This window comes from Pseudomonas sp. KnCO4 (assembly GCF_045344305.1).
Lineage (GTDB): Bacteria > Pseudomonadota > Gammaproteobacteria > Pseudomonadales > Pseudomonadaceae > Aquipseudomonas > Aquipseudomonas anuradhapurensis.
In genome coordinates this window covers 281,759-337,331 of sequence record NZ_CP174199.1, presented here as the reverse complement: position 1 = coordinate 337,331, position 55,573 = coordinate 281,759, and the positions used below count along the sequence as shown (strand labels likewise).

General features: G+C 63.4%; 55 protein-coding genes and 2 tRNA genes (2 of these 57 cut by a window edge). 32 read left to right on the top strand and 25 right to left on the bottom strand.

Annotation, left to right across the window (positions count from 1 at the left end):
- The 4 genes from dgcB to ACJA3S_RS01500 form a co-directional block, all read right to left on the bottom strand.
- Window positions 1-927: the beginning of a dimethylglycine demethylation protein DgcB gene (dgcB, locus tag ACJA3S_RS01515; RefSeq protein WP_186687525.1), read on the bottom strand. It extends 1,026 nt beyond the left edge of the window; the window shows 927 of its 1,953 coding nt (coding positions 1-927); the start codon lies at window positions 925-927; its stop codon lies beyond the left edge, outside the window.
- A 187-nt stretch (window positions 928-1,114) separates the two neighbouring features.
- Window positions 1,115-3,175, bottom strand: a complete 2,061-nt coding sequence (gene dgcA / locus ACJA3S_RS01510; protein WP_170027867.1) for a dimethylglycine demethylation protein DgcA — start codon at window positions 3,173-3,175, stop codon at window positions 1,115-1,117.
- Window positions 3,176-3,190: 15 nt separating this feature from the next.
- Complete coding sequence (locus ACJA3S_RS01505; protein WP_046614486.1) at window positions 3,191-3,721, bottom strand: DUF5943 domain-containing protein; 531 nt, start codon at window positions 3,719-3,721, stop codon at window positions 3,191-3,193.
- A 77-nt stretch (window positions 3,722-3,798) separates the two neighbouring features.
- Window positions 3,799-4,776: a dipeptidase gene (locus ACJA3S_RS01500; protein ID WP_016392223.1), complete on the bottom strand. Its 978-nt coding sequence runs from the start codon at window positions 4,774-4,776 to the stop codon at window positions 3,799-3,801.
- Between the two features lie 296 nt (window positions 4,777-5,072).
- Here ACJA3S_RS01500 and ACJA3S_RS01495 point away from each other — a divergent pair, with 296 nt between their 5' ends.
- The gene (locus ACJA3S_RS01495) at window positions 5,073-5,474 is read left to right on the top strand and encodes a lysozyme inhibitor LprI family protein (RefSeq protein WP_406820642.1); all 402 of its coding nucleotides are present in this window, start codon (window positions 5,073-5,075) and stop codon (window positions 5,472-5,474) included.
- Between the two features lie 117 nt (window positions 5,475-5,591).
- On the opposite strand, the gene ACJA3S_RS01490 is transcribed toward ACJA3S_RS01495, so the two are convergent.
- Complete coding sequence (locus tag ACJA3S_RS01490; protein WP_186687539.1) at window positions 5,592-6,536, bottom strand: GlxA family transcriptional regulator; 945 nt, start codon at window positions 6,534-6,536, stop codon at window positions 5,592-5,594.
- Window positions 6,537-6,681: 145 nt separating this feature from the next.
- Between ACJA3S_RS01490 and choX the strand changes: the two genes are divergently transcribed.
- The 5 genes from choX to ACJA3S_RS01465 all read left to right on the top strand — a co-directional run bounded on the left by choX (window position 6,682) and on the right by ACJA3S_RS01465 (window position 10,730).
- Window positions 6,682-7,626, top strand: a complete 945-nt coding sequence (choX, locus tag ACJA3S_RS01485; protein WP_186674961.1) for a choline ABC transporter substrate-binding protein — start codon at window positions 6,682-6,684, stop codon at window positions 7,624-7,626.
- A 122-nt stretch (window positions 7,627-7,748) separates the two neighbouring features.
- Window positions 7,749-8,633 carry a 3-keto-5-aminohexanoate cleavage protein gene (locus tag ACJA3S_RS01480; protein WP_406820641.1) on the top strand — a complete coding sequence of 295 codons (885 nt, stop codon included), beginning with the start codon at window positions 7,749-7,751 and terminating at the stop codon, window positions 8,631-8,633.
- A gap of 18 nt (window positions 8,634-8,651) precedes the next feature.
- On the top strand, window positions 8,652-9,617 hold the full coding sequence (locus ACJA3S_RS01475; RefSeq protein ID WP_406820640.1) for an L-carnitine dehydrogenase: 966 nt from the start codon (window positions 8,652-8,654) through the stop codon (window positions 9,615-9,617).
- Window positions 9,618-9,627: 10 nt separating this feature from the next.
- Entirely contained in the window at window positions 9,628-10,104 is a 477-nt protein-coding gene (locus ACJA3S_RS01470) for a thioesterase family protein (RefSeq protein WP_406820639.1), read from the top strand.
- A gap of 368 nt (window positions 10,105-10,472) precedes the next feature.
- On the top strand, window positions 10,473-10,730 hold the full coding sequence (locus ACJA3S_RS01465) for a hypothetical protein (RefSeq protein WP_170027860.1): 258 nt from the start codon (window positions 10,473-10,475) through the stop codon (window positions 10,728-10,730).
- 119 nt (window positions 10,731-10,849) lie between these two features.
- On the opposite strand, the gene ACJA3S_RS01460 is transcribed toward ACJA3S_RS01465, so the two are convergent.
- Together ACJA3S_RS01460 and ACJA3S_RS01455 are read right to left on the bottom strand one after the other, a co-directional pair.
- Complete coding sequence (locus ACJA3S_RS01460) at window positions 10,850-11,956, bottom strand: GlxA family transcriptional regulator (protein WP_406820638.1); 1,107 nt, start codon at window positions 11,954-11,956, stop codon at window positions 10,850-10,852.
- A 524-nt stretch (window positions 11,957-12,480) separates the two neighbouring features.
- Window positions 12,481-13,857, bottom strand: a complete 1,377-nt coding sequence (locus ACJA3S_RS01455; RefSeq protein ID WP_186687547.1) for an L-serine ammonia-lyase — start codon at window positions 13,855-13,857, stop codon at window positions 12,481-12,483.
- Between the two features lie 453 nt (window positions 13,858-14,310).
- Between ACJA3S_RS01455 and ACJA3S_RS01450 the strand changes: the two genes are divergently transcribed.
- From ACJA3S_RS01450 to choV, 3 genes are all read left to right on the top strand, one after another.
- Complete coding sequence (locus ACJA3S_RS01450; protein WP_406820637.1) at window positions 14,311-15,258, top strand: choline ABC transporter substrate-binding protein; 948 nt, start codon at window positions 14,311-14,313, stop codon at window positions 15,256-15,258.
- An 81-nt stretch (window positions 15,259-15,339) separates the two neighbouring features.
- Window positions 15,340-16,188, top strand: coding sequence for a choline ABC transporter permease subunit (gene choW / locus ACJA3S_RS01445; protein WP_170034006.1), 849 nt, complete (start codon window positions 15,340-15,342; stop codon window positions 16,186-16,188).
- On the top strand, window positions 16,185-17,363 hold the full coding sequence (choV, locus tag ACJA3S_RS01440; protein ID WP_186687549.1) for a choline ABC transporter ATP-binding protein: 1,179 nt from the start codon (window positions 16,185-16,187) through the stop codon (window positions 17,361-17,363). The genes choW and choV overlap by 4 nt, the downstream gene beginning before the upstream one ends.
- A gap of 135 nt (window positions 17,364-17,498) precedes the next feature.
- On the opposite strand, the gene hisF is transcribed toward choV, so the two are convergent.
- From hisF to ACJA3S_RS01410, 6 genes are all read right to left on the bottom strand, one after another.
- Window positions 17,499-18,269, bottom strand: coding sequence for an imidazole glycerol phosphate synthase subunit HisF (gene hisF, locus ACJA3S_RS01435; RefSeq protein ID WP_170027856.1), 771 nt, complete (start codon window positions 18,267-18,269; stop codon window positions 17,499-17,501).
- A 10-nt stretch (window positions 18,270-18,279) separates the two neighbouring features.
- Window positions 18,280-19,017 (bottom strand): 1-(5-phosphoribosyl)-5-[(5-phosphoribosylamino)methylideneamino]imidazole-4-carboxamide isomerase, encoded by a 738-nt coding sequence (hisA, locus tag ACJA3S_RS01430; protein ID WP_170027855.1) that lies wholly within the window; start codon window positions 19,015-19,017, stop codon window positions 18,280-18,282.
- Between the two features lie 27 nt (window positions 19,018-19,044).
- Window positions 19,045-19,305 (bottom strand): DUF2164 domain-containing protein, encoded by a 261-nt coding sequence (locus tag ACJA3S_RS01425; RefSeq protein ID WP_186674953.1) that lies wholly within the window; start codon window positions 19,303-19,305, stop codon window positions 19,045-19,047.
- Entirely contained in the window at window positions 19,306-19,944 is a 639-nt protein-coding gene (gene hisH / locus ACJA3S_RS01420) for an imidazole glycerol phosphate synthase subunit HisH (protein ID WP_170027853.1), read from the bottom strand.
- Window positions 19,945-20,538 carry an imidazoleglycerol-phosphate dehydratase HisB gene (gene hisB / locus ACJA3S_RS01415; RefSeq protein WP_003255736.1) on the bottom strand — a complete coding sequence of 198 codons (594 nt, stop codon included), beginning with the start codon at window positions 20,536-20,538 and terminating at the stop codon, window positions 19,945-19,947. It lies immediately after the preceding gene.
- Between the two features lie 298 nt (window positions 20,539-20,836).
- Complete coding sequence (locus ACJA3S_RS01410) at window positions 20,837-22,498, bottom strand: OFA family MFS transporter (RefSeq protein WP_406820636.1); 1,662 nt, start codon at window positions 22,496-22,498, stop codon at window positions 20,837-20,839.
- 384 nt (window positions 22,499-22,882) lie between these two features.
- Here ACJA3S_RS01410 and ACJA3S_RS01405 point away from each other — a divergent pair, with 384 nt between their 5' ends.
- The 4 genes from ACJA3S_RS01405 (at window position 22,883) to ACJA3S_RS01390 (ending at window position 26,619) form a co-directional block, all read left to right on the top strand.
- A complete protein-coding gene (locus tag ACJA3S_RS01405; RefSeq protein ID WP_406820635.1) occupies window positions 22,883-25,120 on the top strand; it encodes an AsmA family protein in 2,238 nt (745 codons plus the stop codon).
- Window positions 25,117-26,184 carry an A/G-specific adenine glycosylase gene (mutY, locus tag ACJA3S_RS01400; RefSeq protein WP_406820634.1) on the top strand — a complete coding sequence of 356 codons (1,068 nt, stop codon included), beginning with the start codon at window positions 25,117-25,119 and terminating at the stop codon, window positions 26,182-26,184. The genes ACJA3S_RS01405 and mutY overlap by 4 nt, the downstream gene beginning before the upstream one ends.
- Entirely contained in the window at window positions 26,181-26,453 is a 273-nt protein-coding gene (locus ACJA3S_RS01395) for an oxidative damage protection protein (protein ID WP_406820633.1), read from the top strand. Before mutY ends, ACJA3S_RS01395 begins: the two co-directional genes overlap by 4 nt.
- 90 nt (window positions 26,454-26,543) lie before the next feature.
- Window positions 26,544-26,619, top strand: a tRNA-Phe gene (locus tag ACJA3S_RS01390).
- A 131-nt stretch (window positions 26,620-26,750) separates the two neighbouring features.
- On the opposite strand, the gene ACJA3S_RS01385 is transcribed toward ACJA3S_RS01390, so the two are convergent.
- The gene (locus ACJA3S_RS01385) at window positions 26,751-27,053 is read right to left on the bottom strand and encodes an addiction module antidote protein (RefSeq protein ID WP_200627227.1); all 303 of its coding nucleotides are present in this window, start codon (window positions 27,051-27,053) and stop codon (window positions 26,751-26,753) included.
- A 9-nt stretch (window positions 27,054-27,062) separates the two neighbouring features.
- Window positions 27,063-27,353: a type II toxin-antitoxin system RelE/ParE family toxin gene (locus tag ACJA3S_RS01380; protein ID WP_406820632.1), complete on the bottom strand. Its 291-nt coding sequence runs from the start codon at window positions 27,351-27,353 to the stop codon at window positions 27,063-27,065.
- A gap of 149 nt (window positions 27,354-27,502) precedes the next feature.
- Between ACJA3S_RS01380 and ppk2 the strand changes: the two genes are divergently transcribed.
- The gene (gene ppk2, locus ACJA3S_RS01375) at window positions 27,503-28,483 is read left to right on the top strand and encodes a polyphosphate kinase 2 (protein ID WP_406820631.1); all 981 of its coding nucleotides are present in this window, start codon (window positions 27,503-27,505) and stop codon (window positions 28,481-28,483) included.
- 103 nt (window positions 28,484-28,586) lie between these two features.
- Window positions 28,587-29,030: a hypothetical protein gene (locus ACJA3S_RS01370; RefSeq protein ID WP_170027848.1), complete on the top strand. Its 444-nt coding sequence runs from the start codon at window positions 28,587-28,589 to the stop codon at window positions 29,028-29,030.
- Window positions 29,031-29,210: 180 nt separating this feature from the next.
- Here ACJA3S_RS01370 and gabP read toward each other — a convergent pair whose 3' ends face one another.
- The gene (gene gabP, locus ACJA3S_RS01365) at window positions 29,211-30,596 is read right to left on the bottom strand and encodes a GABA permease (protein ID WP_013970487.1); all 1,386 of its coding nucleotides are present in this window, start codon (window positions 30,594-30,596) and stop codon (window positions 29,211-29,213) included.
- 638 nt (window positions 30,597-31,234) lie between these two features.
- Between gabP and ACJA3S_RS01360 the strand changes: the two genes are divergently transcribed.
- The 5 genes from ACJA3S_RS01360 to ACJA3S_RS01340 all read left to right on the top strand — a co-directional run bounded on the left by ACJA3S_RS01360 (window position 31,235) and on the right by ACJA3S_RS01340 (window position 35,545).
- Window positions 31,235-32,008: an ABC transporter ATP-binding protein gene (locus ACJA3S_RS01360; protein WP_225780039.1), complete on the top strand. Its 774-nt coding sequence runs from the start codon at window positions 31,235-31,237 to the stop codon at window positions 32,006-32,008.
- Window positions 32,009-32,019: 11 nt separating this feature from the next.
- Entirely contained in the window at window positions 32,020-32,775 is a 756-nt protein-coding gene (locus tag ACJA3S_RS01355; protein WP_406820630.1) for an ABC transporter substrate-binding protein, read from the top strand.
- Window positions 32,776-32,829: 54 nt separating this feature from the next.
- Complete coding sequence (locus tag ACJA3S_RS01350; RefSeq protein ID WP_170027846.1) at window positions 32,830-33,522, top strand: ABC transporter permease; 693 nt, start codon at window positions 32,830-32,832, stop codon at window positions 33,520-33,522.
- Window positions 33,522-34,211, top strand: coding sequence for an ABC transporter permease (locus ACJA3S_RS01345; RefSeq protein ID WP_406820629.1), 690 nt, complete (start codon window positions 33,522-33,524; stop codon window positions 34,209-34,211). The genes ACJA3S_RS01350 and ACJA3S_RS01345 overlap by 1 nt, the downstream gene beginning before the upstream one ends.
- Window positions 34,212-34,339: 128 nt before the next feature.
- Window positions 34,340-35,545, top strand: coding sequence for a methyltransferase (locus ACJA3S_RS01340; RefSeq protein ID WP_406820628.1), 1,206 nt, complete (start codon window positions 34,340-34,342; stop codon window positions 35,543-35,545).
- A 368-nt stretch (window positions 35,546-35,913) separates the two neighbouring features.
- Here the strand turns inward: ACJA3S_RS01340 and ACJA3S_RS01335 are convergent, their stop codons facing one another.
- A complete protein-coding gene (locus tag ACJA3S_RS01335) occupies window positions 35,914-36,189 on the bottom strand; it encodes a DUF3077 domain-containing protein (protein WP_225780035.1) in 276 nt (91 codons plus the stop codon).
- Window positions 36,190-36,707: 518 nt separating this feature from the next.
- On the opposite strand from ACJA3S_RS01335, the gene ACJA3S_RS01330 reads away from it, so the two are divergent.
- From ACJA3S_RS01330 to ACJA3S_RS01315, 4 genes are all read left to right on the top strand, one after another.
- Entirely contained in the window at window positions 36,708-36,956 is a 249-nt protein-coding gene (locus ACJA3S_RS01330) for a hypothetical protein (RefSeq protein ID WP_406820627.1), read from the top strand.
- Window positions 36,957-37,054: 98 nt separating this feature from the next.
- Window positions 37,055-37,130 (top strand) — tRNA-Thr (locus tag ACJA3S_RS01325).
- Between the two features lie 148 nt (window positions 37,131-37,278).
- Window positions 37,279-37,488 (top strand): DUF3079 domain-containing protein, encoded by a 210-nt coding sequence (locus tag ACJA3S_RS01320; protein ID WP_406820626.1) that lies wholly within the window; start codon window positions 37,279-37,281, stop codon window positions 37,486-37,488.
- A gap of 136 nt (window positions 37,489-37,624) precedes the next feature.
- Complete coding sequence (locus ACJA3S_RS01315) at window positions 37,625-39,289, top strand: FMN-binding glutamate synthase family protein (RefSeq protein ID WP_406820625.1); 1,665 nt, start codon at window positions 37,625-37,627, stop codon at window positions 39,287-39,289.
- A 90-nt stretch (window positions 39,290-39,379) separates the two neighbouring features.
- Here ACJA3S_RS01315 and ACJA3S_RS01310 read toward each other — a convergent pair whose 3' ends face one another.
- The 3 genes from ACJA3S_RS01310 to aguA all read right to left on the bottom strand — a co-directional run bounded on the left by ACJA3S_RS01310 (window position 39,380) and on the right by aguA (window position 42,697).
- Window positions 39,380-40,699 carry an OprD family porin gene (locus ACJA3S_RS01310; RefSeq protein WP_406820624.1) on the bottom strand — a complete coding sequence of 440 codons (1,320 nt, stop codon included), beginning with the start codon at window positions 40,697-40,699 and terminating at the stop codon, window positions 39,380-39,382.
- A gap of 497 nt (window positions 40,700-41,196) precedes the next feature.
- Complete coding sequence (locus ACJA3S_RS01305; protein ID WP_256666042.1) at window positions 41,197-41,394, bottom strand: hypothetical protein; 198 nt, start codon at window positions 41,392-41,394, stop codon at window positions 41,197-41,199.
- Window positions 41,395-41,590: 196 nt separating this feature from the next.
- Window positions 41,591-42,697 (bottom strand): agmatine deiminase, encoded by a 1,107-nt coding sequence (aguA, locus tag ACJA3S_RS01300; RefSeq protein ID WP_186687570.1) that lies wholly within the window; start codon window positions 42,695-42,697, stop codon window positions 41,591-41,593.
- A gap of 262 nt (window positions 42,698-42,959) precedes the next feature.
- Here aguA and rfbC point away from each other — a divergent pair, with 262 nt between their 5' ends.
- From rfbC to ACJA3S_RS01280, 4 genes are read left to right on the top strand one after another with little or no spacing between them, the layout of a single operon-like run.
- Window positions 42,960-43,505 (top strand): dTDP-4-dehydrorhamnose 3,5-epimerase, encoded by a 546-nt coding sequence (gene rfbC / locus ACJA3S_RS01295; RefSeq protein WP_406820623.1) that lies wholly within the window; start codon window positions 42,960-42,962, stop codon window positions 43,503-43,505.
- Between the two features lie 42 nt (window positions 43,506-43,547).
- Window positions 43,548-45,362 (top strand): ATP-binding protein, encoded by a 1,815-nt coding sequence (locus ACJA3S_RS01290; protein WP_170027833.1) that lies wholly within the window; start codon window positions 43,548-43,550, stop codon window positions 45,360-45,362.
- The gene (locus ACJA3S_RS01285) at window positions 45,359-46,765 is read left to right on the top strand and encodes a sigma-54-dependent transcriptional regulator (RefSeq protein WP_406820622.1); all 1,407 of its coding nucleotides are present in this window, start codon (window positions 45,359-45,361) and stop codon (window positions 46,763-46,765) included. The genes ACJA3S_RS01290 and ACJA3S_RS01285 overlap by 4 nt, the downstream gene beginning before the upstream one ends.
- Complete coding sequence (locus ACJA3S_RS01280) at window positions 46,765-47,220, top strand: YiiD C-terminal domain-containing protein (protein ID WP_406820621.1); 456 nt, start codon at window positions 46,765-46,767, stop codon at window positions 47,218-47,220. Before ACJA3S_RS01285 ends, ACJA3S_RS01280 begins: the two co-directional genes overlap by 1 nt.
- Before the next feature lie 134 nt (window positions 47,221-47,354).
- Here the strand turns inward: ACJA3S_RS01280 and cysQ are convergent, their stop codons facing one another.
- Window positions 47,355-48,173, bottom strand: a complete 819-nt coding sequence (gene cysQ / locus ACJA3S_RS01275) for a 3'(2'),5'-bisphosphate nucleotidase CysQ (RefSeq protein WP_406820620.1) — start codon at window positions 48,171-48,173, stop codon at window positions 47,355-47,357.
- Window positions 48,170-48,736 (bottom strand): ADP compounds hydrolase NudE, encoded by a 567-nt coding sequence (nudE, locus tag ACJA3S_RS01270; RefSeq protein ID WP_015268611.1) that lies wholly within the window; start codon window positions 48,734-48,736, stop codon window positions 48,170-48,172. Before nudE ends, cysQ begins: the two co-directional genes overlap by 4 nt.
- A 64-nt stretch (window positions 48,737-48,800) precedes the next feature.
- On the opposite strand from nudE, the gene yrfG reads away from it, so the two are divergent.
- The gene (gene yrfG / locus ACJA3S_RS01265; protein WP_170027829.1) at window positions 48,801-49,463 is read left to right on the top strand and encodes a GMP/IMP nucleotidase; all 663 of its coding nucleotides are present in this window, start codon (window positions 48,801-48,803) and stop codon (window positions 49,461-49,463) included.
- Between the two features lie 50 nt (window positions 49,464-49,513).
- Here the strand turns inward: yrfG and lysM are convergent, their stop codons facing one another.
- Window positions 49,514-49,954, bottom strand: a complete 441-nt coding sequence (lysM, locus tag ACJA3S_RS01260) for a peptidoglycan-binding protein LysM (RefSeq protein ID WP_406820619.1) — start codon at window positions 49,952-49,954, stop codon at window positions 49,514-49,516.
- Between the two features lie 187 nt (window positions 49,955-50,141).
- On the opposite strand from lysM, the gene fdhD reads away from it, so the two are divergent.
- From fdhD to ACJA3S_RS01245, 3 genes are all read left to right on the top strand, one after another.
- Window positions 50,142-50,969 (top strand): formate dehydrogenase accessory sulfurtransferase FdhD, encoded by an 828-nt coding sequence (gene fdhD, locus ACJA3S_RS01255; protein ID WP_406820618.1) that lies wholly within the window; start codon window positions 50,142-50,144, stop codon window positions 50,967-50,969.
- Between the two features lie 5 nt (window positions 50,970-50,974).
- Window positions 50,975-53,320, top strand: a complete 2,346-nt coding sequence (locus tag ACJA3S_RS01250; protein WP_406820617.1) for an FdhF/YdeP family oxidoreductase — start codon at window positions 50,975-50,977, stop codon at window positions 53,318-53,320.
- 421 nt (window positions 53,321-53,741) lie between these two features.
- The gene (locus ACJA3S_RS01245) at window positions 53,742-54,224 is read left to right on the top strand and encodes a glycine zipper domain-containing protein (protein WP_406820616.1); all 483 of its coding nucleotides are present in this window, start codon (window positions 53,742-53,744) and stop codon (window positions 54,222-54,224) included.
- 55 nt (window positions 54,225-54,279) lie between these two features.
- Here ACJA3S_RS01245 and ACJA3S_RS01240 read toward each other — a convergent pair whose 3' ends face one another.
- Both ACJA3S_RS01240 and ACJA3S_RS01235 read right to left on the bottom strand, forming a co-directional pair.
- A complete protein-coding gene (locus ACJA3S_RS01240; protein ID WP_406820615.1) occupies window positions 54,280-54,720 on the bottom strand; it encodes an acyl-CoA thioesterase in 441 nt (146 codons plus the stop codon).
- Window positions 54,721-54,983: 263 nt separating this feature from the next.
- On the bottom strand, window positions 54,984-55,573 hold the end of the coding sequence (locus ACJA3S_RS01235) for a phosphoenolpyruvate carboxykinase (protein WP_170027823.1). The gene runs 952 nt beyond the window's last position; the window shows 590 of its 1,542 coding nt (coding positions 953-1,542); its start codon lies beyond the right edge, outside the window — the gene reads right to left on this strand; its stop codon occupies window positions 54,984-54,986.

Genomic DNA, 55,573 nt, shown 5'->3' with positions numbered 1-55,573 from the left:
GCCATTGACGATCGGCTGGTGCGGGTGGCCGCCATGCTCGCCGATCGGCTTGCCAGGGTACGGGCTGCCGGCGAACTGGGCGTCGGTACCACCGGCCAAGCCGATGACCATGTCCTGGATGAGTTTTTTCGGGTTCAGCGGCTGGCCGGCGGCAAACGCCGGGCACATGGCTTCACATTTGCCGCACTGCACGCAGGCATCGAAGCCCAGCAGCTGGTTCCAGGTGAAGTCCACCGGTTTTTCCACGCCCAGCGGCGCGTTCGGGTCTTCCAGGTCCAGCGGCTTGAGGCCGGTGGAGCGGCCGCCGCCAAAGCGCTCGGCACGGCGGTGCCAGGCCAGGTGCAGGGCACCGGCGAAGGCATGCTTCATCGGCCCGCCCCAGGTCATGCCGAAGAACAGCTCGGACACGCCCCACAGCACGCCCAGGCCGAGAATGGCGACCATCACCCAGCCGCCGGTATTGGCAGGCAGGATGCCGGCGACCGGCAGGGTGGCGATGAAGAAGCTCGCGGCGAACGCCAGCAGGCTCTTCGGCAGGCGCATCCACGGCCCCTTGGACAGCCGCGCTGGCGGGTTGAGGCGGCGCTTGAAAACGAAGATGGCGCCGCTGAACATGATCACCGTGGCCACCAGCAGTGCGTAGCCGAGGATCTTGCTCTGCAGGCCGAAACCGTGCACCAGGATTGCCAATGCGGCAGACAGCACGAAGCCGCCTGCGGTGGCCACGTGGGTCTTGGACATGTACTTGTCGCGCTCGACCACGTGGTGCAGGTCCACCAGGTAACGGCGCGGCATGGCCAGCAGGCCGCCGATCAGGTTGACCTTGGATGGCCGGCCGCGCCGCCACATGCGCACCCGGCGCAGGGCGCCGAGCACTGCCAGGCCAAGGGCAGCGAACAGCAGGATGGGTAGAAGGGTGTTCAACATGGGAGGCTCCCACAACAGCTGGATTCTTGCGCCACTCTCAAGGGCGGCGCGGACCCTGTGGGAGCGGGTTCACCCGCGAATGCGTCCGATCAGGCAACGAGGTTGTCAGTGCTGACGCATTCGCGGGTAAACCCGCTCCCACAGGGGGCCAATCCCGCCCTCGGGGGCGGTGTTCATGCCGGTGCGATCAGAAGTCCTTGCACAGGCGCAAGGCGTCGTAGATCGCCGCATGCACGTTGCGCTGGGCCACGCAGTCGCCGATGCGGTACAGCAGGTAGCCTTCGCCCGGCTGGCTGAGGATCGGCTGTGGCTTGATGGCGAACAGCGCCTCCACGTCGATCTGGCCCTTGTTGCGCGAACCTTCCTTCAGCGCGTAGTACAGCTGCTCGTCAGGACGCACGCCGTTCTCCACCACTACCTGGTCGACCACGCGCTCTTCCTTGGCGCCGGTGTATTCGTTCTCCAGCACCGCCACCAGCTTGTCACCCTCGCGGTAGACCTTTTCCAGCATCATGTCGCCGGTCATGATCACTTCTTTCGGGTAGATGCTGCGGTAGTAGGTCGGGAAGCTGGTACCGCCCATGGCCACGCCCGGCTTGATGTCGTCGGTGACGATTTCCACCTGGCTGCCCTTGTCGGCGATGAAGTCCGCCACCGACATACCGGTGAATTCACAGATGGTGTCGTACACCAGCACGTTCTTGCCCGGTGCCACCTTGCCATCGAGCACATCCCAGCTGCTGACCACCAACCCTTCGGCGGCGCCCCAGTGCTCGTTCTGCTCGAGGAACGAATGCCCACCCACGGCCAGCACGATGATGTCCGGGCGCAGGTCCTGGATGGTCGCCACGTCGGCAGCGGTGCCCAGGCGCAGGTCGACCTTCAGGCGCGCCAGCTCCAGCTGGTACCAGCGGGTGATACCGGCAATCTGGTCGCGTTGCGGCGCCTTGGCGGCGATGGTGATCTGCCCGCCGATCTGGTCCTTCTTCTCGAACAGGGTCACGTCGTGGCCACGTTCGGCAGCCACGCGGGCCGCTTCCATGCCGGCAGGGCCGGCGCCCACTACCACCACCTTGCGCTTGGCGCCGGTGGTCTTCTCGATGATGTGCGGCACGCCCATGTATTCACGGGAGGTCGCGGCGTTCTGGATGCACAGCACGTCCAGGCCCTGGTACTGGCGGTCGATGCAGTAGTTGGCACCGACGCACTGCTTGATCTGGTCGATCTGGCCCATCTTGATCTTGGCGATCAGGTGCGGGTCGGCGATGTGCGCACGGGTCATGCCGACCATGTCCACGTAGCCGCCTTCGAGGATACGCGTGGCCTGGTTCGGGTCCTTGATGTTCTGCGCGTGCAGTACCGGGACCTTGACCACTTCCTTGATGCCGGCCGCCAGGTGCAGGAACGGCTCCGGCGGGTAGCTCATGTTGGGGATGACGTTGGCCAGGGTGTTGTGGGTGTCGCAACCCGAGCCGACCACGCCGATGAAGTCGATCATGCCAGTGGCGTCGTAGTACGCGGCGATCTGCTTCATGTCCTCATGGCTGAGGCCGTCCGGATGGAACTCGTCACCGCAAATGCGCATGCCCACGCAGAAGTCGTCACCGACCTCGGCGCGTACGGCCTTGAGCACTTCCAGGCCGAACTTCATGCGGCCTTCGAAAGTGCCGCCCCATTCGTCGGTACGCTTGTTGACCCGCGGGCTCCAGAACTGGTCGATCATGTGCTGGTGCACGGCCGACAGCTCGACGCCGTCCAGGCCGCCCTCTTTGGCGCGGCGTGCCGCTTGCGCGTAGTTGCCGATCACGCGCCAGATCTCTTCCACCTCGATGGTCTTGCAGGTGGCGCGGTGCACGGGTTCACGGATACCCGACGGCGACATCAGGGTCGGCCAGTTGAAGCCGTCCCAGCGCGAGCGACGGCCCATGTGGGTAATCTGGATCATGATCTTGGCGCCATGCTTGTGCATGGCATCGGCCAGGTTCTGGAAGTGCGGGATGATGCGGTCGGTCGACAGGTTGACCGACGACCACCACTCCTGCGGGCTGTCGATGGCGACGACAGACGAGCCGCCGCAGATCGCCAGGCCGATACCGCCCTTGGCCTTTTCTTCGTAGTACTTCACATAGCGGTCGGTCGTCATGCCGCCGTCAGTGGCGTAGACCTCGGCGTGCGCGGTGCTGAGCACGCGGTTACGGATGGTCAGTTTGCCGATCTGAATCGGCTGGAACATTGCTTCGAATGCCATGACGCTATCTCCGGCTTACAACGGCTTGACGACGAACAGGCCATCTTCGTGGCCTTCTTCCGAACCGCCGTAGACCTGTTCGGCCACGGTGCGGATCGAGCTGCCGCGGGCAGCGAGAATCTGGTCCATGGCGCCGGCGAACCAGCCGGTGAACATGTAGTCGACCTTGCGGCCACACTTGCCATAGACGTACACGAACGCCGAGTGCTTGAGCTTGACGCTGCAGGTACCCTTGTCCAGGTCGATGTCCTGGATCTCGAACAGGCCCCAGCCGCGCTGGCTCAGGCGCTTCATGTAGTGCTCGAACACCGCCACGCCTTCCAGGCCATGGCATTCGGCTTCTTTTTCACACCAGTGCCAGGCGGACTTGTAGCCGGCCTTGTAGAGGATCTCGGCGTACTTGTCGGCACCGAGGACTTCTTCGATACCCATGTGGTTGTTGACGAAGAAATGGCGCGGCACATACAGCATCGGCAAGGCGTCACTGGTCCAGACACCGGTCTCGCTGTCGACTTCGATTGGCAATTGCGGGGCGATCTTGGCCATGGAAACTCAACTCCATAAAAATTTTGTTTGGGGTGCCCCGGCGTTGCTGGCAAGGGCTTACAGGCTTGGAGAGCGGCTTATTCGCCCCACACGTCCTTGAGGACGTTGACCCAGTTCTCGCCCATGATCTTGCGCACCACGCGCTCGGAGTGGCCGCGCTTGAGCAAGGTTTCGGTGAGGTTGGGGAATTCGCCCACGGTACGGATACCCAGCGGGTTGATGATCTTGCCGAAGTTGGTCAGGCGACGGGCATAACCCTTGTCGTGGGTCAGGTACTCGAAGAAGTCCTGGCCGTGGCCCTGGGTGAAGTCGGTACCGATACCGATAGCGTCTTCACCGACGATGTTCATGGTGTACTCGATGGCTTCGGCGTAGTCGTCGATGGTCGAGTCGATGCCCTTGGCCAGGAACGGCGCGAACATGGTCACGCCAACGAAACCACCGTGGTCGGCGATGAACTTCAGCTCTGCATCGGACTTGTTGCGCGGGTGTTCTTTCAGGCCCGACGGCAGGCAGTGCGAGTAGCACACCGGCTTTTTCGATTCGAGGATGACTTCTTCGGAAGTCTTGGAGCCAACGTGGGACAGGTCGCACATGATGCCGACGCGGTTCATTTCGGCGACGATCTCGCGGCCGAAGCCCGACAGGCCACCGTCACGCTCGTAGCAACCGGTGCCCACCAGGTTCTGGGTGTTGTAGCACATCTGCACGATGCCCACGCCCAGCTGCTTGAACACGTCGACGTAGGCGATCTGGTCTTCGAACGCGTGGGCGTTCTGGAAGCCGAAGAGGATGCCGGTCTTGCCCAACTCCTTGGCCTTGCGGATGTCGGCGGTGGTGCGCACCGGCATGACCAGGTCGCTGTTGTCGCGGATCAGCTTCTGGCTGGCAGCGATGTTGTCGACGGTTGCCTTGAAGCCTTCCCAGACCGAAACCGTGCAGTTGGCCGCAGTCAGCCCGCCTTTGCGCATGTCTTCGAACAGCTCGCGGTTCCATTTGGCAATGATCAGGCCGTCGATGACGATGCTGTCGGCGTGAAGTTCGGCTGGGCTCATCAGGCTGTCCCCTTTTATTGAATAGGTTGGCGCCAAACCTTGTGCCGGCGCTTTGGGGCCAGCATATGCCTGTGCCCAACGGCGCCCCGATGCAAAAACGACAGGGGGTTTGCCGAAAGCGTCAATGCGCGACAACGCGCCTGTTCCAGCGCCTTGGCTACGCCGTTTGGGGATGAGAGACAGTCTCGATAACGACGTTTTCCTGCGCTTTATGAACATTTGTTCAGGCAGCTACCGCAGCGCCGTCGTCTGAGCGAGAATCCCAGCGATTCGTCAGCCTGTTGAGGAGAATAAGGATGAAATCAATGGCATGGCTGGTACTGCTGGCCGTCGTGTCGGGCGCCCAGGCCGGCGAGGAAGAAACTACCCCCTGCGACAACGTCGAGACCGACCAGCAGACCTACGCCTGCGCTGCATTCAACAAGCAGACTGCCGAGCGCGAGCTGAAAGCGGCGTACGACGACCTGATCCAGCGCATCCGTGACCAGTATGCCGACGAAGGCGACCAGGCGAACGCACTGGTCACGCGCATGGACGCTGCCGAAAAGCTGTGGACGCAGCTGCGTGACGCCGACTGCAAGGTTGAGACCTTTGCCGAGAAGCCTGGCAGCAAGGCATTCCAGGCAGCCTGGGATACCTGTGTGGCGCAGCGCAGCGATGACCGCTCGGAGTACCTGCAGTCCATCGGCCAGCAGTAAGCCTGTACCGGCCTCCTCGCGGGCACGCCCGCTCCCACAGGTACTGCGCAACGCTCACGGGCGGCGGGGTTCCTGTGGGAGCGGGCGTGCCCGCGAAGAGGCCGGTACAGGCGCAAATCAAACCGCCCGGGCCAGACGGTCCTCCCGCGGGCAGCGCTGGTACCGCGCCCGATAGCAGCGGGTAAAGTACGAAGCCGATTCGAACCCGCACGCTACCCCTACCTCCAGCACGCTCATGTCGGTCTGGCGCAACAGCTGCCGGGCCTTGTCCAGCCGCAGTCGCAAATAGAAACCGCTGGGCGTGTCGCCCAGATGCAGGCGAAACAGCCGCTCCAGCTGCCGCCGGGTCACCTGCACCGCATCGGCCAGCACCTGGGTATTGAGCGGCTGCTCGGTGTTGCGCTCCATTTCGCCAATCACCTTCACCAGCTTCTTGTTGCTGATGCCGTAGCGGCTGGCGATCTGCATGCGCTGGTGGTCCTGGCGCTGGCGGATACGCCCGAGCACGAACTGCTCCGAGACCTGCACCGCCAGTTCGCTGCCGTGGGCCTGTGCAATCAGGTCGAGCATCAGGTCGATCGACGCGGTACCGCCGGCGCAGGTGATACGCCGCCGGTCGATCTCGAACAGTTCCTGGGTCGCCTGCAGGTTCGGGTAGTTCTCCTTGAACGCTTCGAGCGCCTCCCAGTGCACGGTGGCGCGGTGGCCATCCAGCAGGCCGGCCTCGGCCAGCACCACCGCACCGGTGTCGATGCCGCCCAGTATCACCCCGTCGCGGTCGAGGCGGCGCAGCGCGTGTTGCAAGGCCGGCCCGTAGCAGGCCAGGGGGTCGAAACCGGCCACGATCAACAGGACGCCGCCAGGCCCGGCCGCCGTCAGCGCCGCATCGGCGTTCACCGACATGCCATTGCTGGCCTGCACCGCGCCGCCATCCAGGCTCAGCACCTGCCAGCTGTACGACGGGCCCTGGAAACGGTTTGCCACCCGCAGTGGCTCCAGGGCACTGATGAAGCCCATCGCCGAGAAACCGGGCAACAGCAGGAAATGGATGATTTGCGGCATTGCATGCTCCACGGCAAAGTTGGTCGCCTCCGTGCAATTGTTGGTCGCCAGGGTGCGATTTTCCACCCTGGCAGCAGCGTAGCGTGTTCACACGGCCCAGAGAGGCCGGCCCCTATAAAAAACGCCCTGCCGATGGAGAGCCACCATGCAACGCTTGATCCGCCGCAGCCTGTTGTCCGTAGCCCTGAGCACTATCGTCGCTTCCCCGCTTTATGCCGCCGAACCCGCGGCCTGCAAGAACGTCCGCCTGGGCGTGGTCAACTGGACCGACGTCATCGCCACCAGTGCCATGGCCCAGGTGCTGCTCGACGGCCTGGGCTACCAGACCAAGCAGACCAGTGCGTCGCAGCAGATCATCTTCGCCGGCATCCGCGACAAACGCCTGGACATGTTCCTCGGGTACTGGAACCCGATCATGACCCAGACCATCACCCCGTTCGTCGACGCCAAGCAGGTCAAGGTGCTCGACAAGCCCAGCCTGGAAGATGCCCGCGCCACCCTGGCGGTGCCGAAGTACCTGGCCGACAAGGGCCTGAAGACTTTCGCCGATATCCACAAGTTCGAAAAGGAGCTGGGCGGGAAAATCTACGGCATCGAGCCAGGCTCCGGCGCCAACACCCAGATCAAGGCGATGATCGCCAAGAACCAGTTCGGCCTGGGCAAGTTCCAGCTGGTCGAGTCCAGCGAGGCCGGCATGCTCGCCGCCGTCGACCGCGCGGTACGGCGCAAGGAGGCCGTGGTGTTCTTCGGTTGGGCGCCGCACCCGATGAACGTGAATATCGACATGGTCTACCTGGGCGACAGCCAGGACGCCCTGGGCCCTGACGAAGGCCGCGCGACGGTCTGGACCGTGACCGCGCCGGACTACGCCGAACGCTGCCCCAACGCCCACCGCCTGCTGGCCAACCTGAACTTCAGCGCCGAAGACGAGAGCCGCATGATGCAGCCGCTGCTCGACCACAAGGACCCGTTGGAATCGGCTCGCCAATGGCTCAAGGACCATCCCCAGGACAAGGCCCGCTGGCTTGAGGGGGTGACCACCTTCGACGGCCAGCCGGCGGCGGACAACCTCAAGCTCACCGCCAACTGATCCGGCCCCTTCGCGGGCATGCCCGCTCCCACAGGTACAGCGACACACTCAGGGTCACGTAGATCCTGTGGGAGCGGGCGCGCCCGCGAAAAGCCCAACACAGCTATCACAAGGAACCCACCATGAACCACGACGTCATCATCACCTGCGCCCTCACCGGCGCCGGCGACACCGCCTCGAAAAGCCACCTGGTCCCGGTCACCCCCAAGCAGATCGCCGCAGCCGCCGTGGAAGCCGCCAAAGCCGGCGCCACCGTGGTCCACTGCCACGTTCGCGACCCACAAACCGGCCGCTTCAGCCGCGACGTGGCGCTGTACCGCGAAGTCATGGAGCGCATCCGCGAAGCCGACGTGGACATCATCGTCAACCTCACCGCCGGCATGGGCGGCGACCTGGAAATCGGCCCGGGCGAAACGCCGCTGGAATTCGGCCCGGGTACCGACCTGATCGGCCCGTTGGAACGCCTGGCCCATGTCGAAGCGCTGCTGCCGGAGATCTGCACCCTGGACTGCGGCACCCTCAACTTTGGCGACGGCAATTCGATCTACGTTTCCACCCCGGCGCAACTGCGGGCCGGCGCCCGGCGCATCACCGAACTGGGGGTCAAGGCCGAGCTGGAAATCTTCGACACTGGCCACCTGTGGTTCGCCAAGCAGATGATCAAGGAAGGCCTGCTCGACGACCCGCTGTTCCAGCTGTGCCTGGGCATTCCTTGGGGGGCACCAGCCGATACCACCACCATGAAGGCGATGGTCGACAACCTGCCGGCCAATGTCACCTGGGCCGGCTTCGGCATCGGCCGCATGCAGATGCCGATGGCCGCCCAGGCGGTGCTGCTGGGTGGCAACGTGCGGGTGGGCCTGGAAGACAACCTGTACCTGGACCGTGGCGTGCTGGCCAGCAACGGCCAGCTGGTCGAGCGCGCGGTAGAAATCATTTCGCGCCTTGGTGCCCGTGTGCTTACCCCGGCCGAAGGCCGGGAAAAGATGAACCTCAAACGCCGCTGAGTCATTCAGGAGAACACCATGACCTTCATCACCCAGATCAACACCTTCGCTGCCCTGGGTAGCGGCGTGATCGGCAGCGGCTGGGTCGCCCGCGCCCTGGCCCACGGCCTGGACGTGGTCGCCTGGGACCCGGCGCCCGGCGCCGAACAGGCGCTGCGCAAGCGTGTTGCCAATGCCTGGCCGGCCCTGCAGAAGCAAGGCCTGGCGCCGGGTGCTTCCCCGGACCGGCTGAAGTTCGTCGCCACCATCGAGGAATGTGTACGTGATGCCGACTTCATCCAGGAAAGCGCGCCGGAGCGGCTGGACCTGAAGCTCGACCTGCATGCGAAAATCAGCGCCGCGGCCAAACCCGACGCGATTATCGGCAGCAGCACTTCGGGCCTGCTGCCCAGCGAGTTCTACGAATCGGCCACCCACCCCGAGCGTTGCGTGGTCGGCCATCCGTTCAACCCGGTGTACCTGCTGCCACTGGTAGAGATCGTCGGCGGCAAGCGCACCGCCCCCGAGGCCATCGAAGCGGCCAAGGCCATTTACACCGCGCTGGGCATGCGCCCGCTGCATGTGCGCAAGGAAGTCCCCGGTTTCATCGCCGACCGCCTGCTGGAAGCGCTGTGGCGCGAAGCCCTGCACCTGGTCAACGACGGCGTGGCCAGCACTGGCGAAATCGACGATGCGATCCGCTTCGGCGCCGGGCTGCGCTGGTCGTTCATGGGCACGTTCCTGACCTACACCCTGGCCGGAGGCGACGCCGGCATGCGCCACTTCATGGCCCAGTTCGGCCCGGCGCTGAAGCTGCCGTGGACCTACCTGCCAGCACCGGAGCTGACCGACAAACTGATCGACGACGTGGTCGAAGGCACGTCGGAACAGCTGGGCGAACGTAGCATCGCCGCGCTGGAGCGCTATCGTGATGACACCCTGCTGGCTGTGCTGGACGCCGTGAAAACCAGCAAGGCCAAGCACGGCATGGCCTTCGGCGATTGAGGACCCTGTAATGCCCGCACTGATCACCTACCGCACCCCGGTCCAGGCGGACTGGGTCGACTACAACGGGCATCTGCGCGATGCCTTCTACCTGCTGATCTTCAGCTATGCCACCGATGCGCTGATGGAGCGCATAGGCCTGGATGCCGACAGCCGGGGGCAAAGCGGCAATTCGCTGTTCACCCTGGAAGCGCACATCAACTACCTGCACGAAGTGAAGCTGGGCAGCGAGGTGTGGGTGCAGACCCAGATCATCGGCTTCGATCGCAAGCGCTTGCACGTCTACCACAGCCTGCACCGGGCAGGGTTCGACGAGGCGCTGGCGGCCAGCGAGCAGATGCTGCTGCATGTGGACCTGGCCGGGCCGAAGTCGGCGCCGTTCAGTGAGCGCAGTGTCGGGTTGCTGAAGGGGTTGCTGGATGAACAGCAGAATGTGCCCCCGGCTGAGTTCCTCGGCCGGGTGATAGCCCTGCCTACGCCAAACTGAGCAGCAACCTATGACCTGTGGGAGCGGGCGTGCCCGCGAATGCGAGGGTGGATTCACCGCTGCATTCGCGGGCACGCCCGCTCCCACAGGTCATGTATTCAGGCAAAAAAATAGCCCCGGGAAGCCGTGAGCAACCGGGGCCAAGAGCGAGCAGCATCCACGTTGCACGAACGAGGGTGACCAAACCCTCCGTTGCGGTAGATGGCTTGAGTGTGCGCAGTTCCCGGCAGCTCGATTTAGCCGGAAACGACCTGTTCTTAGCCAAAGCAGCCATGCCGCCATTCTGTGGTTGCGGGTATGTCGCCAGCGTCACAGAATCGGTCGTAAATCACAGCAGCACTCTCTTAGCGATAAAAGGGACAACAGCCATGATGCATGCGGATTTGATTGACCAGGACGACCTTGCAGGCCACCTGCGCGCGCGCGGGTTCGACATTCCGGCCGGTGCCAGCGCCGAGCAGGCCTGCGAGGCGGTGGTGCGCGGGCTGACCGAGCCCAATGCGCGGGCGCTGAAGGGCATGGTAGAGCAGATGTATACCGGTAGCGCGACGATCCTGCCGGCGGTGCGCCAGGCCATCGACAAGCAGCTGCTGCCCGCGTTGGCGCAATTCAACCAACGCGCCTGACTGGCTTTCCTGCACTGGCCTCTTCGCAGATAAACCCGCGCCCACAGGTACTGCACTGAACGTGAAAGCAGTGCAGTACCTGTGGGCGCGGGTTTATCCGCGAAGGGGCCAGTGCCGTTTCAGAGCCTCACACTGGCAAAGGTCGATTCGTTGCGCGCCTGGCTCAGGGCCGCCATCGGCCCGCTGTGCGGCGACAGGATCATGGCCTGCGGGATCGGCATCATGGCCACCTGCTGCGCGGTGTTGGAACCCACACGCTCGTCACGCGGCGGAATGCCGAAATACTCGCGGTAGCACTTGGAGAAGTGCGGGGTCGACACGAAGCCACATACCGAGGCCACCTCGATGATCGACATTGGCGTCTGCTTCAGCAGCTGACGGGCGCGGATCAGGCGCAGCTTCAGGTAATAGCGCGACGGCGAACAGTGCAGGTACTTCTGGAACAGCCGCTCGAGCTGGCGACGCGACACCGACACATACACCGCCAGTTCGTCGAGGTCGATCGGCTCTTCGAGGTTGGCCTCCATCAACGCGACGATCTCCTGCAGCTTCGGCTGGTTGGTGCCGAGCATGTGCTTGAGCGGCACGCGCTGGTGGTCCTGCTCGTTGCGAATACGCTCGTAGACGAACATCTCCGAGATCGCCGCCGAGAGCTCGCGCCCATGGTCGCGACTGATCAGGTGCAGCATCATGTCCAGCGGCGCAGTGCCGCCAGAGCTGGTGAAGCGGTTACGGTCCAGGGTGAACAGGCGGGTACTCATGTTCACCCGCGGGTAGGCTTCCTGCATGGCCGCCAGACATTCCCAATGCACGCTGCAATCGAAACCGTCGAGCAGGCCGGCGCAGGCCAGCGCCCAGCTGCCGGTGCACACCGCTCCCAGGCGGCGCGACTGGCGGGCCTGGGCCTGCAGCCAGGTGACATGCTCACGGGTAACGGTGCGCTGGATGCCGACGCCGCCACAGACGATGACGGTGTCCATCGGTGGGGCGCTGTGCATGGCCGCGTCCGGGGTGATCTGCAGGCCGTCGCTGGCCCACACCTGGCCGCCGTCGACGGTCAGGGTGTGCCAGCGGTACAGCTCGCGGCCGGACAGCTGGTTGGCCATGCGCAGCGGCTCGACCGCCGAGGCCAGCGAAATCAGGGTGAAATTGTCCAGAAGGAGAAACCCGATGGACTGAGGGGCTGTGCGGTTCTGGGTTGGGTTCCCGGAGGTGTACGACGTCATCGCGATTTCTCCTCACACAAATGCAGGGTGTGTGCCTCAGGCGGGCACTGATTTTCTTGTTATGGCCCCCTGGTTCATGTGCGGGGGCTTGTTTCCAATCTCAACGCAAAGGCCGTGCCTGAAATTGAACGGCCATCCAAAAAAACCTGAAAACGACGCCTTCATTCGGCAAATCAGGTACTTCGAACGCTTTGACTGGTCTTCGCAAAGCACCGTCCTAGCGCCTTGCATGCAGCAACTGAGCAATTTGGTGACACGCAACGTGCAGGTTGCCCAGAAACGACACTCTTGAGTGTCACCGACAATGCTCGTACTGATAGCGACAGCCGACGATTGGTCAGCCCAGGTCAAGCACTGAAACAGGGCACGGCGCACTTGAAACGTTCAAGGGCCTCATCGCGGATGAATCCGCTCCTACAAGGAATGCATGACCCTGAGGTTGGATTTTTTCTCCAACATCAGGGCGTATTCAACCTGTAGGAGCGGATTCATCCGCGACGAGGCCCTTGAGGGCGCTCAAGAACTCAGCATTCAATGGCGCTGACCGCCAGGCCACCGCGCGAGGTCTCTTTATATTTGTCGTGCATGTCGGCCCCGGTGTCCCGCATGGTGCGGATCACCTGGTCGAGGGAAATGAAGTGCTCGCCGTCACCACGCAAAGCCATCTGCACTGCATTGATGGCTTTTACCGCAGCGATTGCGTTGCGCTCGATGCACGGCACCTGGACCAACCCGCCAACCGGGTCGCAGGTCAGGCCGAGGTTGTGTTCCAGGGCGATTTCAGCGGCGTTCTCCACCTGCGGCGGCGTAGCCCCCAGTACTTCGGCCAAACCGGCAGCGGCCATGGCACAGGCCGAACCGACTTCACCCTGGCAGCCAACCTCGGCCCCGGAAATCGACGCGTTCTTCTTGCACAGGATGCCGACTGCCGCAGCGGCGAGGAAGAAGTCGACCACACTGGACTCGTTCACCGCATCGCTGAAGCGCATGTAGTAATGCAGTACCGCCGGAATGATGCCGGCTGCGCCGTTGGTCGGTGCCGTGACCATGCGCCCGCCGGCGGCGTTCTCTTCGTTGACCGCCAGGGCGAACAGGTTGACCCATTCCATGGCGCTCATGGTCGAGCCAATCACGTTGGGCTTGCCGATTTCCTGCAGGTTGCGGTGCAGCTTGGCTGCGCGGCGGCGCACATTAAGGCCGCCAGGCAAGGTGCCTTCGTACTTCAGGCCATTGTTTACGCATTCCTGCATGGCCTCCCACAGCTTGTGCAGGCCAGCGCGAATCTCTTCCTCGCTGCGCCAGACCTTCTCGTTGGCCATCATCAATTGCGACACGCTGAGGTCGTTTTGCTTGCACAGGCGCAGCAGTTCGGCGGCGCTGTTGAAGTCGTACGGCAGCTCCGTCTGGTCGGCGTCCAGCACGCCGCTGGCGGCCTGGGCGGCATCGACCACGAAGCCGCCACCCACCGAGTAATAGGTGTCGCGGTGCAGCTCGCCCTGCTCGCCTTCGGCAATCAAGGTCATGGCATTGGGGTGGTACGGCAGGTTCTCGTCCAGCAACAGCATGTCGCGGGCCCAGACGAATTCGATCGGCAGGCGGCTATCCAACAGCAGCGTGCGGGTTTCCCGCAGGTCGGCGATACGCGGCGCGATCTGGGTCGGGTCAATGGCGTCAGGCCATTCGCCCATCAGGCCCATGATGGTGGCGTTGTCGGTGCCGTGGCCGACGCCGGTGGCCGACAGCGAGCCATACAGGCGCACTTCGATCCGCTTCACACGCTCCAGCTCGCCGCGGTCACGCAGGCCCTGGACGAACAGGGCGCCGGCACGCATGGGGCCGACGGTGTGGGAGCTGGAAGGCCCGACACCGATCTTGAACAGGTCGAACACGCTGATGGCCATTGTCGAATCACCTCTTGATGGGCTTGTCTCTGCGCGCCATGCGCAGGGCGCGGCAGCTGCTAGGCTGAAGCAGCGGGCCGCCTTGAATGCACGCATCATCGGGCTTTTGGCGTCCCCCTCGCCGTCTGCAACCGACGTACTTTTGTCCAGCAGCGCCGCGCTGTTTTTGCATGGGGAGCCAACCTTGCCATGCCGTTTCAGGGCGCCCTGGTGACGCAAAAATGCGCCCAGGGGGATGGAAAAATCCATAAGCGACATCGCCTGTACTGGATACGACCCGTTCCGTACTGGTTACGACCCTACCAGTAGGCGATTGCCCGGCGCTGGAGGATTATCGAAAGCGACTCGTAAAGCACGGCCACGCATCCTGCCCTCTGCAGGCCTGGTCGACCGGACCCTGAGAAAGCCCGGCGACCCACGCGAACCCGAAGACAAATCCACAGGAGTCCATCCATGAAAGGTTCACCATCGCTGTTGCTGGCTGCGTTGTTGTCCGCACCCTTGCTGGCCCAGGCCGCCGAGCCCGAGCAGTGCCAGACAGTACGCTTCTCGGACGTCGGCTGGACCGATATCACGGTCACCACCGCGACCACCAGCGTTGTGCTCGAGGCCTTGGGCTACAAGGCTCACACCACCATGATCTCGGTACCGGTGACCTACAAGTCGCTGGCCACCGGCAAGGACCTGGATGTGTTTCTCGGCAACTGGATGCCGACCATGGAGAACGACATCAAGCAATATCGCGACGCCGGCACTGTAGAAACCGTGCGCGCCAACCTGGAAAACGCCAAGTACACCCTGGCTGTGCCCCAGGCCCTGTATGACAAGGGGCTGAAGGATTTCAGCGACATTCCCAAGTTCAAGAAGGAACTGGACAGCAAGATCTACGGCATCGAGCCCGGCAACGATGGCAACCGCACCATCCAGAGCATGATCGACAAGAACGCCTTCGGCCTGAAGGACGCTGGTTTCAAGATCGTGCAGTCCAGCGAGGCCGGCATGCTGTCGCAGGTCGACCGCGCACAGAAGCGCGGCGAGGCCATCGTGTTCCTCGGCTGGGAACCGCACCCGATGAACACCCGCTTCAAGATGCAGTACCTGACCGGCGGGGACGAGTTCTTCGGCCCCGAATTCGGCAAGGCGACCGTGTTGACCAACACCCGCAAGGGCTATGTGCAGGAATGCAGCAACGTTGGCCAGCTGTTGAAGAACCTGTCGTTCGAGCTCAAGGATGAAAGCACCATGATGGGCTATGTCCTGGACGACAAGATGAAACCCGAGGCGGCCGCCAGGAAGTGGCTCAAGGAGAACCCTGGCAAGCTGGAAGCCTGGCTGGCCGGCGTGACTACCGTGGACGGCAAGCCCGGCCTCGAGGCGGCCAAGGCCAAACTGACGCAATAACGCAATATGCAATAGCGCTACCCCGGGGCAGGATCGTGTCTGCCCTGGGTTGAGTTCAATCTATGCAGGTGGAAGCTCGCTATCATGCTTATCGATCAGAAAATACCCCTGGGGCAGTACATCGCGTCGTTCGTCGAATGGCTTACCCAGAACGGCGCGAGTTATTTCGACGCCATCGCGCAAGGCCTGGAATTCATGATCCATGGCGTCACCAGTGCCCTGACCTGGTTCAACCCGTTCGTCCTAATCGCCCTGTTCGCCGCCCTGGCGCACCTGATCCAGCGCAAATGGGCGCTGACTGCATTCGTCGCCCTGTCGTTCCTGCTGATCCTCAACCTGGGTTACTGGCAGGAAACCATGGAAACCCTGGCGCAGGTCACCTTCGCCACAGTAGTGTGCGTGGCCATCGGCGTGCCGCTGGGTATCGTCGCCGCGCACAAGCCGATGTTCTACACCGCCATGCGCCCGGTACTCGACCTGATGCAGACGGTCCCCACCTTCGTCTACCTGATCCCCACCCTGACCCTGTTCGGCCTGGGTGTGGTACCGGGGCTGATCTCGACCGTGGTGTTCGCCATCGCCGCGCCGATCCGCCTCACCTACCTGGGCATCTGCGACGTGCCGCAGGAGCTGATGGACGCCGGCAAGGCGTTCGGCTGCTCGCGCCGCCAGCTGCTCACCCGTATCGAACTGCCGCACGCGATGCCGAGCATCGCCGCCGGCGTAACCCAGTGCATCATGCTGTCGCTGTCGATGGTGGTGATTGCCGCCCTGGTCGGCGCTGACGGCCTGGGCAAACCTGTGGTCAACGCACTGAACACCGCTGATATCTCCCTGGGCTTCGAAGCGGGCCTGGCGATCGTGCTGCTGGCGATCATGCTCGACCGTATCTGCAAGCAACCGGACCTGCCGGTAAGGGGTGAAGCATGAGCATCATTCGATTCGAAGACGTCGACGTCATCTTCTCCAGCAAGCCGCGCGAGGCGCTGGCGCTGCTCGACCAGGGCAAGACCCGCGAGCAGATCCTCAAGGAAACCGGCCTGGTGGTGGGTGTCGAGAAGGCCAACCTGGACATCCAGAAGGGCGAGATCTGCGTACTGATGGGCTTGTCCGGCTCCGGCAAGTCGAGCCTGCTGCGCTGCATCAACGGCCTCAACACCGTCAGCCGCGGCAAGCTGTTCGTAGAGCACGAAGGCAAGCACATCGACATTGCCCACTGCACCCCGGCCGAGCTGAAGATGATGCGCACCAAGCGCATTGCCATGGTGTTCCAGAAGTTTGCCCTGATGCCCTGGCTGACGGTGCGCGAGAACATCAGCTTTGGCCTGGAAATGCAGGGCCGCCCTGAAAAGGAACGGCGCAAGCTGGTTGACGAGAAGCTCGAGCTGGTGGGCCTGACCCAGTGGCGCAACAAGAAGCCGGACGAATTGTCTGGCGGCATGCAACAGCGCGTGGGCCTGGCCCGGGCGCTAGCGATGGATGCCGACATCCTGCTGATGGACGAACCGTTCTCGGCACTCGACCCACTGATTCGCCAGGGCCTGCAAGATGAGTTGCTGGGCCTGCAGGCGAAGCTGAGCAAGACCATCGTGTTCGTCAGCCACGACCTGGACGAGGCACTGAAGCTGGGCAGCCGCATCGCGATCATGAAGGACGGGCGGATCATCCAGTACAGCAAGCCGGAAGAGATCGTGCTGAACCCGGCCGACGAATATGTACGCACCTTCGTCGCCCATACCAACCCGCTGAACGTATTGTGCGGTCGCAGCCTGATGCGCAGCCTGGACCAGTGCAAGCGGGTGAATGGTTCGGTGTGCATTGATCCCGGCATCGACTCGTGGCTCGACCTTGGCGAAGGTGGCTCGATCAAGCGCGCACGCCAAGGACAGAACGGGCTTGACCTGCAGAACTGGGCACCCGGGCAGGATGTGGAGCTGCTGGGCCGCCGCCCAACGTTGGTCAATGCCGATATCGGAATGCGCGAGGCGCTGCAGATTCGTTATCAGACCGGCAACAAGCTGGTGTTGCAGGACAACGACAAGGTGGTTGGGATTCTTGGGGATACCGAGCTTTACCACGCCTTGCTCGGCAAGAACCACGGTTGATGCAATTGGGGCCGCCTTGCGGCCCATCGCGGCTGAAGCCGCTCCTACAGGGACCGCGCAAATTTCCAGGCTTGCGCGGTCCCTGTAGGAGCGGCTTCAGCCGCGATGGGCTGCAAAGCAGCCCCAATCACTGTTTCAGCGCACCACGATCCCGCGCGAAGCCATGTAGGCCTTGGCTTCCGGCACCGTGTACTCACCAAAGTGGAAGATGCTGGCCGCCAGTACCGCACTGGCATGCCCTTCCAGAATGCCGTCAGCCAGGTGCTGCAGGTTACCCACGCCCCCCGAGGCAATGACCGGAATACCCAGCGCATCGCTGATGGCGCGGGTGACGCCCAGGTCGAAGCCGCTCTTCATGCCGTCCTGGTCCATGCTGGTCAGCAGGATCTCGCCAGCCCCCAGGCCTTCCATCTTCTTCGCCCACTCCACCGCGTCCAGCCCGGTCGGCTTGCGCCCGCCGTGGGTGAAGATTTCCCAGCGCGGTGCTTCCCCCGGCGCGGACACCTTCTTGGCATCGATGGCCACGACGATGCACTGCGAACCGAAACGGTCCGCCGCCTCGCCGACGAACTCCGGGTTGAACACCGCGGCGGTGTTGATCGAGACCTTGTCGGCACCGGCATTGAGCAGGTTGCGGATGTCCTGCACGGTACGCACGCCACCGCCCACGGTCAGCGGGATGAATACCTGGCTGGCCATGCGTTCGACGGTATGCAGGGTGGTGTCGCGGCCATCGACGCTGGCGGTGATGTCGAGGAAGGTGATTTCGTCGGCACCTTGCTCGTCGTAGCGACGGGCGATTTCCACCGGGTCGCCGGCATCACGGATGTTCTCGAACTTGACGCCCTTGACCACCCGGCCGTTGTCCACGTCCAGGCAAGGGATGATGCGCTTGGCCAGTGCCATGGTTCAGTCCTCAGCCTTGGTAGTTGTCGCAGAAGGCCTGGGCCTCGGCAACATCGAGGGTGCCTTCGTAGATGGCACGGCCGGTGATGGCGCCGATGATGCCCGGGGCCTTGGCGTCCAGCAGGGCCTTGATGTCGCCCAGGTTGTGGATGCCGCCCGAGGCGATCACCGGGATCGCGGTGGCTTCTGCCAGCGCCTTGGTGAACGGCACGTTGCAGCCCTGCATCATGCCGTCCTTGGCGATGTCGGTGTAGACGATCGCCGAGACGCCATCGGCCTCGAAACGCTTGGCCAGGTCGATGACCTGCACCGAGCTGACTTCGGCCCAGCCGTCGGTGGCGACGAAGCCGTCCTTGGCATCCAGGCCAACGATGACCTTGCCCGGGAAGGCCTTGCACGCTTCGGCAACGAACTCTGGCTGCTTGACCGCCTTGGTGCCGATGATCACGTAGCTGACACCGGCCTTGACGTAGTGCTCGATGGTTTCCAGCGAGCGGATGCCACCACCGATCTGGATCGGCAGGGTCGGGTAGCGCTTGGCGATGGCGGTAACCACTTCACCGTTGACCGGCTGGCCTTCGAAGGCGCCGTTGAGGTCGACCAGGTGCAGGCGGCGGCAGCCACCCTCGACCCACTTGGCGGCCATGCTCACCGGGTCATCGGAAAATACCGTGGAGTCTTCCATGCGGCCCTGGCGCAGGCGCACGCAGGCGCCGTCCTTCAGATCGATAGCGGGGATAATCAGCATCTTGGGAACCTGTCTGTTCTTGGGGTTTCAGGGCTTCTCGAGCGCCCACAGATCGCTTTCGATGCTGTCGAACCGCTCCTTGAGGTGCAGCTGAACATCGGCAATCGCCCTGTTGTAGTAATGGGGTGCAATTTCCTTGCTGAACACATCGAGGACCTCGGCCACCTCGAACGAACCCAGCGTCAACTCGAAACGGTCTTCGAGGAAGCGCTTGAGCGTGTCGAGCGCGGCGCGCTCCTGCTCGGGGGCCAGGGTGATGACTGGGGCCTTGGTCTTCGATCTGCTCATTTACCAGCGCCCGTCCCAGGCGACGAAGTTCTGCAGCAGCTGCAGGCCATGGGTATGGCTCTTCTCCGGGTGGAACTGCACGGCAAAGCGCGAACCATCGGCCAGCGCTGCAGCGAAGTCGACGCCGTAATGGCCGCGACCGACCACCTGCGCCGGCTTGCCGGCATCGATGTAGTAGCTGTGCACGAAATAGAAGCGCGCACGGTCGGGGATGTCATGCCACAGCGGGTGGTGGTTGGTCTGGCCGACCTCGTTCCAGCCCATGTGCGGCACCTTCAGGTGTTCGCCGTCTTCCTTCAGGTCCTTGCCGAAGAAGCGCACCTGGCCGGGGAACAGGCCAATGCAGTCGACACCGTCGTTTTCTTCGCTGTGCTCCAGCAGTGCCTGCATGCCTACGCAGATACCCAGGAACGGGCGGTCCTGGCTGACTTCGCGCACCAGGCTGTCGAAGCCCAGGCGGCGGATTTCAGCCATGCAGTCGCGAATCGCACCCACCCCCGGGAACACCACGCGGTCGGCCTCACGGATGACCGCGGCGTCGCTGGTGACCAGTACCTTGCCGGCACCTACATGCTCGAGCGCCTTGGCCACCGAGTGCAGGTTGCCCATGCCATAGTCGATTACGGCTACCGTCTGCATTTACAGGCACCCTTTGGTGGAAGGCATCTGCCCGGCCATGCGCTCGTCGAGGGTGATGGCCATGCGCAGCGCGCGGCCGAATGCCTTGAACACGGTTTCGATCTGGTGGTGGGTGTTGTGGCCACGCAGGTTGTCGATGTGCAGGGTCACCAGGGCGTGGTTGACGAAGCCCTGGAAGAATTCCTGGAACAGGTCGACATCGAAGCCACCGACGCTAGCGCGGGTGTAGGGCACATGCATCTGCAGGCCCGGGCGACCGGAAAAGTCGATGACCACGCGCGACAGCGCTTCGTCCAGCGGCACGTAGGCATGGCCGTAGCGGAAGATGCCCTTCTTGTCACCGATGGCCTGGGCGAATGCCATGCCCAGGGTGATGCCGACGTCTTCGACGGTATGGTGATCGTCGATATGCGTGTCACCCTTGCACTCGATATCCAGATCGATCAGCCCATGGCGGGCGATCTGGTCCAGCATGTGTTCAAGGAAAGGCACACCGATATCGAATCGGGCCTTGCCACTGCCATCGAGGTTGATCGAGCACTTGACCTGGGTTTCCAGGGTGTTGCGCTCGACGGACGCCTTACGTTCAACCATCACCAGCTCCGCAAAATCATTGGGCGAAAAGGGCTTCATTATAGGCCCAGAACGCGCCCGCTTGAAACGCGGATGACATATGGCATGGCAAGGAATTACGGGGCCGGATTACCGCTACAGGTCTATACAACCGGCTAAAACAGGACTGTTTGTAGGAGCGGCCTTGCGTCGCGATGGGCCGCAAAGCGGCCCCGGCGATTTCTGCATCAGCGCCGAGACCCTGGGGCCGCTTCGCGCCCCATCGCGACGCAAGGCCGCTCCTCATCATCACGTTACCCGTGGGTACCGGATGCTTTCATCAATGGAACAGCACCGCCGTCTTCTGCAGGGTAATCCATACCCCCCAGGCCAACGGTACAACCACCACCGCCCAGGCCAGCAGCACCAGCGGCAGGCTACCCGGCGCTGCTTTCCACTCCAGCGACTGCACGCCATCGGCGCCCTTGTCGTGGCTCAGCGCCCGCTCGGCGGCCAGCTCGGCATCGCTCATGAAGTACTTGTCGGCCACCGGGCGCACCAGCATGTTGCAGACAAAACCCAGCACCAGCAGGCCGGCCAGGATGTACAGCGTCATGTCATAAGCCGCGGCACGTTCCACCCCGGCGGCCAACTGATATTCGCGCAGGTAGGTGATCAGTACCGGCCCCAGCACGCCCGCCGCCGCCCAGGCAGTCAGCAGGCGACCGTGAATGGCACCGACCATCTGCGTGCCGAACAGGTCGGCCAGGTAGGCAGGTACGGTGGAGAAACCACCGCCGTACATCGACAGGATGATGCAGAACGCCGCCACGAACAGGGCCACGTTACCCAGGTGGCCCATGTTCGGCACCAGGCTGTACAGGCCAACCCCAAGTGCGAAGAAGGCGAAGTAGGTGTTCTTGCGACCAATGTAGTCGGAGAACGAAGCCCAGAAGAACCGCCCACCGATATTGAACAGGCTCAGCAGGCCGGTGAAGCCGGCGGCGATCGCGGCAATCTGCGCCAGCTGGGCGCTGTTCAGCTCGCTGAAGCTCAGCCCGTTGCCCAGCAGCTTGCCGGCGAACACTTCCTGCAGCAGCGGCGAGGCCATGCCGAGAATGCCGATACCTGCCGACACGTTCAGGCACAGCACCAGCCAGATCAGCGCGAACTGCGGGGTTTTCCACGCCACGCTGACGTGCACGTGGCGGTCGGTGACCATGGTGTTGCCGGCCTTTTTCGCCGGCGCAGTCCAGCCTTCGGGCTTCCAGCCGGTTGGCGGTACGCGATAGGCCAGGGCGCCGACAGTCATGAACACGAAGTAGATCGCCGCCATGGCCACGAAGCTCTGCCACACCCCCACTTCCTGCGCGTTGCCGAAGTGCCCCATCAGCGCCGTGGCCAGCGGTGCCCCGACCATGGCGCCGCCACCGAAGCCCATGATCGCCATGCCGGTGGCCATGCCGCGTTTGTCCGGGAACCACTTGATCAGGGTCGACACCGGCGAAATGTAGCCCAGGCCCAGGCCGATACCGCCGATTACACCGGAGCCCAGCCACATCAGCCACAGCTGGTGGGTTTTCACCCCCATGGCCGAGATCAGCATGCCGCCACACCAGCACAGCGCCGACACCAGCCCGGCCTTGCGCGGGCCGGCGTGTTCCAGCCAGCCGCCCAGCACTGCTGCCGAGCAACCGAGGAAGACGAAGAACAAGGTGTAGATCCAGCTCAGCATCGAGATCGGCCAGTCACATTCGGCGCTGAACATGCGGGCGATGAAGCCCATGTCCGCCGCGCAGGCGACCGGGGCAGTAATGCCGAGGGCTTGCGACAGCGGTAGCCAGAACACCGAGAAGCCATAGGCCATGCCGATGCACAGGTGAATGGCCAGGGCGGCCGGCGGAACCAGCCAGCGGTTGAAGCCCGGGCGGGCGATAATGCGCTCCTTCGACAGGAAGCCTGGCGCACTGACCAGGGCCCCCGCCGCGACGGTACTGCTCATGGGATAGGATCCTTCTTATAGGGAGAATGCAGGCAAAGCGGCGCAAGGGTAGCAGCATCAAGTAGCGTGAAGGCAATCTGATATTGCAAATTTTCGCTCGGCTGAAACGGTCATGCTGCCTGTTCCGACCCTACTGCCGGCAGGCCGGCGCCCACAGCGACGAAACCGCCAACGGGTTTTGTGCAACCTGTGGGGGGCTGGCTTGCCGGCGATTGGGCCAGTGCAGGCGAAACATGCGGAACTGGCAAAATCAGGGTTGTCGAAAGCCTTACCCTCTGATGCACACGTAGGAAATGCCCTGTATCTCTAGTCGAATACGCAGGGACAACCACTGCGGCGCTATACTCTGGCGCTTGAATTTCAAACGACTACAAGGACTCGCCCATGAAAGCGTTCGGCAAAATCCTGGGACTTGGGCTTCTCGGGTTGCTGCTGATCATCGTGGCGCTGGGCTTCGCCCTGACCCACCTGTTCGATCCCAACGACTACAAAGACGAGATTCGCCAGCTGGCGCGCGACAAGGCACACGTCGAGCTCACCCTCAACGGTGACATTGGCTGGAGCCTGTTCCCATGGCTGGGCCTGGAGCTGCACGAAGCCAGCATCGCCACCTTGAACAAGCCCAAGGAACCGTTCGCCGACCTGCAGATGCTGGGCTTGTCGGTGCGTGTGCTGCCACTGCTGCGCCGCGAAGTGCAGATGAGCGACGTGCGCGTCGAGGGCCTGAACCTGACCCTGGCGCGTGACGAACAGGGCCATGGCAACTGGGAAGACATCGGCAAGCCGTTGCCTGCACAGGACGCCGGCGCGCAGGCCAATGCCCCGGCCCAGGCACCCGCTGAACAACAGCCGGCACCGGCCCCCAGCAACGACCGCGCGGTCAAGCTGGATATCGACAGCCTGACCGTGAACAACGCCCGCGTGCAGTACACCGATGCCAAGACCGGCCACAGCTATAGCGCCGAGAGCATCCAGCTGAGCACCGGCCCGGTCCACGAAGGCGCGAACATTCCGCTCAAGGCCAGCGCCTTCCTCAGCGCCAGCCAGCCGAACATCAAGGCCCGCACCGAGCTGGCCGGCGAGTTGCGCTTCGACCGCAAGCTCAAGCGCTACAACCTCGAAGACATGCGCCTGTCGGGCGAAACCTCGGGTGAGCCAACCGGCGGCAAGACTGTAACCTTCGCCGCGCAGGGCCAGCTGCTGGTCGACCTGGGCGCCAATGTCGCCTCGTGGAGCGGCCTGAAAGTCTCGGCCAACCAGCTGCGCGCCCTGGGCGAGCTGAACCTGCGTGACCTGGACAAGGCACCCCAGCTCAGCGGCGGCCTGTCCATCGCCCAGTTCGACCTGCGCGCGTTCCTCGACAGCATTGGCCGCCCGCTGCCGGCCAGCAACGACCCGGCAGCCTTCTCCAGGCTGGAAATGGTCACCCGCCTGCAAGGCACGCCGAACAGCCTGGCCCTGGAAGACCTGGCCGTGAAGCTGGACGACAGCACCTTCACCGGCCGCGTGGCCGTCGAGGATTTCGCCAAGCAAGCCCTGCGCCTGCAGCTCAAGGGCGACAGCTTCGACGCCGACCGCTACCTGCCGGCCAAGAGCGAGCAGGCCAAGGGTGCCACTGCCGCGCGCCAGGCCGAGGTCAAGCAGCAGGAAGCCAGCGCGGTCGCCGGCGCCGGCACCACGCCGCTGCCCAACGCCCCGACCCAGGTGGCCTGGAGCGACGACAAGCTGTTGCCAGTCGACCGCCTGCGCGTCCTCGACCTGCAGGCCGACCTGGCCTTCGGCGCGCTGACCCTGGATAAACTGCCGATCACCGATGCCCAGCTCAAGGCCGTCGGCCAGGGCGGCCTGCTGACCCTGCAAACCCTGCGTGGCGGGCTGTACAACGGCACGTTCGAGGCCAAGGGTACCGTCGATGTTCGCCCTGCCGTGCCGCAACTGGGCGTCAGCACCAACATCCAGCGGGTACCGGTGGAGCACTTCATCAAGACCGAGGGCAAGGAACAGCAGCCGCCGGTCAAAGGCCTGCTGACCCTGAACAGCGACCTGACCGCCACCGGCAACAGCCAGAAGGCCCTGGTGGATACCCTCAACGGCAACGCCAATTTCGTCATCAACGACGGTGTGCTGGTCAATGCCAACCTGGAACAGCAACTGTGCCAGGCCATCGCCACGCTCAACCGCAAATCGCTGAACGGCGAGCCACGCGGCAAGGACACCCCGTTCCAGGAGCTGCGCGGCAGCCTGGTGGTACGCAATGGGGTCGCCAGCAACCCGGACCTCAAGGCGCGCATCCCCGGCCTTACCGTCAACGGCCAGGGTGACCTCGACCTGCGCGTGCTGGGCATGGACTACAAGGTCGGCGTGATTGTCGAAGGCGACCAGCGCGCCATGCCCGACCCGGCCTGCCAGGTCAACGAACGCTATGTTGGCGTGGAAGTGCCGCTGCGTTGCCGTGGCCCGCTGGAGCTGGGCGCCAAGGCCTGCCGCCTGGACCAGGATGGCATGGGCAAGGTCGCCGCCAAGCTGGCCGGCAACCGCCTGCAGGAAAAGCTCGATGAAAAACTCGGAGACAAAGTGAGCCCGGAAGTGAAAGAAGCGCTCAAGGGGCTGTTCAAGCGATGACCCCAGAGCAGTTCTCCAGCGCTGTGCTGGATTGGTATGACGAGCACGGCCGGCACGACCTGCCCTGGCAGCAGGGCATCACCCCGTACCGGGTGTGGGTGTCGGAAATCATGTTGCAGCAGACCCAGGTCAGCACCGTGCTCAACTACTTCGACCGCTTCATGCAGGCCCTGCCGACCGTGCAGGCCCTGGCCGAAGCGCCCGAGGACGAGGTGCTGCACCTGTGGACCGGCCTGGGCTACTACACCCGGGCGCGCAACCTGCGGAAGGCCGCGAAGATCGTGGTCGAACAGCATGGTGGCGAATTCCCGCGCAGTGTCGAGCAGCTCACCGAGCTGCCCGGCATCGGCCGTTCCACCGCAGGCGCCATCGCCAGCATCAGCATGGGCATCCGCGCACCGATCCTCGACGGCAACGTGAAACGCGTGCTGGCCCGCTACACCGCCCAGGCCGGCTACCCTGGCGAGCCCAAGGTGGCCAACCAGCTGTGGGCCACGGCCGAGCGCTTTACCCCGCAGCAGCGCGCCAACCACTACACCCAGGCGATGATGGACCTGGGCGCCACGCTGTGTACCCGCAGCAAGCCCAGTTGCCTGATTTGCCCGCTGCGGCGCGGCTGCCAAGCGCACCTGCACGGCGAAGAAACCCGCTACCCAGAACCCAAGCCGCGCAAGGCGCTGCCACAACGGCGCACGCTGATGCCGCTGCTGGCCAACCACGAAGGCGCCATCCTGCTTTACCGCCGCCCGTCCAGCGGGTTGTGGGGCGGCTTGTGGAGCCTGCCGGAACTGGACGACATCGCCCAGCTCGACGACCTGGCCTACCAGCACGGCCTGCGCCTGGCCGAAAGCCGCGCCATGGACGGCCTGACCCATACCTTCAGCCACTTCCAGCTGGCGATCGAGCCCTGGCTGGTGCGCGTCGACCCGCTCGGCCAGCACGTGGCCGAGGCCGACTGGCTCTGGTATAACCTCGCCACCCCGCCGCGCCTGGGCCTTGCCGCCCCGGTGAAAAAGCTGCTCAAACGCGCGGCCGACGAACTGATTGCAGGAGACGCCCGATGACCCGCACCGTGATGTGCCGCAAGTACAAAGAAGAACTGCCAGGCCTGGAGCGCCCGCCCTACCCCGGCACCAAGGGCCAGGACATCTTCGAACACATCTCGCAGAAGGCCTGGGCCGACTGGCAGAAACACCAGACCATGCTGATCAACGAAAAGCGCCTGAACATGATGAACGCCGAGGACCGCAAATTCCTCCAGGGCGAGATGGACAAGTTTTTCGCCGGCGAAGAATACGCCCAGGCGGAAGGCTACGTGCCGCCCTCGGAATGACCCCACGGAACGTAAGCGACGGAATTAATTTAAAATTTTTTCAAAAAGTCGTTGACGAGCGGTCTGAAAGTCTATTTAATTCACCTCGTCGCCCAGATAGCTCAGTCGGTAGAGCAGAGGATTGAAAATCCTCGTGTCGGCGGTTCGACTCCGTCTCTGGGCACCACCTTCAGCTTCTGGTGGTTGCAAAGTTACCCGAAGCGACAACAAGAAACCCGCCTAGTGCGGGTTTTTTGTTGTCTGCGATTTTTGCGCAAGGCATGGCAGCCTACCGGCCTTGCTACCATCCCATGAACCTTAGCCTGCAGCGCGCGGCAGCAGCTCGGCATGAAGCCTTACCCCCAGCGCCGCCATCACTTTCATGATGGTTGCCAGGCTCGGGTTACCTTCCGCAGACAACGCCTTGTACAGCCCTTCCCGTGTCAGGCCGGTGTCACGCGCCAACTGAGCCATGCCTCGGGCACGGGCGATATCGCCCAAGGCAGCAGCAAGCAATGCCGGGTCGTTTTCCTCCAGACAGGCCTCAAGGTACAAGGCCATGTCTTCCTCTGTTTTCAAATGGTCCACAGCGTCCCATTTGCTCAGCTTGATATCTGTCATGGCGGCCTCCTAAAGGTCGCGTGCGAGCTTGAGGGCAGATTTGATATCTCTGGCCTGGCTGGCCTTATCGCCACCCGCCAAGAGGATGATCACCTCATAGCCTCGTTGAACGAAATACACCCGATAGCCCGGACCATAATCGATCCTGAGTTCGGATACTCCCTCAGCAACGGGCTTACAGTCCCCCATCATCCCGAGCTCCACTCGACGCAACCTGACGTTGATACGAGCCTTTGCCCGTGGATCACGCAGAGCAGCGAACCACCTTCGGTAGGTCTCGGTTTGAATTAATGTGTGCATGAGAAAAATGTAAACCGTAGTTCACACTACATTCAATTTGCAGCTGTTTCAAACTGTTTATCCATACGCTGTTGACCAGCATCAAAATGCCATTAATCGCTCATCCTAGAATGCCAGATGGCCATCCGAATCGACCCGCAAGGACCGTCATGAGCGAAGAATCCCCCCTCCTGCTCCCCGCCCCCAGCGAACCTGCTGCCGCCCCAGCCCGCACCCGCCGCCCACGCCAGCGCAAGCCGGAGCCGAGCATCACCCGTGTCAGCCAGCAACCCGCAGCCCTGGAAGTGGCCACGGCACCCAAAGGCAGCAACGAAGACAGCACCTCAGCCCGCCTGCCAGAAAGCTACCCTTACCGCACCCGGCTGCGCCGCCAGGACTATGAAAAGGCCAAGCACGCGCTGCAGATCGAATTGCTGAAGGTGCAAAGCTGGGTGAAGGAAACCGGCCAGCGCGTGGTAATCCTGTTCGAAGGGCGTGATGCGGCGGGCAAGGGCGGCACCATCAAGCGCTTCATGGAGCACCTCAACCCGCGCGGTGCGCGCATCGTGGCCCTGGAGAAGCCTTCCGAGCAGGAAAAAGGCCAGTGGTACTTCCAGCGCTACATCCAGCACCTGCCCACGGCGGGTGAAATGGTGTTCTTCGACCGCTCCTGGTACAACCGCGCCGGGGTCGAGAAGGTGATGGATTTCTGCACGCCACTGCAGTACCTGGAGTTCATGCGCCAGGCGCCGGAGCTGGAGCGCATGCTGTGCAACAGCGGCATCCTGCTGTTCAAGTACTGGTTCTCGGTGAACCGCGAAGAGCAACTGCGCCGTTTCATCTCGCGCCGGGACGACCCGCTCAAGCACTGGAAGCTGTCACCCATCGACATCAAGTCGCTGGACAAGTGGGAGGACTATACCGCCGCCAAGGAGGCGATGTTCTTCCATACCGATACCGCCGATGCGCCATGGACGGTGATCAAGTCCGACGACAAGAAACGGGCGCGGATCAACTGCATTCGGCACTTCCTGCATTCGCTGGACTACCCGGGCAAGGACCACAGCGTGGCGCATGCGCCGGATGCGCTGCTGGTCGGGCGCGCATCGCGCGGGTTCGAGGAAGACGAACCTGCGGCAGTAGCCAGTTAGGTTGCCGGGGCTGCTTTGCAGCGGCCCCTTTCTGCAACACTTGGGTTTACCCGGCAACTGCGCTTCAATACGCGCACTTTCAGACACACCCAAGGATTGCCCCATGGCCACCCCTACCAAGCAACAGAAACGCGCCAAGCGCGCCGCCAGCAAGGCCAAGCAGAACCGCATGGTACGCAGCGGCCAGGCGGTCAAGGCCAGTGCCGGCGACAGCGCCAGCATCGAGCAGGTGTACAACAAGGCCATGGAGTCGGGCAGCTACGACGCGCTGTTCAAGAAGATGAAGGAAGCCCAGGAGGGCGGCCTGGTACCGATGATCTCGGTGTTCCTGGTGGACCCGCTGCTGGGCCTGGTGCTCAAGGGGCACAAGGAAGAACACGCCACCGACTACATCGTGCTGGTGTTCAACGCCTACCGTAAATGGCTGGACGGCGCAGATGAAGAGGCCACCATGGCCTGGCTGGAAAGCGACGAATTCCAGGCAGCTTACGTGGCGGCATCGGAGCTGGTTGCCAAGCAGCAACAGCAGCAGAAGCAATTTGGCTGACAGGGCCATGTAGCCTGTTCCGGCCTCTTCGCGGGCTTGCCCGCTCCCACAGGCTCACCGCCAGCCTGAAGGCAACGCCACCCATGTGGGAGCGGGCAAGCCCGCGAAAGGGCCGGAACAGACAACAAAAAAGGCCGCGCCCTGCACAGGACGCGGCCTTTTCATTACAGCCAGCGTGGATCAGTTATCCAGCGCTACCCGCCCGGCAGCTTCACGCTTGCGGTGCACCAGCAAGCCCGCCGCCACCACACCAATGCTCAGCAGCGCGGTCGCGATGATTTCGGCACGGTGGTCTTCACGCAGCGCCATCACCACCAGAATGGCAATGATGAAGGCGATGGTCGCCCAGGTCAGGCCCGGGAACAGCCACATCTTGAAGGTGATCTTCTCGCCACGGGCCTCACGCTGGGCACGCATGCGCAGCTGCGACACGGCAATCACCAGGTACACCAGCAGCGCAATGGCACCGGAGCTGGCCAGCAGGAACTCGAACACCTGGGCCGGGGCCACGAAGTTGGCGAACACGCAAAGGAACGCCGCTGCGGTAGACAGCAGCACAGCCACATGCGGGGTAGCCGACTTGGTGGTGCGCTGGGCGATGGCTGGGGCGTCACCGCGCTTGCTCAGCGAGAACAGCATGCGCGACGAGGTGTACAGCGCCGAGTTCAGGCAGCTGGTTACCGCGATCAGTACGACGATGTCGACGATCAGCTTGGCATTCGGCACGCCGATACGGCTCAGCACAGTCTGGTAGGAACCGGTTTCGGCCAGCGCCGGGTCGTTCCACGGCACCAGGGCCACAACGAGGAAGATCGACACCAGGTAGAACAGGCAGATACGCCAGATCACCGAGTTGGTGGCACGGCTGATCTGCTTGCCCGGGTCCTTCGACTCGGCCGCGGCGATGGTGACGATTTCGGTACCCATGAACGAGAACATGGTGGTCAGCATGGCTGCCAGCACCGCGCCTAGGCCGTTGGGCATGAAGCCCTGGGTGTCGAACAGGTGGCTGGCACCGCTGACCTGGCTGCTCGGCACGAAGCCGAACAAGGCAGCACAACCCACGGCGATGAAGCCGATGATCGCCAGCACCTTGAGCAGGGCAAACCAGAACTCGAACTCACCGTAGTTCTTCACGCTGCACAGGTTGGTCAGGGTCAGCGCCAAGGTAATGACCAGGGAGAACGCCCACAGGTCAACCGCAGGGAACCAGGCATGCAGGATGGCCGCGGCGGCGTTGGCTTCCAGCGGAATCACCAGCACCCAGAACCACCAGTACAGCCAGCCGATGGTGAAACCGGCCCAGCGCCCGATGGCGCGGTCGGCATAAGTAGAGAACGAACCGGTGTCAGGCGAGGCGACCGCCATTTCACCCAACATGCGCATGACCAGTACCACCAGCGTACCGGCGGCAGCGTAAGCCAGCAGCACGGCAGGGCCGGCAGCGGCAATGGCGTGGCCGGAGCCAACGAAAAGGCCGGCACCGATCACGCCAGCGATGGACAGCATGGTCACATGCCGTTGTTTGAGCCCCTGAGCGAGGTCATTGGAATTGTTACCGCTCATAAAACTACCTTTGTAAGGAGTGGACCACCCGACTGCGGGTACGAAGCGCGCCAAGGGTTGACCTGGGCGTCGCTGCAATCGGCGGTTTCCTGCTGGCAATAAGCGCGCCATATACGAAATGCGTTCGTCAGAAAGCCCGGCAGGCCTTTCAGCACGCGGTCCGGAGGGCTTTCGGCCAACAGCTGACCGAAAGGGCATCAAATCTTCGGATTACTGAAATACCCACTTACAAACGCACCAAAGGTGCTCCTCGGTAACACCTTTGCACCGCTGCAAGGCAAAAAAGTGCAACCCACAGGTACAACCGAACGCCTTATAGAGGCCCCTGCCGGTGCACCTGTTTTCACCGGCGCAGCTACTTGGCGGCGCGGATCTACCCGCGAATGGTCTAAAAGCGCTTCCCTGAGCCGGCCAAAGCTGGCACCATCGCGCCTTTTTTCATCAAGGCTCTGGTGCTGGGCGAGACCTTCGCGGACATCCGCGCGACGTTGCGCTGCAGCGATGCGACAAACTGCCCCACCAGCGCCCCGAGCACCTGGCGCCCCTGTTGGCCGCCGCGATACCGCTATGCTAGCTTGGCGCTCGCCAGGAAGGCCGCCAACAGCTGGGAACGCACCCGAACACAATGAGGACCGCACATGGCTCAGGCCACGCCCGCGCTGGAAATCCGCAACCTGCACAAACGCTACGGCGAGCAGGAAATTCTCAAGGGCATTTCGCTGACCGCACGCGACGGTGACGTGATCTCCATCCTGGGGTCGTCCGGCTCCGGCAAGTCCACCCTGCTGCGCTGCATCAACCTGCTCGAGAACCCGCACCAGGGCGAAATCCTCGTCGCCGGTGAAGCGCTCAAGCTCAAGGCCGCCAAGAACGGCGACCTGGTCGCCGCCGACAATCGCCAGATCAACCGCCTGCGCAGCGAGATCGGCTTCGTCTTCCAGAACTTCAACCTGTGGCCGCACATGTCGATCCTCGACAACATCATCGAGGCGCCACGCCGCGTACTTGGCCAGAGCAAGGCCGAGGCCATCGAAGCCGGCGAAGCACTGCTGAACAAGGTCGGCATCTACGACAAGCGCCACAGTTACCCCGCCCAGCTTTCCGGTGGCCAGCAACAGCGTGCCGCCATTGCCCGTACCCTGGCCATGAAGCCCAAGGTCATCCTGTTCGACGAGCCAACTTCGGCGCTCGACCCGGAAATGGTCCAGGAAGTGCTAAACGTTATCCGCGCATTGGCCGAAGAAGGCCGTACCATGCTGCTGGTCACGCACGAGATGAGCTTTGCCCGGCATGTGTCCAGTGAAGTCGTCTTCCTGCACCAGGGCCTGGTCGAAGAGCAGGGATCGCCGCAGCAGGTGTTCGAGAACCCGACCTCGGCGCGTTGCAAGCAATTCATGTCCAGCCACCGTTAACGGAGCAATACATGCACACTTACAAGAAGTTTCTCCTGGCAGCTGCTGCCACGCTGGTGATGTCGGCCAACGCCATGGCCGCAGAAAAACTGCGCATGGGTATCGAAGCCGCCTACCCACCGTTCAACAACAAGGATGCCAGCGGTAACGTGGTCGGCTTCGACAAGGACATCGGCGACGCCCTGTGCGCCAAGATGAAAGTCGAATGCTCGGTCGTCACCTCGGACTGGGACGGCATCATCCCGGCGCTGAATGCCAAGAAGTTCGACTTCCTGGTGTCGTCGCTGTCGATCACTGACGAGCGCAAGCAGGCAGTGGACTTCACCGACCCGTACTACTCCAACAAGCTGCAGTTCATCGCGCCGAAGAACGTCGACTTCAAGACCGACAAGGCCTCGCTCAAGGGCAAGGTGATCGGCACCCAGCGCGCCACCCTGGCCGGCACCTGGCTGGAAGACAACTACGGCGATGACGTAGAGATCAAGCTGTACGACACCCAGGAAAACGCCTACCTCGACCTGGTCTCCGGCCGCATCGACGGCATCCTGGCCGACAAGTACGTGCAGTACGAGTGGCTGAAGAGCAAGGACGGCTCGAACTTCGAGTTCAAGGGCGAGCCGGTGATGGACAGCGACAAGATCGGCATTGCCGTGCGCAAGGGCGACGACAAGCTGCGCAAAGACCTGAACAAAGCCCTGGCAGAAATCAAGGCCGACGGTACGTACAAGAAGATCAACGACAAGTACTTCCCGTTCAGCATCGAATGACCCGCCCAGACTGGCGCGCCCTTGCGGCGCGCCAGTCCCTAGAATGACCTGCCCATGAATATTGACCTGCACGGATTCGGTCCGGCCATGATGGCCGGCACCCTGATGACCGTAAAACTGGCGCTTTGCGCCTTGCTGCTGGGCCTGGTTTTGGGCCTGCTCGGCGCCCTGGCCAAGACTTCCTCGGTCAAGCCTCTGCAATGGCTTGGCGGCTTCTATTCGACCCTGGTGCGCGGCGTGCCCGAACTGCTGTGGGTTCTGCTTATCTATTTCGGCACCGTCGGCTTGATGAATGCCCTCGGTGAAGCCCTGAACATGCCGGGCCTGGAGCTCAGCGCCTTCGCCGCGGGCGTGATTGCCCTGGGCCTGTGCTTTGGCGCCTACGCCACCGAAGTGTTCCGTGGCGCGATCCTGGCGATCCCCAAGGGCCACCGCGAAGCCGGCCTGGCGCTGGGCCTGTCCAAGGGCCGCATCCTGTCGCGGATCATCCTGCCACAGATGTGGCGTATCGCCCTGCCGGGCCTCGGCAACCTGTTCATGATCCTGATGAAGGACACCGCCCTGGTGTCGGTGATCGGCCTGGAAGAAATCATGCGCCACGCGCAAATCGGCGTGACCGTGACCAAGGAGCCGTTCACCTTCTACATGGTCGCCGCCTGCATCTACCTGAGCCTGACCATCATCGCCATGACCGGCATGCACTTCATGGAAAAACGCGCCGCTCGCGGCTTTGCGAGGGCCGTGTAATGAACTGGGAAGTGATCATCAAATGGCTGCCGCGCCTGGCCCAGGGTGCCACCCTGACCCTGGAGCTGGTAGCCATCGCCGTGGTGGCCGGGCTGATCCTGGCCATCCCGCTGGGCATCGCCCGCTCTTCGCGCCACTGGTATGTGCGCGCCGTGCCGTTCAGCTACATCTTCTTCTTCCGCGGTACGCCGCTGCTGGTGCAGCTGTTCCTGGTCTACTACGGCCTGGCGCAATTCGACGTGGTGCGTTCGAGTTCGCTGTGGCCATACCTGCGCGATCCGTTCTGGTGCACGGTGCTGACCATGACCCTGCACACCGCCGCCTACATCGCCGAGATCCTGCGCGGCGCGCTGCAGTCGATCCCCAAGGGTGAGATCGAGGCGGCACGGGCGCTGGGCATGTCGCGTGGCAAGACGCTGTTCTACATCATGCTGCCGCGCGCCGCGCGCATCGGCCTGCCGGCGTACAGCAACGAAGTGATCCTGATGCTCAAGGCCAGCGCCCTGGCCAGCACCGTGACCCTGCTGGAACTGACCGGCATGGCCCGTACCATCATTGCCCGCACCTACCTGCCGGTAGAGATCTTCTTTGCCGCCGGGGTGTTCTACCTGCTGATCTCGTTCGTGCTGGTGCAGGGCTTCAAGCTGCTGGAGCGCTGGCTGCGTGTGGATGCCTGCCAGGGCCGCTGAAACCTCACTGACTGCTTCGCGGGCACGCCCGCTCCCACAGGTGTAGCGCCAACCTTGAATGTGGCGCTATACCTGTGGGAGCGGGCGTGCCCGCGAAGAGGCCCTCAAAACCACCACACATCCTTGTCATGCCCAGCCACCTCCACAGCCACCACCTAAGCACCCGCTTCCAGGCCCTCGACCAGTTCCTGATCGAGCACCAGCAGCTGTGGAAACCCCGCCCCTTCACTACCCTGCAACTGGAGTGGGAAACCGCGCATCCAGACCTTGCCACCCACCTGCGCCAGTGCTCCCTGGCAGACGCCGAAAGCGAAGGCACCGCCTCGGCCTTGCCCGCCCCATTCCCACAACTGGCCCGGCAAGCCCAACAGCTCGCTACCCTTGGCAACCTCCCGGCCACCGACCTGCCCCCTGCCGCCCACCGCCTCGACGTTGCCGTCCCCGGTCGCAAATGGCAGCAGATCGAAGCCTTCGCCAGCCACCTGAGCTTCCGCGCGCAGCCCCGCCACTGGCTGGACTGGTGCGCCGGCAAAGGCCACCTCGGCCGCCGCCTGTTGCAACCCGGCCAGCAGCTGACCTGCCTGGAATACGACGCCGACCTGGTCGCCGCCGGCCAGGCCCTGAGCGCGCACCACCACCTGCCGGCGCAGCACCTGCACCAGGATGTGATGGCCGACGACAGCGCCCGCCACCTGGCCGACGACAAAACCGTGGTCGCCCTGCACGCCTGTGGCGACTTGCATGTACGCTTGATGCAGCTGGCCAGCCAGCAAGGCTGCCGCCAACTGGCCGTGGCCCCTTGCTGCTACAACCGCATTGCAGCGCAGCAGTACCAGCCGTTATCCACAGCCGCGCAGGCGTCCGCCTTGCAGCTGTCGCTGGATGACCTGGGCCTGCCGCTGAGCGAAACCGTCACCGCCGGCGCCCGCGTGCGGCGCCAGCGCGACACCTCGATGGCCCGGCGCCTGGGCTTCGACCTGCTGCAACGCCAGCAGCGCCAGAGCGGCGAATACCTGCCGACGCCTTCGTTGCCTGTGGCCTGGCTGGAAAAGCCCTTCGAGCAATACTGCCGCGACTTGGCCGCGCTTAAGCAACTGCAACTGACCGGCATCCCGGACTGGGCGGCCTTGGAAGCAGCCGGCTGGCAACGACTGGCCGAGGTCCGCAACCTGGAGCGCGTGCGCAACCTGTTCCGTCGGCCGCTGGAGCTGTGGCTGGTACTGGATCGCGCCCTGTTTCTGGAAGAACGCGGCTATAACGTGCAACTGGGCCTGTTCTGTGACTATCCACTGACCCCACGCAACCTGCTGATCCTCGCGGAACGCGACCGTTAGCCGCAGTACAACCTGTGGATAACTCTGTGTACAAGCTTTTGATTAGCTGTTGGATCCAAGCGCTATTTCAAGCGTCTGGCTTATTCCGCCCGGTACTTCAAGCCCAGTAAAAACAGGCGTTTGCGCAAAGACCAGCGGAATGCCGATCCGGCATGCGTTTCGCGCAAGCCGTCAATGCCACTTGTGCATAAACATTCGTTGTGGTTAGCGACCACAGCTGCCAACGCAATCCCTGTAGGAGCGGCCTCGTGTCGCGATGGGCCGCAAAGCGGCCCCGCTTTTGGCCTAATTACACACACCGCTGGGGGCTGCTTCGCAGCCCATCGCGACACAAGGCCGCTCCTACACACACCCGTCCGCGTCAGGATTCAGTGCGCCTTGTTCCTGGCAATCTCGATATCGTTCATCAGCGCCTTGGCCATGTCGCATAAATAGTCGGCCGCACCGAGGAATTTATGGTCATCCTCCATATCCCCCTCGCGCACCAGGTGCTTTATGTAGCCCATCAGAATCGAGACGTGCTCGTAGACAGCATCGGCCGGGACGCCGGGCTCGACGCGTAGCAGGTTGAGGGACGGGTTACCGGCTGCGAGGAAGGTTTCCACGCCTGCGGTGGTGATGGGTTCGATGATGTTTTTGTTCATGGCATAAATCCTTACTCGGGGAAGACACTGCCATAAATCTTTCTCACGGATTTGGGTGGCAGCCGTACGCGGGGTGAGAAACCGGTCGAATAAGGAAGCCCGGCCAGACCGAAGTCTGCCCGCGTACGGCCACCATAAATGGGTAGCGCTTATTCGAGTCGGGTTCTCACACCCGGTCGCCAGAGCGACCCGAAAACGGTATCCGTGAGCCATTTCCCCGACAACAGCGATACTTCAGCGGCGCGCGTAGGATAGGTCCGAAGCCCCCAAACCTTGAAGCGTTTGCCCCCAAGTTCAGAATTGTCTGACCCCTATCTTCACAGAGGCGCGGTTCCTGTAGGAGCGGGTTCACCCGCGATGAGGCCCTACCAGGCAACACAAGGCTAATACTCGACCACCGCAACGGTGTATCATCCGCCCCCCAAATCATTAAAAAGTGACGTCGCGCGCTGCCCGCCAGCCCCGCGACCTTCTGGCGTTGCGCCAGAACCGACAATGGACTAACGGACCCGACCATCGTGACCCAGACCAAGCCCCTCGCCCTGCTGTGCCTCACCCTGGCCCTGACCGCCTGCGCCAGCAGCACCCCGCCCCAACCCCGCAGCAGCCTGGACTGGAACCACCCCGGCATGCAGCTGGGCGGCGACAACGGCCTGCCCCTGCGCACCGAAAGCCCGTGCCGCAAGCGTGGCTGCGACAACGACAAGCTGTTCTTCAACCCGGGCAAAACCGAGCCAAGCGTCACCACGATCCACCGCGGCTGGTAGGAAAATTCTTCTTTCAGACCGGTAACTTAGGTCATTTGCGAACAATCGCAACGAAGTGGTTTACAGGCGCCAACCGATCGTTATAATGACGCCCCACTGCCGGTATAGCTCAGATGGTAGAGCAACTGACTTGTAATCAGTAGGTCCCGGGTTCGATTCCTGGTGCCGGCACCATACGCAGTATCAAAGAAGGCTCACCGAAAGGTGGGCCTTTTTTGTTTTAAGTACACTCCGCTCGCTCCCTCCCCAGACTTGACCCCAATCAAGCCCGCTCCAGACAGATGACTTAGCCTGAGATCAGCCCCCATCGAGGCAGCTCACCATGGCCAAGAAATTCCCCACCAACCCCAACCACCCCGAACGCATCTGCTGGGGCTGCGACCTCTACTGCCCAGCCAAGGCACTGGCCTGCGGCAACGGCGCGAGCCGGACCATGCATCCCGCAGAACTGTTCGGCGAAGACTGGGACAGTTTCGATAACCGACTGGAAAAACCGATCGACCGCGAGCAGGGAACAGCCCCCAAGCCCTGACAAACCGTGCGTCAAATCAGCGCCCGCCCAGGCCAGAGCCATGACAACCATGCAACAGTCTTTTACCAATTCCCCAGGTTTTCCCTAACCCTCCTTTGCCTATCCTAGGCCGGGTCATCCCGCCTGTGATGGACCCATGAAACATTCCCTACCCAGCCGCTACGCCTGCCTCGCATTCTGCCTACTGTTCACCCTCGCCAGCCTGCCGTTGCTACACACGCACACCTGGCTATGGCCCATCACGCTGATCACCACCTTGCTCAGCCTGGTCGGCCTCAACGACCTGCGCCAAAGCCACCACGCCGTGCGCCGCAACTACCCGATCCTGGGCAACATCCGCTACCTGATCGAAACCATCCGCCCGGAAATCCGCCAGTACCTGATCGAGGGCGACGACGACAAGCTGCCGTTTTCCCGCGCTCAGCGCTCGCTGGTCTACGCCCGGGCCAAGAACGAAAGCGCCGAGAAGGCCTTTGGCACGCTCAACGACGCCTACAAGCCCGGCTTCGAGTTCATCAGCCATTCCATGTTGCCGGTGAACACGCCGGACCCTGCCTCGTTTCGCATCGCCATCGGCGGGCCGCAATGCCGCCTGCCCTACTCGGCGTCGATCTTCAACATTTCCGCGATGAGCTTCGGCGCGCTCAGCGCCAACGCCATCGCGGCGCTCAACCGTGGTGCACGCATGGGTCGTTTTGCCCATGACACGGGCGAAGGCAGTATCAGCCCGTACCACCGCGAACATGGCGGTGACCTGATCTGGGAAATCGGCAGTGGCTACTTCGGCTGCCGCACCGAGGACGGTCGCTTCGACCCGCAGCGCTTCGCCGAGCAGGCCCGCTCGCCGCAGGTGAAGATGATCGAGGTCAAGCTCAGCCAGGGCGCCAAGCCGGGCCACGGCGGCATCCTGCCGGGGCACAAGGTAAGCCGCGAGATCGCCCAGACGCGGGGCGTACGCGAGGGTGAGGACTGCATCTCGCCAGCGGCGCACAGTGCCTTCCGCACGCCAGTCGAGTTGCTGCAGTTCATTGCCAGCCTGCGCGAGCTGTCGGGCGGCAAGCCGGTGGGCTTCAAGTTCTGCCTGGGCCACCCGTGGGAGTTCATGGGCATCGCCAAGGCCATGCTGGCCACCGGCATTACCCCGGACTTCATCGTCGTCGATGGCAAGGAAGGCGGTACCGGCGCGGCGCCGCGCGAGTTCAGCGACAACATGGGCGTACCGATGCGCGAGGGCCTGATGTTCGTGCACAACACCTTGGTCGGCCTGAACCTGCGCTCCAGCATCCGCATTGGTGCGGCGGGCAAGATCGTCAGCGCCTTCGATATCGCCAGTGTGCTGGCTATCGGCGCTGACTGGGTCAACTCCGCGCGCGGCTTCATGTTCGCCATCGGCTGCATCCAGTCGCAGAGCTGCCACACCAACAAGTGCCCGACCGGGGTGGCCACGCAAGACCCACTGCGCCAGCGTGCATTGGTAGTGCCGGACAAGGCTGAACGGGTTGCCAGCTTCCACCGCAATACCTTGCATGCGTTGGCAGAAATGCTGGCCGCTGCGGGGCTGGAGCATCCTTCGCAGCTAAAACCCAAGCACCTGGCGCGGCGGATCAGCTCAAGCGAAATCGGCTTGTTCTCGGACCTGCACACGTTCCTCAAGCCGGGCGAGTTGCTGGGGGGCTCGATTGAAAGCGAGTTCTATGCGCGGATGTGGCGGATGGCGCGTAGCGACAGTTTTGCGCCGGAGACGGGCGAGGGAGAAGTGAGGGTTGCAGGGGGGCGGCGCAGGGAGGTGGAGCTGGCGTGAGGCCGGGGGCCGCTGTGCGGCCCATCGCGACACAAGGCCGCTCCTACAAGGGGAGCGTGCACTTGTGTGGCAACAGGCTGCAGATCAGGATCAGAAGATGCTGATCGGGTACTCGACGAATACCCGGACTTCGTTGCCGTCGTCGAAGTAACCGTTCTGCTGCACGGCGTTGTTGGTACGCACGAACGAGCTACGCAGCTTGATCGACAGGTCCTTGGCCGGGCCGTCCTGCACCACGTAGCGGATCTGGTTGAAGATCTCGCGCTCTTTACCTTCGCCGAAGCCCTGCGGGTTGTCGAGGTTGCGGGTATTGATGTTGTCACCCACCACGTAGGCCAGCTTGTAGGTCAGGCCCGGAATGCCGTAGGCACCGAAGTCCAGGCCGTAGCCCAGCTGCCAGGAACGCTCGTCTTCGGCGTTGAAGTCGGACCAGTACGAGTTGGCCAGGTAGATGGTCGAACCACCGTCACCCACGCCACCGGCGTTCTGGTACCAGCCGTAGTTGTAGCCGGTGCTGCCGGTGCTGCGCTGGTGGGCGATGGTGAACGAGTGCGCACCGTAGGCGTAGGTAGCGGCCAGGCTCCAGATGGTGTTGGAGTCGCCGTTCAGTTCGGCGCTCTTGACGAACTTGTTGTCGATGTCCGACTTGTAGCCGTTGAAGTCCAGGGTCAGCGACTGGTCGCTGGCGATCGGGAAGACGTAGTTCAGGCCCAGGTAGTGCTTCTTCATCACGTCTTCGTTGTCGGCGGTGTACAGCGAAGCGGTGAAGTTGTCGGTGAACTTGTAGCTGCCACCGAGCACGTTGATCGACTTCAGGCCACCACCGTCACGGCGCTCGGCGCTCTTGCGCGCTTCCTGGGTGAAGCGGCCGGCGTTCAGTTCCAGGCCCTGGATTTCCTTGGAGGTAATCAGGGTACCGGTGAAGCTTTCTGGCAACAGGCGGGCGTCGTCGTATTGCAGCACTGGCAGTGCCGGCATCTGGTCACCGTACTTGAGCACGGTGTTGGAGATGCGGAACTTCACTGCAGCGCCACCACGGGCCAGGTTGTGCGGCGAGTTGGCGTTGTTGTTCTCGTCCTTGAAGTCCGAAGGCTTGAAGAAGTCGACACCGGCGCCGCCGTTGTGGCCCTTGCCGCCGTCCAGACGCACGGCGTACAGGCCGAATGCATCGACGCCGACACCGACGGTGCCTTGGGTGAAGCCGGAGGAGAAGTTGGCGATGACGCCCTGGCCCCATTCGATCTGGTCGTCGGTGCCGTGCTTCTTGTCACGATTGATGTAGGCGTTGCGCAGCAGGACGTTGGCGTGGCTGTCCTCGATGAAGCCCTTGCTATCGGCCTGGTCATTGGCCTGTGCCTGGGTCGCGGCGATCATCGCCAGGGCGACCAGGCTGATCCTGGTTTTCAACATGTTGTTTTCCTTGTTCCTAATCAAAAACGCTCTGCAAATGACGCCAGGAACCAACGCCCCTTCGTAGGTTCGACGCTATGCGGATCCAGACTGGAAGGCCTGCCGGTAGTTACACGGCGGCTCTGGCAGCTGCGTGGCCACGATGATGGCCAGCAGGCGTTGGCCGAATCCTAGCCGTGCGCGTTTACAAATGTCAAAAAATCGTGAAATGAAGGTTGTTATAACCAAAATGTAGGCAAGCCGAGTGCATTTCTGCCCAGCGTTGCGCTATCAGCAGGCAATTTATCTTGAGTAGGAAAAGTCGGACTGATTGTGGGGCGAGGGCCTAGGTGCAGGGGAAAACGCAGGGGCGTGTGCAGTGGGACGGCAGGGTGAAGCGAGAAGTGGCCAGGGTGGGGGCTGGCCGAAGGTTGTACCTTGATAGATGCCTGTTGCCTGTGCCGGCCCCTTCGCGGGCAAGCCCGCTCCCACAGGGGCCGGCAGGTTAAGACAACCGATCAGTGCCACACCGCCATCAGCGCCTGCATTTCTGCTTCGCTGATCAGGCCTTGGGGGTATCGTCCGGCAAGCAGACGTCGTGGGTCGGTCGTCCTGACCCTGTTGCTTCCATGGTGTTTCAACCACTTCGCCACAAGCTTGAGCGATTGGTGATTCACTGCCGATGGGCGCAAAGCCGACTCACTTGCTGCATTCATCTCTACACGTACTCCTTGGCCCGTGGACGGCAAATCTACTTATGTATTGTTACAGATCGATAGCACGGCCTCGCCGGGCCACCGATCTGGCTATCCACTTGAAAACAATACAAAAGATATGCCAGCACAGCCACCGGACATCGCCCGGAAATGAAAAAGGCCCGTCAGGTGACGGGCCTCTTCTTTCACGCTGCGGTCAACGCTTGATCGGCGCTGGCTGCTGCTGGGTCAGGCAGTGGATATTGCCACCGCCCAACAACAGCTCGCGGCCGGGGATCATCACCACTTCATGATCGGGGAAAACCTTCTCCAGGATCGCTCTGGCCTCAGTATCTGCCGGGTCGTCAAAGCTTGGCGCGATGATGCCGCCGTTGACGATCAGGAAGTTGACGTACGAGCCGGCCAGGCGCACCGACGGGTCACGCTCCTGGCTGCCGGCCACCTGGTCGACACCGGCACATTCTTCAGCGGTGGCGAACAGCGGGCCCGGGATCGGCATTTTATGCACGATGAATTCACGGCCCTTGGCATCACGGGTGCGCTTGAGCACCTCCATGGCAGCGTGGCAGCGTGCATAGTTGGGGTCGTTGGAATCATCGGTCCAGGCCAGTAACACTTCGCCTGGGCGCACGTAACAGCAGAAGTTGTCGACGTGGCCATCGGTTTCGTCGTTGTACAGGCCATCCGGCAGCCAGACCACAGTGTCCACCGCCAGGTGGTCACGCAATACTGCTTCGATCTGCTCGCGGCTCAGGTGCGGGTTGCGGTTGCGGTTGAGCAGGCACTCTTCGGTGGTGATCACGGTGCCTTCACCGTCCACATGGATGGAACCGCCTTCGAGCACGAAGCCTTCGGTGTGGTAGCGCTGGCAGCGCTCCATTTCCAGCACCTTGGCCGCCAGCTCCTCGTCGCGGTTCCAGGGTGCATACAGGCCGCCATCGAAGCCGCCCCAGGCGTTGAAGCCCCAGTCCACGCCGCGTACTTCGCCCTGGTCGTTGATGACGAAGGTCGGGCCGGTGTCACGCACCCAGGCGTCGTCGTTGCTGATCTCGACCACGCGGATGTTCGGCTGGTCGAGTTGGCGACGAGCATTTTCGTACTGCGCAGCAGAAACCGCGACGGTAACCGGCTCGAAGCGGGCAATGGCCTTGGCCAGGGTCACATGGGCAGCTTGTGCCGGTTTGCCGCCCAGGCGCCAGTTGTCCGGGCGCTCTGGCCAGACCATCCATACCTGGGTTTGCGGGGCCCACTCGGCGGGCATGTGGAAACCATCGGCACGGGGGGTGGAGTTGAGGGTTTTCATGGTTGACCTCTGTGATGGCCCTGAGCCGGACTGTGCTGGGGCGTCCGCCCATTTATAACCGATATATATCGGCATTTAAAGCGCTAAACGGGAAATAGTAGTCGCCAATTAGCGTGTACAAGCCGATAACAATCGACAGACGTTCGGCTACCCCGGGCCATATACCATAGCCGGGCCTTGAGAATCCGCTGCAGCGCAGGGCGGACAAAACCGGCGAGTACGGCTAGGGTCAGTACATGGGCACACCGGCCAGCAATCCGCCATGAACATCATCCCTAGCGCAATCCCCGACGTCCTGATCATCGAGCCGAAGGTCTTCGCTGACAGCCGTGGGTTCTTCTTCGAGGCATTCAACGCCCGTGAGTTCGTCCGGCAGACCGGGGTGACAGCGGCGTTCGTTCAGGACAACCACTCGCGTTCCATCAAGGGGGTACTGCGCGGCCTGCACTACCAGGTGGAAAACACCCAGGGCAAGCTGGTGCGCGTGGTGCAGGGCGAGATCCGTGACGTTGCCGTGGATGTGCGCAAGAGTTCGCCCACCTTCGGCCAGTGGGTGGCGGTGCAGCTATCGGCCGACAACCATCGCCAGCTATGGGTTCCACCCGGTTTCGCCCATGGTTTCGCAGTGCTGAGCGACGCCGCCGAGTTTCTGTACAAGACCACCGACTACTACAACCCGGTCGCCGAGCGCTGCATCCGCTGGGATGACCCAGACCTGGCCATCGACTGGAGGCTTGAGCAACCACCGTTGCTGTCGGACAAGGACAAGGTCGGCAGTCCATGGGCAAAGGCGGAACTGCTGCCGTAACTAGCGCATAATTGCGTCAGACTTTTCTGGCGCCCCTACGTGATGATTGCAAAACCCACGCCCCCACGCCGTCCCCGCTGGCGCAGCTTGGCCTTGCTGGCCCTGTGCCTGGCCCCGTTACTGTGGCCACTGCATCACCTGGCCGAACGTTATTACCAGCAAGAGCTGGCCTCGCAGAACCGCCAGACCCTCGACCTGTACGTGGCCAACCTGCTCGGTACCCTGCACCGCTACGAGACCTTGCCACAGATCCTCGGCGACCTGCCGGCGCTGCGCAGCGTGCTGGCCGACCCGTTGCGCCTGGAGGCGGTGACCAACGCCAACCGCCTGCTCAAAGGCATCGTCGAGCAGACCGGCGCCGAGGTGATGTACCTGATGGACATCAACGGCAACACCCTGGCCGCCTCCAACTGGGACAAGCGCGACAGCTTCGTCGGCCGCAACTTCGCCTTCCGCCCCTACTTCAACGAAGCCATGGCCGGCCGCCTGGGGCGCTTCTTCGGCCAGGGCACCACATCGGCCAAGCGTGGCTACTTCTTTGCCGCGGCGGTACGCGACCGTGAACGCATCGTTGGCGTGCTGGTGGTCAAGGTCGACCTCGACCACACCGAAACCCTGTGGGGCCGTACCCCCGAGCAACTGCTGCTGACCGACCACAATGGCGTGGTCATCCTCACCTCACGGCCGGACTGGCGCTTCCGTGCCACCCGCCCGCTGAGCGAGGCCGAGCGCCAGGCCATCATCGCCATCCAGCCCTACCCGACCCAGGCCCCGCAACCGCTGGTGCTCAACCCGCAAGCGTGGATCGCCCAGACCCGCGACATCCCGGAAACCGGCTGGCAGGTCAGCATCCTTGCCCCGCGCATGCTGGTCGACCGCTCGGTGCAAACGGTGATGGCCATCGGTGCCGGCACCTTGCTGGTGCTGATGCTGCTGGCCGGCCTGGTGATGCAACGGCGCCGCCATTACATCGACCGTATCGACTTCGAGGCCCGTGGCCGGCAGGAACTGGAACAACGCGTGGCCGAGCGCACCGCCGACCTGGAAGGCCTGAACACCCGCCTCAAGCGTGCCGTACTGGAACGCGAGAACGCCCAGCAGGAGGCGGTGCGCGCCCAGGACGAGCTGGTACAGGCCGGCAAGCTCTCGGTGCTCGGCACCATGTCGGCCAGCATCAGCCACGAACTCAACCAACCGCTGGCGGCCATCCGCAGCTACGCGGAAAACGCCGAAATCCTGCTCGACCACCAGCGCATCGAGGATGCCCGCGGCAACCTCAAGCTGATCGGCGAGCTGACCGGGCGCATGGCCTCGATCATCGCCCACTTGCGCGCCTTCGCCCGCCGTGACCGCCATGCACCGGAGAGCGTGGCGCTGCAGCCGGCCCTGGACGATGCCCTCGCGCTGCTGGCCAAGCGTCGGCGCGCCATGGCCGTGGAGCTGATTCGCGACCTGCCGGAAGCCACCTTGTGGGTCCAGGCTGGCGAGACCCGCCTGCGCCAGGTGCTCGGCAACCTGTTGGCCAATGCCCTCGATGCCCTGACCGAAAAGGCCAACCCCCGCCGCCTGTGGCTGAGTGCCGAGCAGCGCGACGACTGCGTCTACCTGTACATTCGCGACAACGGCCCCGGCTTCAGCCGCCAGGCCCTGGAGCACGCCAAGGAGCCATTCTTCACCACCAAGACCCGCACCCAGGGCCTGGGCCTGGGCCTGGCCATCTGCGAAAGCCTGATGCGCGCCCTGGGCGGTGAACTGCTGCTGGCCAACCACCCGGAAGGTGGCGCACTGCTGACCTTGCAGCTGCGTGTGGCCGCGCCTGGCGCTACTTTGCCCAATTCGGAGGACCCCTCGGCATGACCACCGAGACACTCATCGACAGCCAAGCCCAGGTGATCCTGGTCGACGACGATCCGCACCTGCGCCAGGCCCTGAGCCAGACCCTGGACCTGGCCGGGCTCAAGGTGGTCGCGCTGGCCGATGCCCAGGGCCTGGCCGAGCGCATCGAAGCCGACTGGCCGGGGGTTGTGGTCAGCGACATTCGCATGCCCGGTATCGATGGCCTGCAATTGCTGGAACAGCTGCATGGCCGCGACGCCGAGCTGCCGGTGCTGCTGATTACCGGCCACGGCGATGTGCCGCTGGCGGTGCAGGCGATGCGCGCCGGCGCCTACGACTTCCTGGAAAAGCCCTTCGCCAGTGACGCGCTGCTCGACAGCGTACGCCGCGCCCTGGCCTTGCGCCGCCTGGTGCTGGACAACCGCAGCCTGCGCCTGGCCCTGAGCGACCGCCAGCAACTGGCTACCCGCCTGGTCGGCCAGTCACCGGCCATGCAGCGCCTGCGCGAGCAGATCGGCGCCCTGGCTGGCACCCGTGCCGACGTGCTGATCCTGGGCGAGACCGGCGCGGGCAAGGAGGTAGTGGCCCGCGCCCTGCACGACCTGTCCAGCCGCCGCGACGGCCCGTTCGTGGCGATCAATGCCGGCGCCCTGGCCGAGTCGGTGGTGGAAAGCGAGCTGTTCGGCCATGAGCCCGGTGCCTTCACCGGTGCGCAGAAGCGCCGTATCGGCAAGTTCGAGTTTGCCAACGGCGGCACGCTGTTCCTCGACGAGATCGAGAGCATGAGCCTGGACGTGCAGGTGAAACTGCTGCGCCTGCTGCAGGAACGGGTGGTCGAGCGCCTGGGCGGCAACCAGCTGATCCCGCTGGACATCCGCATCATCGCCGCGACCAAGGAAGACCTGCGCCAGTCCGCCGACCAGGGGCGCTTCCGCGCCGACCTGTATTACCGCCTGAACGTGGCGCCGCTGCGTATTCCCCCGCTGCGCGAACGCGGCGATGACATCCTGGTACTGTTCCAGCACTTCACCGACGCCGCCAGCCAGCGCCACGGCCTGCCGCCGCACACCCTGCAGCCGGCCCAGCGCGCCATGCTGCTGCGCCACGCCTGGCCGGGTAATGTGCGCGAGCTGCAGAACGCCGCCGAACGTTTCGCCCTGGGCCTGGAACTGGCCCTGGATGGCCAGGCAGCGCCTGCCGCGATGCCTGCGGCACCCATGCTGGGCGGCAACCTCAGCGAGCAGGTCGAGCAGTTCGAGCGCTCGCTGATCGCCGCCGAACTGGCCCAGCCCCACAGCTCCATGCGCAGCCTGGCCGAAGCGCTGGGCATCCCCCGCAAGACCCTGCACGACAAGTTGCGCAAGCATGGCTTGAGCTTTGACGGTGGCAGCGGCGGGCATGACGATCATGAGGACCACCGTTGATGAATAGCGATAGCCAGTATCTCCAGGCCGTGCTGCACGGCGACATCCCGCTGACCCGCGAAATGGGCCTGGAGGTGCTCGACTGGCAGCAGCACACCCTGCGCCTGCAACTGCCGTTGGCGGCCAACGTCAACCACAAGAGCACCATGTTCGGTGGCAGCCTGTACTGCGCGGCTGTATTGGTGGGCTGGGGCTGGCTGCACCTGCGCCTGCGCGAGCTGGGTATCGATGACGGGCATATCGTCATCCAGGAAGGGCAGATCAGTTATCCGCTGCCGGTGACCGGGGCGGCGGTGGCACGTTGCGCGGCGCCGGACGAAAACACCTGGGAACGCTTCGTGACCATGTACCAGCGTCGCGGGCGGGCGCGGCTGACGCTGGAAACCACGGTGAGCAATGCCGGTAGTGATGAGCCGGCGGTAAGGTTCAGCGGGCAGTACGTCCTGCACCGCTGAAACCCTGAGCGGCCTTGTGTCGCGATCGGGCCGCAACGCGGCCCCAAGGTTTCAGCTTCGCCGCCGGAATTGCCGGGGCCGCTTTGCGGCCCTTTCGCGACACAAGGCCGCTCCTACACGATCATGTGCGGCGGTCAGATCAGGCTCAGGAAGGCCTGGCGCCATTGTGCATTGGCCGGCAACGCCAGGAAGTGCGGGTTGAGCAACGACTCCCGTGGCGGGTAGCGGAACGGCAGGCCGTCCAGCCCGATCACTTCGCCCCCGGCGCCTTCCACCACCCCCTGGGCCGCCGCCGTATCCCACTGCGAAGTCGGCGCCAGGCGCGGATAGCAATCGGCGCTACCCTCTGCCAACAGGCAGAACTTCAACGAACTGCCGATGTTGGCCAGCTCCAGTTCACCCAGCGCAGCACCCAGCCCGGCCAACAACGCTTCCTGCTCCGGGCTGGAATGCCGACGGCTGGCCACCACGGTAAAGCGTTCTCCCAGTGGCGGTGCATTACGTACCTGGATTGGCTCAGCGGCTTCACCGGCTTGCGCACGCCAGGCGCCCAGCCCACGGCCACCGAAGTAGCAGCGCCCGTTGGTTGGCATCGAGACCACGCCAAACACCACCTCGCCGTTTTCCACCAGGGCGATGTTGACGGTGAATTCCTCGCTGCCGGCAATGAACTCCTTGGTGCCGTCCAGCGGGTCGACCAGCCACCAGCGCTGCCAGCGCTGGCGCTCGGCCAACGGGATATTGCAGTCTTCTTCCGACAGCAGCGGAATCTGCGGCGCCAGGGCCAGCAGGCCGTCGGCAAGCACCCGGTGCGCCGCCAGGTCGGCGGCGGTCACCGGCGAATCGTCAGCCTTGCTGGTCACGGCCACATCATCGCGCCAGAACGGCAGGATCGCCTCGCCGGCCTTCAGCGCCAGCTTGACCACTTCGTGCATCAGTTGCAGGTCGTTCATGCTTCCAGCAGCCCCCGCTGAATCAGCAGGTCACGCGCCAGGTACAGCGCCGCCAGGGCGCGACCTTCGGTGAACTGCGGGTGCATGGCCAAGGCCGACAGCTCGCGCAGGTTGACCTTGTCGACCCGCATCGGCTCCGGCTCGTCGCCCTCCAGGCGCTCTTCGTACAGGTCGCTGGCCAGCACCACCTGGATCTTCTGGCTCATGTAGCCGGGCGACAGCGACAGCTCGGTCAGGTGCTCCAGTTGGCGCGCACCAAAACCGGCTTCTTCCTTGAGCTCCCGGTCGGCTGCCGCCAGCACGTCCTCGCCCGGCTCGATCAGGCCCTTGGGCAGCGACAGCTCATATTCATCGGTGCCGCCGCAGTATTCTTCCACCAGCACGGCGTGCTCGGCGTCGAGCATGGCCACGATCATCACCGCGCCGTAGCCATTGCCGCGCCCCACCAGGCGCTCGTAGGTGCGCTCATTGCCATTGCTGAAACGCAGTTGCACGGCTTCGACGCGAAACAGGCGGCTGCTGGCGACGATTTCGCGGCTGAGGACGGTGGGTTTCTGGCGCATGGGGCGGCTCCTTGGCGTGAACGGGTTACTATACCGTGGCTTGCCGACTGATCGAGAATTTCCCATGCCTGTTCTTCCCTGGTCTGCCATCGATACTGTCCTGCTGGACATGGACGGCACCTTGCTCGACCTGCATTACGACAACCGTTTCTGGCTGGACCACCTGCCCCAGCGCTATGCCGAGCTGCACGGGGTGAGCCGGGCCATGGCGGAAATGGAACTGCAGCCACTTTTCGAGCGTAACGCCGGTACGCTGAACTGGTATTGCCTGGACTTCTGGAGCCGCGAGCTGCGCCTGCCGATTCGCGAGCTGAAACGGGAAATCGCCGACCTGATCGCCCTGCGCCCGGATGCCGACACGTTCCTGGCGGCCATTCGCCAGGCCGGCAAGCGCGTGGTGATGATCACCAATGCGCACCGGGATTCCCTGTCGCTGAAGCTGGAGCGGGTGGAGCTGGCGCCGTATTTCGAGCGGCTGATCAGCTCGCACGACTACGGCTACCCCAAGGAAAGCCCGCAGTTCTGGGATGCCTTGCAGGCGGATATCGGCTTTGCGCCGGAGCGCAGCCTGTTCATCGATGACACCCTGGCGATCCTGCGCAGTGCGCGGCGGTTCGGCGTGGGGCACTTGCTGGCGGTGCGCCAGCCCGATAGCCAGGCAGGGCCGCGGGATACCGAAGAATTTGCTGCGGTCGAGGACTACCGGGAGCTATTGGCAGGCCTGTGAGGGCCTCTTCGCGGGTATGCCCGCGAAGAGGCCGCTAGCGGCTGTAGAGATCAGTCAGGAATACGCAGCACTTGCCCCGGGTAGATCTTGTCCGGGTGCTTGAGCATCGGTTTGTTGGCCTCGAAGATCTTCTGATACTTGTTGGGGTCGCCGTACACCTTCTTCGAGATGGCACTCAGCGTGTCGCCCTTCTCCACGGTCACGAACCGCGCCGCCTGCGCCACCGGCCCGGTTACGGTGATCTGGTCATCCACACTGGCGACACCGCTGATGTTGCCCGCCGCCAGGATGATCTTCTCCTTTTCCTCCTGGCTGGCCACCTCGCCCTGGAGGATGATCTTGTCACCCTCTACCTTGGCCTTGATGTTCGGGTTACCCAGGCCGACATTTTCCACGTGCTTCTTCAGCTGCTCTTCGGCATCGGCATTACCGGGGGTCAGCAGATCGATCAACTTTTCGCCCGCTTCTTTCACGAAACTGAACAGACTCATGACACTCTCCTTGTTGACGTGAAACCGTTGGACAGTGAAGTCTAGGCGAAGACTCCGCCGACCCACTTGCCTCCCATCGACGCGCTCTATCAAGGCATAGACCCTAGCGATTAGACGCCGCCGGCCCGCACGCCTAGGCTTGTGCTATCAAAAAGCTGCCGATAGCCCCGGTGAACAGCCAGCCCCGATGAAAAGCAAGCCTCCGCTCTGCGCGGCCTCGCCCCTGTCCATGCCCGCAGCAAGCAACACCTACGATTACGTCCAGCTCAACGACGCCCGACGCGACAGCACCCCGCTGGCCGAGGAAGTGGCCCTGGCCATCGCCTACAACGGCCTGAACCAGGCGGTGATGCTGGTCAGCCCCACCGACCTGGAGGACTTCGCGGTCGGTTTCAGCGTCGGCAGCGGCATTGTCGATGGCACTGCCGAAATCTACGACCTGAAACTCTCCGGCAGTGGCTCGGCGATGTATGCCGACCTGGAGATTTCCAGCCGCGCATTCTGGAACCTGAAAAACCAGCGCCGCCAGTTGGCCGGCACCAGTGGTTGCGGCCTGTGCGGAGTCGAAGCGCTGGAGCAGGCATTGCCGGACCTGGCCAAGCTGCCTGGCGCCCCTTTGCCGCCTGCGCAATGGCTGGCCGGGCTGCGCGAACGCATCGATGCTTTCCAACCCCTTGGCCAGCATTGCGGCGCGGTGCACGCGGCACTGTTCATGGACCGCAACGGTGAACTGTTGCTCGGCCGCGAAGACATCGGCCGGCATAACGCCCTCGACAAGCTGATCGGTGCACTGCTGCGCCAGGGCATCGACAGCCAGGGCGGCCTGGCCATCGTCACCAGCCGCTGCAGCCTGGAGCTGATCCAGAAGGTGCTGCGTGCCGGTATCCAGACCCTGGTCAGCCTGTCGGCGCCCACCGGCCTTGCCCTGCAATGGGCGCGCAAACACAACCTCAATCTCATCCATCTGCCCAAGCACAGCGCACCGCGGGTCTATAGCCCCGTGGCGGAGTCGTAACAGTCGTGACCTCGTACCAGCACTTCCCGGAAAACGCCCCAGCCTCCCCTCCTCGCTACAAGCCCTACCACGGCCCCGCCGGTGGCTGGGGTGCACTGCGCAGCGTGGCCAAGGCCTGGGTCGGCAGCGATAACGCGCTGAAGAACATTCGCGCGCTGCTCAAGACCAACCAGAACGGCGGTTTCGACTGCCCAGGCTGCGCCTGGGGCGACTCACCCGAGAGCGGCATGGTCAAGTTTTGCGAGAACGGTGCCAAGGCGGTGAACTGGGAGGCGACCAAGCGCCGCGTCGACGCGGCCTTCTTCGCCCGCTACAGCGTCACTTCGCTGCTCGGTCAGAGCGACTACTGGCTTGAATACCAGGGGCGCCTGACCGAACCGATGGTCTACGACGCCCCCAGCGACCGCTACCTGCCGATCAGCTGGGATGCCGCCTTCGCCATGATCGGGCGCGAACTGAACAAGTTGGCCAGCCCCGACCAGGCCGAGTTCTACACTTCGGGCCGCGCCAGCAACGAAGCGGCATACCTGTACCAGCTGTTCGTGCGCGCCTACGGCACCAACAACTTCCCTGACTGTTCGAACATGTGCCACGAAGCCAGTGGTGTGGCCCTGGCGCAAAGCATCGGGGTGGGCAAGGGTACCGTCACCTTCGACGACTTCGAACACGCCGATGCGATTTTCGTCTGGGGCCAGAACCCGGGCACCAACCACCCGCGCATGCTCGACCCGCTGCGCGATGCAGTGAAGCGTGGCGCCCAGGTGGTGTGCGTCAACCCGCTCAAGGAGCGTGGCCTGGAGCGCTTCCAGCACCCGCAGCACCCATTGGAAATGCTGACCAACAGCGACCGTCCGACCAATACGGCGTTCTTCCGCCCGGCGCTGGGCGGCGACCTGGCGATGCTGCGCGGCATGGCCAAGTTCGTGCTGCAGTGGGAGCGCGAAGCCCAGGCCAAGGGCGAGCCGGCGGTGTTCGACCATGCCTTCATCGCCGAGCACGGCCATGGCGTCGACGACTACCTGGCGGTGGTGGATGCCACCCCATGGGAACACATCCAGGCCCAGTCCGGCCTGCCCCTGGCCGACATCGAACTGGCCGCGCGCATGTATTGCCGTGGCAAGCGGGTGATCATGTGCTGGGCCATGGGCATCACCCAGCACCGCCATTCGGTGCCGACCATCCAGGAAATCGTCAACCTGCAGCTGTTGCGCGGCAATATCGGCGTACCTGGCGCAGGCCTGTGCCCGGTGCGTGGTCACAGCAACGTGCAGGGTGATCGCACCATGGGCATCAACGAGCGCCCGCCGGTGGCATTGCTCGATGCCCTGGAAAAGCGCTTTGGCTTCCCCGTACCACGGCAGCAGGGCCACAACACCGTCGAGGCGATTCACGCCATGCTCGAGGGCCGCGCCAAGGTGTTCATCGGCCTCGGTGGCAACTTCGCCCAGGCGACACCGGATACCGAACGTACCGCCCAGGCGCTGCGCAACTGCGAGCTGACCGTGCACATCAGCACCAAGCTCAACCGCAGCCATCTGGTGCATGGCAAGCAGGCGCTGATCCTGCCGTGCCTGGGGCGTACCGATATCGACCTGCAGGCCGAAGGGCCGCAGGCGGTAACGGTGGAAGACTCGTTCAGCATGGTCCACGCATCCAATGGCCAGCTGCAACCGCTATCGCCACAGATGCGCTCGGAGCCCGCGGTCATTGCCGGTATCGCCGCCGCTACCTTGGGCAACAACCCGGTTGATTGGCGTTGGCTGGTGGCCGACTACGACCGTATTCGCGACTTGATTGGCGACACCATCGCCGGCTTTGCCGGCTTCAACCAGCGCCTGCGCCAGCCGGGCGGCTTCTACCTGGGCAACAGCGCCGCCGCCCGCGAATGGAAGACCAACACCGGGCGGGCCAATTTCAAGGCCAACCGGCTACCGGACACGCTGCTCGACGAGCGTGTACGCGCCAGCGGCCAACTGCCGGACCTGATCATGCAGTCGATGCGCTCGCACGATCAGTACAACACCACCGTCTACGGTCTGGACGACCGCTATCGCGGTGTGCGCGGCCAGCGCGAAGTGCTGTTCGTCAACGAAGCCGACATCCTTCGCCTGGGCTTCCAGCCAGGGCAGAAGGTCGACATCGTGTCGTTGTGGGGGGACGGGCATGTGCGCCGAGTGCGGGGCTTCACCCTGCTGGCCTTCGACATCCCGGCTGGGCAGGCAGCGGCGTATTACCCAGAGGTGAACCCGCTGGTGCCGCTGGAGAGCGTTGGCGATGGCAGCTACACGCCGACATCGAAGTTCATTGCCATCAAGCTGGAGCGGGCGCAGGGCGACGGCCGAATCCTCTAGGTTGTACCGGCCTGTTCGCGGCCAAAGCCGCATGTACAGGTGCAGCGTCAAGCCGAAGCCGTGTGTATGAGCGGATTTATCCGCGATGCAGGCGACGCGGTGGATGGCACTGGCTGTACCGGTAATCGCGGCTGAAGCCCCTACAGGGAAAATCACAAGGCCTGAGACGTGGTGTTTCTGTAGAAGCAGCTTTAGCCGCAAAGAGGCCAACAGCCCCAACGCCAAAAACGAAAAAAGCCCTGTTCCAGTGCGGTTCAGGGCTTCGTCATAAAAGTCTCAGACAGCGAAAAACAGATAAAGTTTCACTGTAAATACAGTAACTTAGAGAATTGTGTACAACTCGTGTTACTCGTCGGATTTCCATTGCAAGGCGCGCTTGTTAGCCTCAAATTCGCCTCGTCATCCCTATGAGGCTCTCTTGATGAAGAAGTACTCCTCGATACTGTTGTTGTCTTTCAGCTTGCTCAGCGGCGTTGCCATGGCAGGCGGCACCACCGAGGCCGGCATTGGCGGCGCATTGGGTGGGGTACTGGGCTCTGTGGTGGGCAACTCCATCGGTGGTAGCACAGGCGGCGCCATTGGTGCGGGCCTGGGCGGTGCAGCCGGTGGCGCCCTGGGCGCCGACAAACGCCAGCGTGGCGAGGCCGCAATCGGCGGCGCGCTGGGCGCTGCAGGTGGTAACGTGGTCGGTCGCTCGGTAGGCGGCACTACCGGTAGCTACATTGGCGCGGCAGCCGGCGGTGGTGCCGGTGGCGCACTGGGTAACTACCTGGGCAAGGAGGCCGACGAAGATGATTACCACGATGGCCGCCGCTACCGTCGTGGCTATGATGACGACCGTCGTCACTGGGACAATGGCCACCACTACGGCCATCGCAAGCATAGACGCCACTGGCGCGACTAACGCCTGAGGGCCCTGCCCCGGCAACAAAAGCCCCGCCCCTGCCAGCGGGGCTTTTTTATGCCGGCTGTTCCAGCATGACGCCGGACAGGATCCTCTGCAGCGTCTCTGGCAACATAACCGGCCGGCCGCTGGCGCGCCCGATGAACACCTGCACCACCGTCCCTGCCGCACAGGCCTCCGGCTCGCCCGGACGGAACAGCGCCAGGCGGTACTCCACCGTACTGCCCGCCAGGCGCGTCACCCCCAGCCCGACTTCCAGCACGTCGGGAAAGCCAGGCAACGCATAGAAATCCGCTGCGGAGCTGACCACGAACGCTGCCAGCTCGCCGTCGCGCAGGTCCAGTGCGGCCTGTTCGACAAGAAATGCCTGGATTGCAGTTTCGAAGAAGCCATGCACGGTAGCCCCGGCAATATGGCCATTCAGGTCGTTGTCCTGCGGGCGGGTAAGGATGGGGTGGAAGTGGCAGAAGGCAGTGCGTTGAGGGGATTCGGTCATCTGGCTGGCTCTTGTCTTCGCAACGGATGCTGACAGTGAAACAGAAAAACCTGATTTCCGCTGCTTGCACCGGTTCTGCGTAGCAGCGGCCTTGTGTCGCGATGGGCCGCCAAGCGGCCCCTGGATTTCAGCGTGGATGCAGAACTGGCGGGGCTGCCTGCAGCCCATCGCGACACAAGGCCGCTGCTACAAGGGGCGCGTGTCGGCCGGAAGAAACAAAAAAGCCGCCCCGAGGGGCGGCTTTCGTTGCAACCGGCTTCAGCTTACAGCTGCGGGCCAGCGGCCTTGATGGCGTCGGACACGTCGAACTTCTTGAAGTTCTCGATGAACAGCTTGGCCAGGCCTTTGGCAGCCTCGTCGTAGGCAGCCTTGTCAGCCCAGTTGGTGCGCGGGTTGAGCAGTTCGGTTTCAACACCCGGAACAGCCTTTGGCACGTCCAGGTTGATGATGTCCAGGTGCTCGGTTTCGGCACCGACCAGCGCGCCGCTCTGGATCGCAGCGATCACAGCACGGGTGGTCGGGATGCTGAAGCGCTTGCCAACGCCGTAGCCACCGCCGGTCCAGCCGGTGTTGACCAGGTAGACCTTGGAGTTGAAGCCGTTGATACGCTTGATCAGCAGCTCAGCGTACTCGCCAGCCGGGCGCGGGAAGAACGGAGCGCCGAAGCAAGTCGAGAAGGTCGACTTGATGCCGCCGCCCGAACCCATTTCGGTGGAACCGACCAGCGCGGTGTAGCCGGACAGGAAGTGGTAGGCCGCCTGCTCGTTGTTCAGGATCGACACCGGAGGCAGAACACCGGTCAGGTCGCAGGTCAGGAAGATGACTGCGTTCGGCTCGCCGCCCAGGTTCGCTT

Coding starts and splice junctions, on each gene's coding strand:
- dgcA (WP_170027867.1), bottom strand. CDS start 3,175: ATGGCATTCGAAGCAATGTTCCAGCCGATTCAGATCGGCAAACTGACC.
- ACJA3S_RS01505 (WP_046614486.1), bottom strand. CDS start 3,721: ATGGCCAAGATCGCCCCGCAATTGCCAATCGAAGTCGACAGCGAGACC.
- ACJA3S_RS01500 (WP_016392223.1), bottom strand. CDS start 4,776: ATGAGCCCAGCCGAACTTCACGCCGACAGCATCGTCATCGACGGCCTG.
- ACJA3S_RS01495 (WP_406820642.1), top strand. CDS start 5,073: ATGAAATCAATGGCATGGCTGGTACTGCTGGCCGTCGTGTCGGGCGCC.
- ACJA3S_RS01490 (WP_186687539.1), bottom strand. CDS start 6,536: ATGCCGCAAATCATCCATTTCCTGCTGTTGCCCGGTTTCTCGGCGATG.
- choX (WP_186674961.1), top strand. CDS start 6,682: ATGCAACGCTTGATCCGCCGCAGCCTGTTGTCCGTAGCCCTGAGCACT.
- ACJA3S_RS01480 (WP_406820641.1), top strand. CDS start 7,749: ATGAACCACGACGTCATCATCACCTGCGCCCTCACCGGCGCCGGCGAC.
- ACJA3S_RS01475 (WP_406820640.1), top strand. CDS start 8,652: ATGACCTTCATCACCCAGATCAACACCTTCGCTGCCCTGGGTAGCGGC.
- ACJA3S_RS01470 (WP_406820639.1), top strand. CDS start 9,628: ATGCCCGCACTGATCACCTACCGCACCCCGGTCCAGGCGGACTGGGTC.
- ACJA3S_RS01465 (WP_170027860.1), top strand. CDS start 10,473: ATGATGCATGCGGATTTGATTGACCAGGACGACCTTGCAGGCCACCTG.
- ACJA3S_RS01460 (WP_406820638.1), bottom strand. CDS start 11,956: ATGACGTCGTACACCTCCGGGAACCCAACCCAGAACCGCACAGCCCCT.
- ACJA3S_RS01455 (WP_186687547.1), bottom strand. CDS start 13,857: ATGGCCATCAGCGTGTTCGACCTGTTCAAGATCGGTGTCGGGCCTTCC.
- ACJA3S_RS01450 (WP_406820637.1), top strand. CDS start 14,311: ATGAAAGGTTCACCATCGCTGTTGCTGGCTGCGTTGTTGTCCGCACCC.
- choV (WP_186687549.1), top strand. CDS start 16,185: ATGAGCATCATTCGATTCGAAGACGTCGACGTCATCTTCTCCAGCAAG.
- hisF (WP_170027856.1), bottom strand. CDS start 18,269: ATGGCACTGGCCAAGCGCATCATCCCTTGCCTGGACGTGGACAACGGC.
- hisA (WP_170027855.1), bottom strand. CDS start 19,017: ATGCTGATTATCCCCGCTATCGATCTGAAGGACGGCGCCTGCGTGCGC.
- ACJA3S_RS01425 (WP_186674953.1), bottom strand. CDS start 19,305: ATGAGCAGATCGAAGACCAAGGCCCCAGTCATCACCCTGGCCCCCGAG.
- hisH (WP_170027853.1), bottom strand. CDS start 19,944: ATGCAGACGGTAGCCGTAATCGACTATGGCATGGGCAACCTGCACTCG.
- hisB (WP_003255736.1), bottom strand. CDS start 20,538: ATGGTTGAACGTAAGGCGTCCGTCGAGCGCAACACCCTGGAAACCCAG.
- ACJA3S_RS01410 (WP_406820636.1), bottom strand. CDS start 22,498: ATGAGCAGTACCGTCGCGGCGGGGGCCCTGGTCAGTGCGCCAGGCTTC.
- ACJA3S_RS01405 (WP_406820635.1), top strand. CDS start 22,883: ATGAAAGCGTTCGGCAAAATCCTGGGACTTGGGCTTCTCGGGTTGCTG.
- mutY (WP_406820634.1), top strand. CDS start 25,117: ATGACCCCAGAGCAGTTCTCCAGCGCTGTGCTGGATTGGTATGACGAG.
- ACJA3S_RS01395 (WP_406820633.1), top strand. CDS start 26,181: ATGACCCGCACCGTGATGTGCCGCAAGTACAAAGAAGAACTGCCAGGC.
- ACJA3S_RS01385 (WP_200627227.1), bottom strand. CDS start 27,053: ATGACAGATATCAAGCTGAGCAAATGGGACGCTGTGGACCATTTGAAA.
- ACJA3S_RS01380 (WP_406820632.1), bottom strand. CDS start 27,353: ATGCACACATTAATTCAAACCGAGACCTACCGAAGGTGGTTCGCTGCT.
- ppk2 (WP_406820631.1), top strand. CDS start 27,503: ATGAGCGAAGAATCCCCCCTCCTGCTCCCCGCCCCCAGCGAACCTGCT.
- ACJA3S_RS01370 (WP_170027848.1), top strand. CDS start 28,587: ATGGCCACCCCTACCAAGCAACAGAAACGCGCCAAGCGCGCCGCCAGC.
- gabP (WP_013970487.1), bottom strand. CDS start 30,596: ATGAGCGGTAACAATTCCAATGACCTCGCTCAGGGGCTCAAACAACGG.
- ACJA3S_RS01360 (WP_225780039.1), top strand. CDS start 31,235: ATGGCTCAGGCCACGCCCGCGCTGGAAATCCGCAACCTGCACAAACGC.
- ACJA3S_RS01355 (WP_406820630.1), top strand. CDS start 32,020: ATGCACACTTACAAGAAGTTTCTCCTGGCAGCTGCTGCCACGCTGGTG.
- ACJA3S_RS01350 (WP_170027846.1), top strand. CDS start 32,830: ATGAATATTGACCTGCACGGATTCGGTCCGGCCATGATGGCCGGCACC.
- ACJA3S_RS01345 (WP_406820629.1), top strand. CDS start 33,522: ATGAACTGGGAAGTGATCATCAAATGGCTGCCGCGCCTGGCCCAGGGT.
- ACJA3S_RS01340 (WP_406820628.1), top strand. CDS start 34,340: ATGCCCAGCCACCTCCACAGCCACCACCTAAGCACCCGCTTCCAGGCC.
- ACJA3S_RS01335 (WP_225780035.1), bottom strand. CDS start 36,189: ATGAACAAAAACATCATCGAACCCATCACCACCGCAGGCGTGGAAACC.
- ACJA3S_RS01320 (WP_406820626.1), top strand. CDS start 37,279: ATGGCCAAGAAATTCCCCACCAACCCCAACCACCCCGAACGCATCTGC.
- ACJA3S_RS01315 (WP_406820625.1), top strand. CDS start 37,625: ATGAAACATTCCCTACCCAGCCGCTACGCCTGCCTCGCATTCTGCCTA.
- ACJA3S_RS01310 (WP_406820624.1), bottom strand. CDS start 40,699: ATGTTGAAAACCAGGATCAGCCTGGTCGCCCTGGCGATGATCGCCGCG.
- ACJA3S_RS01305 (WP_256666042.1), bottom strand. CDS start 41,394: ATGAATGCAGCAAGTGAGTCGGCTTTGCGCCCATCGGCAGTGAATCAC.
- aguA (WP_186687570.1), bottom strand. CDS start 42,697: ATGAAAACCCTCAACTCCACCCCCCGTGCCGATGGTTTCCACATGCCC.
- rfbC (WP_406820623.1), top strand. CDS start 42,960: ATGAACATCATCCCTAGCGCAATCCCCGACGTCCTGATCATCGAGCCG.
- ACJA3S_RS01290 (WP_170027833.1), top strand. CDS start 43,548: ATGATTGCAAAACCCACGCCCCCACGCCGTCCCCGCTGGCGCAGCTTG.
- ACJA3S_RS01285 (WP_406820622.1), top strand. CDS start 45,359: ATGACCACCGAGACACTCATCGACAGCCAAGCCCAGGTGATCCTGGTC.
- ACJA3S_RS01280 (WP_406820621.1), top strand. CDS start 46,765: ATGAATAGCGATAGCCAGTATCTCCAGGCCGTGCTGCACGGCGACATC.
- cysQ (WP_406820620.1), bottom strand. CDS start 48,173: ATGAACGACCTGCAACTGATGCACGAAGTGGTCAAGCTGGCGCTGAAG.
- nudE (WP_015268611.1), bottom strand. CDS start 48,736: ATGCGCCAGAAACCCACCGTCCTCAGCCGCGAAATCGTCGCCAGCAGC.
- yrfG (WP_170027829.1), top strand. CDS start 48,801: ATGCCTGTTCTTCCCTGGTCTGCCATCGATACTGTCCTGCTGGACATG.
- lysM (WP_406820619.1), bottom strand. CDS start 49,954: ATGAGTCTGTTCAGTTTCGTGAAAGAAGCGGGCGAAAAGTTGATCGAT.
- fdhD (WP_406820618.1), top strand. CDS start 50,142: ATGAAAAGCAAGCCTCCGCTCTGCGCGGCCTCGCCCCTGTCCATGCCC.
- ACJA3S_RS01245 (WP_406820616.1), top strand. CDS start 53,742: ATGAAGAAGTACTCCTCGATACTGTTGTTGTCTTTCAGCTTGCTCAGC.
- ACJA3S_RS01240 (WP_406820615.1), bottom strand. CDS start 54,720: ATGACCGAATCCCCTCAACGCACTGCCTTCTGCCACTTCCACCCCATC.